Here is a 56968-nt window from a genome sequence, read left to right as displayed (position 1 = left end):
GTCGGCATGAAGCCGTAGGTCAGGAACGTGGCCTTGGTCGGCGGCAGTTGGCGACGTCCCTGGTACTCGAACTGCACCTCGGAGGTGACGTCGACGGTCGAGGCGCAGGAGTCGTTGATGTAGCGCTTGTTCAGGACGACTTTCATGAACGCCGGTCCCAGGGCCGCCGCGCCGTCCAGCTTGGAGGCGTTGGCGAAGCCCGCCGCGTAGGTCTCGGCGGTCGTCATCACCCACTCGGGCGGGATCTCGATGGGGCAGCTTCCGGGATCGTCGCCGTCCAGGGCCTTGAGCTTGCGTTCGGTGAGCGCGTCGATCCGCTCCCGGACGTTCGAGGAGAGGCCGGGGCCCGGCCGGTGCGGGGCGGGCGGCTCCGCACCGTCCTCGCCGGGCGCGGGCGGCTTCTCGTCCGGGCCGGGGGCGGCCGGACCGGCAACGTCGCGCACCGCGATGCGGGCCAGTTCGGCCTGCTCGCCGTCCACCGGCTCGCAGGTGACGGCCAGTTCGGCGGGCGTGGTCGGTTCACCGTCGGCCTTACGGGGGGAGAGGGTGAGGGCGAGCGCGGCCGGGGCGATCGTCGCGCGGCCGGATGCGCCGAACGCGACCGTGGGCACCTCCCCGGTGGCGGTGAGCACCACCGGGCCTTCTGCCGGCAGCGCCGTCTCGGGGGCGGTGAGCCGTTGCCAGGAGGCGTCGGCGCTCTGCTCGCCGATGGTGTTGCGGACGGTCAGCTCCGCGACGGCCGACAGCGTGGCCGCCTCCAGGGCGGTGAACTGGGTGAGCGCGGAGGGCGGCAGAGTCACCTCGACCACGACGTCGTCGGGCTGGATCTCCTCGCCCGTGGAGGCCGCGACGGGCAGCGCGGCCGAGATCTCGACGCCCACCTCCTCAGCCCCGGAGGGGAGTTGGCAGGTGTAGGGGAGGGTGACGTCAAAGACCTGCCCGGCCGCGGCGGATTCGGCGCTCGGAACGAGTGCGGTGGCGACCACGAGCGCCCCGCCGAGCGCCAGGTGGAGCGGTCGTCGTCTCGCGGCGGCGCGTGCATCGACGGTCATGCGGATGTGTCCTTCCGGCGCGCGCTGGCCCATCGGTGCGATGGCTGCGTAAGGGGGCCACTTCCCGGCAACGGCCTTTCGGGCGGACTCCGGACGGTCCCTACCGACGGGTACGCTACGCACACCGTCGGCGGCTGGGAAGAGCCGGGATGTCGATCGGTCCGGCGGCGCCGGTTCCTTGGCACGTGATGACAAGGCGGCCCCGCGCCCTTGTCGGCGGGTGAGTGGAACGACGGGTGCCCGGCCGCCGAAGAGGCACGGCCGGGCACCGCGTTCACGTACGGGTCGTCACCGGTCGGCGATCAGCCGCTGATGACCGGCGACTTGTTCGTGGCGGTGTTCTTGATGGTGTAGAGGCCCGCGAAGCTCGCGGTGGCCCCGACGATGCCGCAACCGCCGCCGACCTTGTTGGAGATGGTCAGGGTGAGACCGCCGCCGTTGGTGTCCAGCGTGCCGTTCGCGCCGCCGGAGGTCGGGTTGTTGTACTTGGCGGCGACCTTGCCGGAGACGTCGAAGGTGCAGGGGCCGAGGATGCTGCTGCCCGAGACCTTCGCCTTGATCGCCCGGATCTCGCCGGTCACCAGGCCGGCGGAGTTGCTCCCGGCGCCGGCCGTGTAGTCCAGCCCCCAGAGCTGCCACGCGGGCGTGGTGGTCGTGGTCACCGACCACGTGGAGCTGAACGGGCCGGTGCACGGCGAGTTGAACGAGATCGCCGAGATGGACGCGAGCTGGGCCGGGCTGCCCGCCACCGGGGAGGTGGGAAGCGTTCCGGACGCCGCGGACGTGGCGCACTGGATCTTGTTGCCGTTGTTGTCCGTCAGGACGGTCACGCCGGCGCTGCCGGTGAAGGGGCCGGTCGGGCTGACGGTCCAGCTGGTCGGCGCGGCGACGGCCGACGGCACGGCGAGGGCGACGGCGGCCACGGCTGCGCCGATCGCGGTCAGGACACCGGTTCGCTTGATCATGGGGTTACTCCCTTTTCTGTCCCGCTGGGGATTCGACTGGACGTGGGCGCCGCGAAGCGGAGGCCACGATTCGAACTGGACTGGAGAAGGCGTTTCCGCTGATGATTCGAGGGCGGATTGCCGGGGCCTCGCCACTGTCGAGCGCCCGAAAGGCGGCTCATTTCGGGACTGCCTGGGTCACGCATTTCCGCTCACTGACAGGATGAGGATTCGCGCCGATCCGGGATATCGCACCTACCGGGCAGTACATTACTCTCACAGGAAGTCCGGGGGAAGGGTGTCCACCAGGAATTCCTTATCACCTTCTTTCCTCCATGGGCTTCTCCGGCGGATATCTGAGACAATTCTCAGCGCACCGCGGAGTGCCAGAACTGCGACAGCTTCCGGCCCTCGTTCGGCGCGAGGCCGGCCGGGTCGTAGGGGCTGCCGAAGTACGTCGAGGTGTCGTTGAGCGTCACGCTGTTCTTACCGGAGGCGGACGGCAGCCCGGTCTTGAGGTTCACCGCCCAGTCCAGGAGTCCCGCGCCGCAGCCGCTGGCGCCGGGCACGGCGAACGCCGCGTCGCCCTGGTCCGCGCCGTCGAAGGTGTAGCGGCCCATCTCGCCGGCCTCTTCGTCGCGCGTCCCGTCGGCCGCGAACCGCTGGAGCGAGAGGGTCGGGGCGGTCACGTTCTGCGGCTTCAGGAGCACCGGGTTGGCGGTGGTGCCGATGTAGCACTTGTCGCCGAGGAGCGGGTTCTTGAGGTGGATGCGCACCGGAATCGTGAGAATGGGCTCACCGGTGGAGAAGGCGGCGACCATGTTGAAGTCCCGGGGCGCGCCCGCGGGTTCGATGGTGGCGGTCACCCGGTTGAGCGTGCTGTCCGTCAACTGGCGGCAGATGCCGGAGACGACGGGGATGCCGGAGGGGCACATGAGTCCGAGCAGGCCGCCGGGGATGTCGGCCGGGTCGGCGACGAGCGCGCCCTCGGGCGGTGCCACCAGGGAGGCGGGCGAGCCGTCACCGTGCTGGATGACGCCGAGTTGGAGATCGCTGTCGCCGGTGGGGACCTTGCTCTTGCCGAGGGTGATCGAGCCGGTGAGCGACGCCGAGGAGATGCAGGTGGCGATGTCGTTGACGCCGTCCGCCGCGAGCATGGCGGGCGCGTCGACCGGGCAGCGGTCGAACGGCGCCCAGTCGCCGTTGAGCTGGGTGGCGGCGGCGGCCGAGCCGGTGGAGAACACGGCGCCGAACGCCGTGAACGCCGCGAGCAGCCCTACGCGGGTTCGATTGGAAGCGGATCTCATGTCGTCCCCTCTGTCGGCCGCCGTGGCGCGGCCTCGTGCACGAAGTCGAACGGTTCTGCGACGCATGGCCGTACCGCGACGGCGAGCGCCGGCGGTGATGGAGCCCCGAACGGACCGGGAGCGGAGGAGCATCAAATTTCGGGCAGATTTCGTGTCCGAATTGATCGAGGCGTGATGTTACTCGCGGGAAACAGGGCGACACAATCCGTCCGCCTAAGATCTTTTGCGGACCACCGTTTTTGATCCGGAAATGAGTACCGGGACGCGATCTCTTTATCAAGGAATGCGCATCCGGAGGGCCCGGAATACCTCCCGGCGGCCGGAACCCCGCCCCGGAGGACACCCGCGGGCTCCCTCGACGGACGCCACCGGGGCCGTCGCCCCGTTCCGTACCGCCGAAGGTGATCGAATCGGCCAAGCGGCCGGAAATGCCTGCCGACCGGTCGGCGTTGCCCCTGTTCCCCGTGGTGAGACGGTTGCGTCCGCGCCTCCCCGGGGAAGGCGCGGTTCACGGATGGCCGATCCCGGCCCGTGGCGCGCCTTTGTTGTCACCTCCGGAGCGCGCGGCCGAAATTCATTGTCCGAAAGTGCGCAGTACCGTCCGACCTGCACGGAAGTACCACGCCCCGGCCACGCCGCCCGCCCCTCGCACTCGGATCTTGCCCAAGTGGTGTGCAGTCCCGTTTCCTTGGTCTATCTTCGTCGCGGACTCAGGGTCGTCCCGCAATCCCTGGCGGGACGACCCTCTGGTACGCACTTGTCGGTTCGTGGGAGCGCTTTCCCCCCACCGCCTCACCCCACCACCCGGGCGCCGAGAGCAAGGGGACACGTCATGGCACATCTCATACAGCCGTTGGATACCGAAGACCCTCTGGGGCCCCTCCCCCAGGAATTCGCCGCGATCATGCGGCCCGAACTGCCCAGCCTCATCAAGGAAATCGGCGTCGAGGTGACCCGGGCCTATCCGGAATACGCCCGGCTGCTCGACGGTCCGAACGGCCAGGCCCTCCGGGTGGGTGTGGAGCAGAGCCTTTCCTCCTTCGTCGACCTGGTGGCCGAGCCCTCCGCTTCCACCACCCTCCGCGACGACATGTGCCGGCGCTTCGGACGGTTCGAGGCGTACGAGGGCCGGAGCATGGACACCCTTCAGGGGGCCTACCGGCTGGGCGCGCGGGTGGCACTGCGGCGGGCCAAGAAGGTGGGACAGAGCTACCACCTCTCCCCCACGCTGATGCTGAGCTTCGCCGACGCGCTCTTCGCCTACGTGGACGAGCTGGAATCACTGTCCCGCGAAGGCTTCCTGGAGGTGCAGTCGCAGTCCGGAGAGCAGAGCGAGGCACTGCGCCGGCGCCTCCTCCACCTCATCCTCGCCGGCCGCCCCGCCCCGCGCAGCGCCATCGCCGACCTCTGCGAGCAGACCGGCTGGTCGCTGCCCGACGAGGTCACCCTCATCGCCGTACGGGCCCCGGCCGGGCTGGACCGGCACAACGCGGACCGCGACCTCCTCGTCGATCTCAGCGACCCGCAACCGCACTTACTCGTCCCCGGGCCCCTGGACGAGGCCCGGAGATCCATGCTGGAGCAGGCGCTGCCCGCCACCCGCGCGGCGATCGGCCTGACCGTGCCCACCGCCCTGGCCTGCGACTCGATCCGCTGGGCGCGCCGCGTACTCGAACTCGTCGACGCGGGCGTGATCGACGACGCTCCGCTGATCCGCTGCGAGGACCACCTCACCACGCTGTGGCTGCTCTCCGATCCCGCTCTGCTCGACCAACTCGCCCAGCGGGAGCTGGCCGCGGTGGCGGGGATCAGCGCGACCCGCCGCAACCGGCTGATCGAGACGCTGCGGATCTGGCTCGACACCCGGGGAACGGCGGCCCAGATGGGCGAACTTCTCGATGTGCACCCGCAGACCGTGCGCTACCGCATGCGCAGCCTGGAGAGCATCTTCGGCGATCAACTCGTCGTGCCGGAGAGCCGTTTCGCGACGGAGGCCGTGCTGCGCGCGCTGCGCTTGCGTTCCCGGTCGGCCGACTCGCCCTCCTGATCCGGATCATGTCCGGCGCGGAAGGTCAACTTACCGCCGCGTAAGGCGAAATAGACGATCAGTCCCAAACGGTTGCGACACGGAGACGTATCCGACGAGAAACCCGGAAGCGCGTCCCGTACACAGGGAGGAGCCTGCCGCCGTCCGGCGGCGGCAGCACCCGAGCACCGCCTCCTTGCCGACCGTCCGAGAGGGAAGACCCCCATGACCGCCTCGCACCTCCTCGTTCCCGTACCGATCCCGGACCGGGTCGCCGCGCTGATCGGCTCGTGCATCCCGCCGCACATCCTCCAGGCGGAGTTCGACGCCGACTGCGCGGCCCGCGAGGTCCGCAGGTTCCGCGGCCCGCGCCTCGGCATGGAGGACCAGGCCGACCGCGAGCAGGCCCTGTCCGAGTTGGCCCGCGCCAACAAGGTCCTGGCCGCGCACCACCCGCGGCTGGCCGTCCTGCCCGGATCGCCCTTCTGACCGCGCCGCGACGAGACGCCCCTCCCCTCCGCCCGCCCTCGCGCGCAATCACGTCTGCGAGAGGGGTTGAATGCCGCTTGAGCTGGGCTTATGCTTCGTTCCTGCCGTACGGTCGATCTCCCGGACCGCCCGCTGAGGACGTCGGGGCCGCGATCCTTTGGCTCCAGCCTCACCCCCGGGAGACCACGTGACCGCCGCGCCCGGAACCGCCGCCCGCCGGACCTCCGTCCTGTTCGTCACCGACCTCGCCTACCCGGCGCGCGGGCGGCGCTACGGCGACGAGGACGTCTACCTCAGCTCCCGGCTCCGCGAGGAGTTCGACGTGGCGCTCTGCCATCCCCGCGACGCGGCGGCGCTCCTGGACGGCTTCGACCTGGCGCTGATCCGCAACAGCGGACCCGTCCTGCACTACCGGGAGGCCCACGACGCCTTCCGCGCCCGCGCCCGCCTGCTGGGGACGCCGGTGTACAACCCGCTGGACGGGCGGGGCGACATGGCGGGCAAGCAGTACCTGGTGGAGCTGAGCCGGGCGGGCTTCCCGGTGATACCGACCGTGGACCGGGAGGCCGATCTGGACCTGCTGCCCAAGGCGGCCGAGTACGTGGTCAAGCCGAAGCTCGGGGCGGACTCCGTCGGGCTGCGGTTCGTCGGGCCGGACGCGCTGGAGCCGGCCCCGGACGGCTCCCTCCTCCTCCAGCCGCGGATCGACTTCCGCCACGAGGTGTCCTTCTACTTCATCGACGACGACTTCCAGTACGCCCTGCACGCCCCGGACCCCGCGCGGCGGTGGGCGCTGGAGCCGTACCGGGCCGACGACCGGGACCTGGAGTTCGCGCGGCGCTTCATCGCGTGGAACACTCTCGCGCACGGCATCCAGCGGGTCGACGCCTGCCGGACGCGCGACGGCGCCCTGCTCCTCGTCGAACTGGAGGACCTCAATCCGTATCTCTCGCTCGACCTGGTGGACGACGGGGTGCGCGAGGACTTCGTGGCGCGGCTCAAGCGGTCGATGACGGCCCTGGTGCGCTGACCCCCGTCCGGCCTTCCCCCGCATGCGGGGGCCACGGGCCGGTGTGAGGGTGCGAAGGTGACCACTGCCAGCGAGAGCACCCCCGCCGCGCAGGGTGCCGCCGCGCCGCCGCCCGTCCTCGACCGGCGGCGGCGCAATATCATCTTCGCGACGATCGTGCTCGGCATGCTGCTGGCGGCGCTGGACCAGACGATCGTGGGCACGGCTCTGCCGACGATCGTCTCGGACCTCGGGGGCGCCTCCCACATGTCGTGGGTGGTCACCGCCTATCTGCTCGCGGAGACGGTGGCGACGGTCCTGGTCGGCAAGTTCGGCGACCTGTTCGGCCGGAAGCGGGTCTTCCAGGTCTCGGCGATCGTCTTCATCACGGGGTCGTTCCTGTGCGGTCTCGCCTCGGACATGCTGCTGCTGATCATCTGGCGGGCGACGCAGGGCATCGGCGCCGGCGGCCTCATCGTGACGTCGATGGCGCTGATCGCGGATGTGATCCCGCTGCGCGAGCGCGGCAAGTACCAGGGGGCGATCGGCGCGGTCTTCGGGATCTCCACGGTGATCGGGCCGCTGCTCGGCGGGCTGTTCACCGACCATCTGACCTGGCGCTGGGCGTTCTACGTCAACGTGCCGATCGCGATCGCGGTGGTGATCGCCGCCGCCCGCAACATCCCCTCCGTGCGGGCGGCGGCGCGCCCGGTCATCGACTACACGGGCATCGCGCTGGTGGCGATCGGGGCGAGCGGGCTGATCCTCGCGACGAGTTGGGGCGGCAACGAGTACTCCTGGAGATCGCCGGTCATCATCGGGCTGTTCATCGCCGGCGTGGTCGCGCTGGTGCTGTTCTGCCTGGTGGAGACGCGGGCGAAGGAGCCGATGCTGCCGATGCGGCTGTTCGGCAATCCGGTGTTCACCGTCTGCTCGATCCTCAGCTTCATCGTCGGCTTCGCCATGCTCGGCTCGATGATCTTCCTGCCGACCTACCTCCAGTACGTGGACGGGGTCTCGGCCACGGTCTCGGGCGTGCGGACCCTGCCGCTGGTGGCCGGGCTGCTGGTCGCCTCGATCTTCAGCGGCAACGTGGTGAGCAGGACGGGCCGCTACCGGATCTTCCCCATCGTCGGCACCCTGGTCATGTCCGCCGGCCTGTTCCTGCTGTCGCGGACGGGCCCGGGCAGCGGGGTGTGGCTGGAGTCGCTGTACATGGTGGTGCTGGGCCTCGGGATCGGTCTGTCCATGCAGGTGCTGACGATCGCCGTGCAGAACACCGTCGACTACGCGGACCTGGGCACGGCCACGTCGGGCGTGACGTTCTTCCGTACGCTCGGCAGCGCCTTCGGCACGGCGGTGTTCGGCACGATCTACTCCAACGCGCTGACGCCGAACCTCTCCGAGGGCGTCGCGCGGGCGGTCGCGGCCGGCGGCGGCCCGGCGGCGGTGGGCAGGGCCTCGCAGAGCCCGCAGGCGCTGCACGCCCTGCCGTCGGCCCAGTCGGAGCCACTGGCCCAGGCGTACGCGGACACGCTGCACACCGTGTTCCTGTGGACGGTTCCGGTGGCGCTGATCGGCTTCGTCGTCGCGCTGTTCCTCAAGGAGGTGAAGCTGCGGGACTCCGCCCGCCTCGGGTCCACCGACATGGGCGAGGGCTTCGCCCAGCCCGGCAGCGGGGACTCCGCGCGGCTCCTGGAGTTCGCGGTGGCCAAGATCCTGCTCGGGGCCGGTCCGGACACCGCCCGCCGGATCGCGGCCGAGTCCGACACGCGGCTGGACCCGGCCGGAGCGTGGGCGGTGATGCAGGTCGACCTGTTCACCCGGATGGTCGGCCACGCGGGCCTCGGGCTGATCGCGGCCCGGCACCGCGTTCCACCGGAGGTGCTGGTGCCCGTCTTCGACCGGATGATCGAGGAGGGCTATCTGAGCGGGGACGGCCGCCTCTTCTCGCACACGGCGGCGGGCCGCCGGGAGGCGTCGACGATCTCCCGCGCCTGGGGCCGCTGGCTGAACGAGCGGCTGGCCGAGGACGGCGCCCGGCCCGACGACGCCCGGCTGCGGTCCGCGGTGGACGTGATCGCCAAGCGGTTGCTGGCGGAGGACCTGGCCCAGGAGCTGTCCCCCGCGCCGGACCCGGCCGGCTCGCCGCGGGCGGGAACGGCGGTCTGAGCCGGGCTGCCCACGGAGACGGCCGCGGGCCGCGCGGGCGCCGCGCCCGGCCCGTGGTCAGTCGGCGAAGGCGGCCGCCGTGTAGACCCACGCGCCCTCGTGGCGGACGAAGCGGCTCTGCTCGTACAGCGAGTCCGGCCTCCCGCCGTCCGTGTAGTGGGCGCGGAAGGTGACGGTCCCCGCGCTGTGGAAGGCGCTGCCGTCGGTGGTGTCCAGGATGTCCAGCCCCGTCCACCGCGTCGCCGGGTCGAAGTCGACGGCCGGCGGCCGGGTATCGGGATGCCAGGTGCGCAGCAGGTAGGCCGCGTCCCGGACGGCGAAGGCCGTGTAGCGGGAGCGCATCAGCGCCTCGCAGGTCGGGGCGGCGGCGCTGCCGGAGTGCAGACGACCGCAGCAGTCGCCGTAGGCGGCGTCGAGGCCGCAGGGGCAGGGCGAGGCGGCGGTGATACGGAGTGCCTGCGGGGCGGCGGGCTGCCGGGACCGGGGGGTGCGTCGTGACATGGCTCCATTGTGACGCCGGGCGGCGGAGCCGGGCGACGGCCGCCCCGGTACGCCGGAGGGGCCCGGCCCTTCGGCGTTCGGACAGGTCAGGACGGTCGGGGTGGGCGTCAGGTGAGGAGGAAATCCGCCTGCCCGGCCTTGGCGCCCTGGATGAACGCGGCGATCTCGCCGTTGGAGTAGATGAGCGCCGGGCCGTCGGGGTCGGCGGACTGGCGTACCGCCACCCTGCCGTCCGCGAGCTTCATGGCCTCGACGCAGTTGCCGCCGTTCCCCCCGCTCCACGGCTTGTACCAGCCTTCGGAGCCGAGGTCGCCGGCCGGCATGCCGTTGTATATGTGGTTCATCACAGCTCCTTGCGGAAGTCCCGGAGGATTTCCTTCGTGCGTTGTGCAGTCGCGGCCTGAGCCGCCATGCGGTCCATGACCTCGAGGTAGGAGGCCACCTCCGGGCGGGCGTCGAAGTAGACGGCGCCGGTCAGGTACTCGCTGTAGACCATGTCGGGCAGTTCGGGCACGGCGAACCGGAAGAGGACGAACGGGCCGTAGGTGCCCGGGTGGTGTCCCGTCGAGAACTCCGCGATCTGCACGGTGACATGGGGAAGCTCGGTCGCTTCGAGCAGCTTGTCGATCTGCCCGCGCATCGCCTGCGCGCTGCCCACGGGGCGCCGCAGGACGGTCTCGTCCATGACCACCCACAGCTTCGGCGCGTCCTCACGGGCGAGCAGCGACTGGCGCTGCATGCGCAGGGCGACGTGGCGCTCGATGTCCTCGGGCCGGGTCTGGCCGACGGCTCCGGTGCGCATCACCGAGCGCGCGTACTCCTCGGTCTGGAGCAGGCCGGGGACGAAGTGCGGTTCGTACATGCGCAGCAGGCTCGCGGCGCCCTCCAGGCTCACGTACATGCTGAACCAGTCGGGCAGGACGTCGTGGTAGCGCTGCCACCAGCCGGGCTTGTTCGCCTCCTCGGCGAGGTCGACGAAGGCCTCGGCCTCCTGGTCGGCGACGCCGTACGCCTTGAGCAGCAGCTGGACGTAGGGGATCTTCAGCGCGACCTCGGCCGTCTCCATCCTGCGTATCGTCGCGGGGGCGACCCTGAGCACCTTGGCCGCCTGATCACGGGTCAGGCCGGCACGTTCCCGCAGGTCCTGCAGGCGTTTGCCGAGAACGACCTGGCCCACGGTCGGGGCGGACCGTGGTTCGCTCACTTCAGACCTCCCCATGCGCGGTTTTGCGAGCAGTGTGCCATGCGCGCCCCCGACCGCGACACGGCCACTCTGAAAATTTCAGAGTGCCCCTTGCCAAGTGTCCGAGTCAGAGGGAGAGTTGGTTTCCGAACCAGTTCGCTCGGTCATGACTGCTCCTCCGGACAGGGGAACGAAGCGTGACGCAGCCCCCACTGTGAGGAATCGGTCGTGGCACCTGGCAGTGCGCTCATCCCCCGTCTCATGGACCTCAGCCCCGGGACGGAGGCCCTCCGGTACTGCTTCGCGCTGCCCGCGCACCCGGAGTCGGTGGCGGGCGCACGACAGCTCACCCGCGCCCGCCTCCGCACGTGGAAGCTGGACGGCGACACCTGCGAAGCGGCGCTCCTCGTCGTCTCCGAGCTGGTCACCAACGCGATCGTGCACACAGCGAGCACCCGGGTGGTCTGCGAGCTGCGCCATCTCGCCGGGAGACTGCGGATAGCCGTGCAGGACCAGGGCCACCAGCCGGGCGGACCGCGCATGCGGAGCGCCGGCGACGACGAGCACGGCCGGGGCCTGCTGCTCGTCGACGCGTTGAGCGGTGCCTGGGGGTCGCGCGACGCCTCGGACGCCTCCGGCCGCATCGTGTGGGCGGAGCTGGCCCACGGCACGGAGCTGCCATGCTGAGGAACGCCTTGTCCCGGCTGCGCGGAGCACACCGGCCGGAGTCGTCCGTGGAGGGCAGGACGGACCGGGTGCGGCTGGCTCTGCCGCCCTCGATGTCGGCGAGCCTGGGATGCGACGCCGTGGGCGTGCCCGCCCGGCACGGTTTCCGCCTCATGTCGCATCTGCCGCGCACCGGTTGCGTCTTCGCCGACGCCGACTCCTGGTGGTGGATCGTGCCCGCCGGCTCCGACCTGGACCTGGACTGGCCGGAGCAGGTGGTCTACGCGCCGGGCGCCGACGTGCCCGCCGCCCGGCCGCGGCTGATCCACGCACCCGAGGGCCTGACCCCGTACACCCCGCCCATCCCGCTCTTCCTCATGGTCTGCCAGGTGACGGGGGTGGCTCCGAGCTGGGCCGCGCCCGGCCGCACGAGCGTCGTCTCCACGCCCTGAGCCGGGCGGCGGCCGGGCCGGCTCGCGCCTACCGGGGCGGCGTGTTCCCTACGCGTACGCCCTGCGGCAGGCCGGTCACGCCCGAGACCGACTTCTCGTCGACGGTGACCGCCTGCTTGCCCAGCGGGCCGATCCGGTCGACGGTGTTGCCGGTGAAGGCGACCCCGTCGGACTCGCGTACGTGCACGACGGACGTCTTCGGAATGCCGCACCGGTTCGTCGTGGCGGAGTAGCCCGCCGTCTGAGGGCTTCGGAACGAGTTGTTCCGCACGGTCCCGTTCCGGAGCTCGCTGATGTTCAGATTGAGCCCCCGGATGTCCTGGAACACGTTCTCCTCGATGGTGACGTCGGGGAACGGCCGCTCGCTCGCCCCCTCCCCCTCGAACGTGACGGCACCGACCTGGCAGGAGTTCCAGAGCCCGCCGCCCGACCACAGGGCGCTGGTGAAGGTGTTGCCCTTGATGACCAGCTTTCCGCCCGCGTTGGCGTGCGAGTTCGACGCCAGTTCGGTCGAGACGGAGATCGCGTTCGCGCCGCGTATCCGGTTGTTCTCGATGGACCCGTTCCGCGCCTTGAGCAGGAAGCCCCGGCCGGAGCTGTCGACGCGGTTGTTCCGGAAGACGAAGTCGTTGCCCATCCGGTCGATGTCGGTCACGACCTCCCCGGCCTTCCACGGGGACGTACGGTCGAGGGTGACCTTGTAGGTGTAATCCGCCCTCTTGCCGGCGAGCCGGGTGACGGCGGTGTCGGTCTCCCGGGCGAGGGAGGTGATGGTCGCGGTCGGCCCGCCGGCGAAACGCTGGAGGCGGTCCCCCTTCTTCCCCATGCGGTAGCGGTCGGCGAAGGCCACCCAGGCGGTCGTGCCGTCGGTCTTGACGACGTTGACGGTACCGATGCCCTGGATGCTCATCGAGTCGTCGCCGGCGTTGACCACCGTGGAGTTCTCCACGGTCGGCCCCTTCTTGACCGACTGGAACTGGATGCCGTCCCAGGTCGAGCTGAGGATGGGCTTCTCGGTTCCACCGGGCGGCGGCGGCCCGGGCACGAGCTGGAATCCGTCCAGGCGCATGTTGCCCTCACCGCCGGAGCTCATGAACCCCATGCCGGGAGCGGCGTGGAGCTTCACGTCGCGGAACACGGTGTTCGTGCCTCCCGCGGTGATGCCGAAGCTCGCGCCGGCCTCCGCCCCGCCGGCGAAGGTCACTATGTCGCCGACACGCGCCGCGTGGGCGCTGCTGGAACGGGCGATACCGTCTGCCTGGTTCTGCCAGGAGACCCTCGCGCCGAGCGTCTGCGACTTCGGCAGCCGGCTCTCGGGGTCGAACACCGTCACCCGGTCCGGAAGCACGTCCCGGCGCGAGTATCCGCGCGAGATCTGCACGTCCATCCAGCTCTTGCCGTCCGGTGCGACAGCGGTGACCCGGCCCTGTGTGAACGGCAGCGGATCGTAGTCGATGGTGAGGCCCTTGACCGTGAGGTCGCTCGCGTTCCCGGTGGCGAGCGCCTGCACGAGCCTCGTCTGAATGATCGTCACACCGCTCGCGTTGACGGTGAAGTCGTCGAGCTTGCCGAGATCGAGGGTCGAGCTTCGGCGGTACACACCGGGCGTGATGGTGACTTCCCGCGTTCCGGCCGCGACGGCGCGCTCGATCTGCGCCTCGATGCTCTCCTGCCCCGATTCGCCTTCGGTGATCGCGGGAGCGACTCCCGCCGCCGCGCCCGCGAACAACAGGGCCGAGGCGGTGCCCACCATGAGCACGCGCTTCCGGTGAGTGGCAGCGTGGTTCCCCCGGCGAAACGTGCGCTTCATGAAATTCCCCTACCTCTTCCCGAAACGTTTCCGGGACAGCGGGGACCGATCATAGGGAGATGCGGCTTGCCGACGCACAGCGGCAAGCGCCCTGAGTTCGCGGCCCGCCGCCCCGGACCTTCGACGGGAGCGCCGAAAACGCGTCCGATTTATCCGGACCGGTATTCCTCAATACGACACATTCGCTCTTCAGGCGGTTCGCCTCCGCATATCGGACAACACAGCCCTTACGAAGGACATCTCATGCGGGGTCAAGAAGTCGTGGGCCTCTTCAGCACATCCCTGAGTCCGATGTGTCCCCTGTTCTGCGGATATGACGGGCCGCTGAGCGAAGGACGACCGGGGCGGCCGGCAGGAGGGACCGCGGGCCGCTCCTGCGGGCGGCGCACGAATACCGCGGCCGAGCCACGGCTCCGGCATCCCGGACCACTCACCTCAGGTGATCGTTTTCGGCCGGCGGGCAGCGGGCAAACGGGCAGCGGGCAGCCCGGGGCGCACGGTGGCGCGGTCGGGGCGGTGAACCTTCACACGTGCCTCAGTCCTGGTCGACGACCCGCGGGCCGAGGTCCGGCTCGGCGGTGGTCAGCAGCCGGGGATCGGGCTTCGCCCCGGCCTCGGAGAGCGCGCCGCGAAGGACGCGGGCGAGCTTGAGCAGTCCGGCGGGCTTGCGCCGGTCGAGGCCCGCCAGCAGTTGCCTGAGGACGGTGAGCCGGTCGGAGTAGACGCGCTCGGTGACCAGATGCTCGCTCCCGTCGAAGACGAAGTACGCCGTCACGCGGGTGCGGTGGCTCGACCCGGTCGGCGGGATCTTTCCGAGCATGCCGCGGTGGGCGCCCCGCAGCCAGAACTCCACGATCACCGCGTCGGCGCTGTGCCTGAGCGCGATCAGCTCGTAGTGCGGATGGGGGGACGACACGCCTCCTAACGCCGGTCGAGGTAGGCCAGGCCCGGATGCGCCGCCACGTATCCCTCGACCAGACTGCGCGCCACCGCCGCGGAGTCGACCAGCGGATGGAGCGCGAACGCCTGGACGGCCGCCGCGCGGGACCCGCTCTCCGCCGCGTCGAGGACCGCGCGCTCCACGGCCTTCACCGCGGTGACGAGCCCGACGGCGTGGTACGGCAGAGGCGCGGCGGCCACCGGATGCGCCCCGTTGGCGTCGACCAGGCAGGGCACTTCGACGACGGCTTCGGCGTCCAGGGAGGCGAGCGTCGTGCGGTTGCGGACGTTGAGGATCAGCGTGGTCCGCTCGTTGCGGGCCACGGCCCGCATCAGGGCGAGGGCGACCTGCTCGTATCCGCCCGACTCCAGATCGCTCTCCTCGCGCTCGCCGGCCCCCGCGACGTCCCGGTTCTCCGCCATGTACGTGGCCTCACGCTCGGCGCGGGTGCGGTCCCAGGTGCGCAGGGCGGGCGTGCCGGGCTCCCGCATGCGGGCGTAGAAGCCCTCCTGCTGGTCGCGCAGGAACGCGCCCCGGGTCTGTTCGGCGTCCTGATAGGCGCGGACCGCTTCCCGGTTGAAGTAGTAGTAGTGCAGGTACTCGTTGGGGATCGCGCCGAGCGACCGCAGCAGGTCCGGGCCGAAGAGGCGGCCCTCCTCGAAGGAGCCGAGCAGTGCGGGATCAGCGAGCAGCCGGGGCAGTTCGTCGCGCCCGTCGACGTACAGGCCGCGGACCCAGCCGAGGTGGTTGAGTCCGGCGTAGTCGATCCACGCCCGCTCGGGGTCGGCTCCCAGGACGCGGGCGATGCGCCGGCCGAGACCGACGGGCGAGTCGCAGATGCCGATGACCCGGTCGCCCAGGTGCCGGGACATGGCCTCGGTGACCAGGCCCGCCGGGTTGGTGAAGTTGATGACCCAGGCGTGCGGCGCGAGCCGGGCGATGCGCCGGGCCAGGTCGACGGCGACGGGGACGGTGCGCAGTCCGTACGCGATGCCTCCCGCGCCCACCGTCTCCTGGCCCAGTACGCCGAGGTCGAGGGCGACGCGCTCGTCGGCGGCGCGTCCGGCGAGGCCGCCGACACGGATCGCGGAGAAGACGAAGTCGGCCCCCCGCAGCGCTTCGTCGAGCTCGGTGGTGGCGACGACGGCCGGGGCGTCCGCGATCCCCCGCGCCTGCTCGTCGAGGACCCGGGCGACGGCGGTGAGCCGGTCGGCGTCGGTGTCGTACAGCGTCACCCGCGAGACGCGGCCCTCGGCGTGATCGCCGAGCAGGGCCCCGTACACGAGAGGCACCCGGAATCCGCCGCCGCCGAGAATTGTCAGCTTCACGCTGCTCGATGGTACGGGCACGGGTGCGGCGGGGCGGTGCGCCGGGCCGGGGGCGGCGCGGCCCGGGACCGGGCGGGGTCCCGGGTCGCCGGTCGAACAGCCGCTCAGTGGCCGCTCAGTGGCCGCTCAGTGGCCGTTCCACCAGCGGGAGACCGCCTGCCAGAGACGGGCCGGGGCGGGCCGCCGCCGCTGCTGCTGCTGCTGCGGGATGGCCGCCGCCGTCGGGGCCGGGACCTCACTCGCGGGTTCCGGGACGGCGACCGGCGGATACGGCTCCGGGACCTCGTCGGGAAGATGCGCGGGCGGAATGACGCCGGGCTCAGCGGAGGCCGGAGCGGGCGCCGGCCCGGACGGGGAGGAGACCTCCCACTCCGTGGCCGGGCGGGCGGCGCGGGCCATCACCGACAGCGGATCACTGTCCAGCTCCTGCTGCGGGCTGGGCGCGAACTTCACCGGGAGTTCGACCAGGTGGCGCGACATGATGTTGCCGACCCAGCGCAGTTCGCTCTCGGCGACGGCCAGCTCCAGGCCGGGCAGGCGCATCAGGAGGGCGTCGACGCCGACGTCGGCGATGGCGCGCCCGATGTCCTGGCCGGGGCATTCGTGCGGGCCGCCGCTGAAGGCGAGGTGGGCGCGGTTGCCCTCCATGTTGGCGGTGAGGTCGGGGCGCACGGTGGGGTCGGTGTTGGCCGGGGCGATCCCGACGAGCAGGGCGTCGCCGGCCTTGATCGGCTGGCCGCCGAGCTCGGTGTCGCCCACGGCCCAGCGGCCGAAGACGGCGGTGAACGGCGGCTCGTCCCAGAGGGTCTGCTCCACCGCCTCGGGCACGGTCATGTGGCCGCCGCTGAGCCGGGCGCGGAAGCGCGGGTCGGTGAGGACCATGCGCAGCACGTTGGCGATGAGGTTGGCGGTCGACTCGTAGGCGGCGATGAGGATCAGCCGCAGGTGCTCGACGACCTCGACGTCGGTCAGGGACGCGGGGTGCTCCACGAGCCAGGTGGCGAAGTCCGGTGCGGACTCGTCGCGCCGGCGTTCGACCAGGCGCGTCAGCACGGAGACGATGTGGGCGTTGCTGGCGACGGCGGTCTCGGTGCCGCGGGTCATGTCGCGGGCGGCCTCGACCAGCCGGTCGTCGTACTCCTCGGGCATCCCGAAGATCGCGCACATCACCATCATCGGAAGGTGCTCGGCGAAGCTGCCGACGAGGTCGGCGGTGCCCTTCTGGCAGAAGTCGTTGACGAGGCGGTTGCTGAAGCGGTTGATGTGGCGGCGCACGCCCCGGGTGTCGATGCGCTCCATGCTGTCGGTGACCGCGCCGCGCTGGCGTTCGTGGGTGGCCCCGTCGGCGAACACGCAGACGGGCTGCCAGGTGAAGATCGGCGCCAGTGGGTGGTCCGGGGCGACGCTGCCGTCCTGGAGGGCCCGCCAGCGCCGCGAGTCGCGGGAGAACTGGGAGGGCGTACGGGTGAGGTGGAGGTTCTCGCTGTGGCCGAGGACGAGCCAGGCGGGCACATCGCCGTGGAGCAGGACCGGGGCGACGGTGCCGTGTTCGGCGCGGAGTTTGTCGTAGAGGCCGGCCGGGTCGTTCTCAGCCTCGGGGCCGTAGAGGCGGCGCAGTCCTCCGGGGCCGACGCCGAGGTTGTGGGCCGGGCACTGGGGAGGCGGCACGGCGCCGGGTTCGTGGTGGAAGGGGGTTGTCACAAGGGCTCCAGGTATCGGGATTCCGGGTGGCGGGCACGCGTGGCGGGCCGGTGGCGAAGTGCGTGCGTCGGGACGCGCTCCGGGGGCGTGCGCCGGGACGTGGCGCAGGCCCCCCGGCGCCGGGCCGGGTGGCCCGGCGCCGAGGGGCGGCCGGCGGGTCAGGCGAACGGGACGGCCAGATCGTGCAGATAGCGCATCAGGGTCATCAGCACATCGCGGCTGGAGGCCCGCAGCCGGGCGTCGCAGTCGATCATCGGCACCTCGTCCGGCAGGTCGAGGGCTCTGCGCAGGGCCTCGACCGGGTGGTGCGGTGCGTCGGGGAACGTGTTGACGGCGACCACGAACGGCACGCCGCGCTCCTCCAGCCGGCCGATGACGTCGAAGCTGACCTCCAGGCGCCGGGTGTCGATGAGGACGACGGCGCCCAGGGCCCCCTCGAAGAGGCCGTTCCACAGGAACCAGAAGCGTTCCTGGCCGGGGGTGCCGAACAGGTAGAGGATCAGCTCCTCGCTGAGGCTGATCCGTCCGAAGTCCATGGCGACGGTGGTGGCGGTCTTGGACTCCACCCCGACGTTGTCGTCCACGCCGACGCCGGCCTGGGTCATGGTCTCTTCGGTGGTCAGTGGCCGGATCTCGCTGACCGAGCCGACCATGGTCGTCTTGCCGACCCCGAACCCTCCGACGATCACGACCTTCACCGCGGCGGTCGCCGTGGTGGGAAGGACGTCCTCGCTGCGGGGTCCGGTGATCGTGTCAGAGCTTCTGAAGTCCATGCATCACCGCTTCGAGAAGGGACCTGTCGGGAAGAGTCGCGCGGACGATCGGCGCACGGGATTCGATGAGTTCGGTCGCGAGGAGATCGCTCAGGAGTGAGGTGACCACGCTGAACGGCAGGCTCAGGTAGGCGGAGATCTCGGCGACGGACAACGGCGCCTGGCAGAGCCGCAGGATCGCGGCCTGCTCGGGCTGGAACGTCGGCGAGGGCTCGGCCTGCGCGACGACCATGGTGACCAGGTCGAGCGCAGCCCGTTCGCTGCCGTCGAGATCACCGGTGATCACGTACAGCCGTTCCGGATCGTTCAGCGCCGGATCGGCCTTGCGGCGTTCTCGTTGGGGACCGGTCATCCGGACTGCCCGCCGTGGCGGGGCGGACTGGTCAGATGGGCCCCGATCCGCACGACCATGTCCCGCATCCTGGCGCCGACCAGCCCGGCGTCGACGGTCTCGCCCGCCAGGACGGCCAGGTACGCGCCGGTGCCGGCCGCCATCAGGTAGAAGAACCCGCCGGTCACCTCGATCACGACGAGCTTCATCAGGCCGTCGCTGTAGGGGATTTCGGTCGCCACCGCCGCGGCCAGGCTCTGCAGCCCCGCGCAGGCCGCCGCGAGCCGGTCGGCGACGTCGGGGTCGCCGCCGTGCATCGCGATGCGCAGCCCGTCCGAGGAGAGCACCACGATCTGGTGGATGCTCGGCACGTCGTCGGCCAGTTCCTTGAGCATCCAGTCCATGTTTCCCCGCTGCTGGATCACTTCTGGTCTCCCTTGTCCCACGCGTCATCGGAGTCTTCGCCGTGCTTCGGTTCCTGCGGTACGCCGTTGACGGCCTTGGTGAAGGCCTCCAGCCAGAGGCCGGGAGGCTTCTCCTCGCCGCTCCGGCCGCCCTGGGCCGCCTCCCCGCGCGGGGCCGACCCGTTGAGCGGGGCGGTGGCCGGCGGGGGCTGCTGCGGCAGGTTGTGCGAGCCGAGCGGGGCGCGCCCGCGGCTGCGGCGCTGGGGCAGCCCGTTCTCGGTCCACTCGGTCACCACGGGAACCTCGTCCTCCAGGGGCGCCGCGGGGACGGCCGGACGCGTGGCGGCGCCGGAGGCCGCGCCGGTGGCCGGCATCGCGAGGGAGGGGACCGGACCGGTGGCGGCGGGCTTCGGCCTGCGCTTGCCGGGCGGCGGGACGACGTGCTGGAGCTGGGACATGTCCAGCGAGCTGGTCGGCCGCGAGGTGGCGCCGATGCCGTGGGCGATGCCCGGGGCGGGCCCGGTGGTGATCATCTCGCGCGGCACGATGAGGACGGCGCGGACGCCGCCGTACGCCGACTGACGCAGCGACACCTGGAGCTGGTACATCCGCGAGAGCCGGCCGACCACGGCCATGCCGAGCCGCGGGGACTCGCCGAGGTCGTTCATGTTGATGCCGGCCTGGGCCTGCGCGAGCATGTTCTCGGCGCGGGCGCGGGCCTCCTCGCTGAGGCTGACGCCGCCGTCCTCGATCTCGATGGCGATGCCGGTCTGCACCTCGACCGCGGTGACGTGCACCCGGGTCTGGGGCGGCGAGTAGCGGGTCGCGTTGTCGAGGAGTTCGGCGCAGGCGTGGATGAGCGGTTCGACCGAGGTGCCCACGATGGCGATCTTCGCGATCGAGTGCAGGTCGACGCGCTGGTACTCCAGGATGCGGGACATCGCGCCGCGCAGGACGCTGAACAGCGGTACGGGCTTGGGCCACTGGCGGCTGGGGCGGGCGCCGCCGAGGACCGCGATGGAGTCGGCGAGGCGGCCGATCAGCGCGGTGCCGTGGTCGATGCGCAGGAGGTCGTCGAAGACCTCCGGGTTGCGCCCGTAGTGGTCCTCCATCTCGCGCAGTTCACTCGCCTGGCGGTGCACGATCGCCTGAACGCGACGGGCGACGCTGACGAACGCGCGCTGGGCGGAGTCGCGCCTCGCCTCCTCGTTGTCGATGACTTCGAGGACCTGGTAGATCTGCTCGCGCAGCGCCTTGGGCAGGTGCCGGTTGGCCACGTCCGCGTCGACGATGTCGCGCATGACCTCCTCGGGTGAGTTGCCCACCCGCAGACGCCTGATGGCGGCCGGCATGACCTCCTTGGTCAGCCGGACGGTCTCCGCGTCGTGCGAGAGGATCCGGTGTTCCAGATAGGCGATCCGCTGTTCGTACTCGGCGCGCTGGACGCGCGCGGCGCGTCGGCGGCGGTGCAGCGCCACGGTGAGTGCGGCGACCACGAGCGTGGTGATCGCGCCGCACACGGCGACTGGTATCCGCGCGGCCGGGACCATCAGGGCCACGCCGGCGGCGGTGGCGCCGGCAACCAGGGCCACGGGCGGCAGGACTGCGCGGACGACGGGGACTTCTCTGTCGGTCGGCGGTGATTCAACACGGACCATCTAAAACCCTCTGGCGGTTGATTCCGGGATCTATACACACGTGAGCGGAGACTCAGGAACAAGTGCTCGATTTCATCTCAACTCGTCTTCACTGCGCGTGAGCTTAGCCAGATCAGAACAGTGCTTCGGCATATTCACCCAACCCCCTGCGGGAGGCTCCGGAGAGGAATACACTCACCAGTTTTCGCACTCAGCGCTCCGAAGCGTACGCGGGGAGTGACCAAGGACGGGAATCGCCTCCCGCGCAACGGCGGCGTACCGGCCGTCGGGACAGGAAAACGTGCCGCTAACGGGATGAATCGCCCATAGAGCCTTATTCGGCGGGCAGTTCGTACCGCTCTCCAGGACAGAGGCACACACGATCGAACCGGATCGAAAGGAGCAGATTCCTGACCTCCGGCCGGGTGGCCCGGGCGGACGCCGTGCTGACGCGCGGGCGAACACGCGCGACGAAGGGCACGACCGCCCGCCGCGGCCGGGCCGGAAGAGGGGATCATGGCCCCCTCAGGCACACCGCGAGACGAGGGAGAGCGGGCGCGGATGGCTACGGCAGGTGATTACACGATCGCGTCGCTGGACACGGGACTGCGCGCGATGCGGCTGTTCCTCACGCACGACACCCTCACCGTCACGGAGGCGGCGGAGCTGCTGTCGGTGGGGCGGTCCACCGCGCACCGGGTGCTCAGCACCCTGGAGGGCAGAGGGTTCGCCATCCGGGACGGGTCGGGGCGCGGCTACGCGGCCGGGCCCGAGTTGGTGCGGCTCGGCCGTCCCGCCGGGTTCGGCAGGGCGGCACGCGACCGGCTGGGGCCGGTGCTGGAGCACGCGGCGGGGCGGACCGGCGAGACGGTGCACAGTTCGGCGCTCATCGGCGACCAGGTCGTCGTCACGGACGGCCGCGAGTCGTCCCATCCGGTACGCGTGACGCTGGAGCTGGGGCGGACCGGCCCGGCCCACGCGGGCTCCGACGGCAAGCTGCTGCTCTCCCGGATGACGGCCGAGCAGGTCTGCGCGCTCTATCCGTACGAGGAACTGGAGCCGCTCACCCCGCACACGCTGACCTCGCGGACCGCCCTCCTGGAGGAGCTGGCCGCGATCCGGCGCACCGGTCACGCGGTCAGCCGGGGCGAGTCGGTCCCCGGCATGACCACCGTCGCCGTCCCCCTGGCCGGATCGAGCTGGCGCGACCGGCTCGCCCTGGTGGCGGCGGCTCCGGCGGACCGGTCCGACGACGCGGCGCTGGCCGAGCGGGCGGAGCGGCTGCGCGGATCGGCAGCGCTGCTGAGGCCCGCGCGTCCGGCCTGAGCCCGCGCACGCCGGTCCGTTCAGCGGCGGGCCCCGCCGATGCGCCCCTCCAGCTGGATCAGCAACTCGCTCAGGAGCTCGCTCAGTTGGGACCGAGTGCGCTCGGAGAGCCCGGACAGCACCGAACGCTCGTACGCCAGTTGGCGGGGCAGCAGTCCGTCGACCAGGTCGCGGCCCGCGTCGGTGAGGCGGACGTGGGCGACCCTGCGGTCGCGCTCGTCGCCCCTGCGGTCGACCAGTCCGCGCTCCTGGAGGGCGCGCAGCCGCTTGGTGACGGCGGCGCCGGAGGAGAAGGTCTCGCGGGCCAGCTCTCCGGGGGTCAGCTCGCGGTCGGTGCGGCGTACGGCGCCGAGCAGGTCGAACTCGGCGCGGGTGAGTCCGGCGGAGCGCAGCGGGGCGTCCTCCGCCTGCTGGAGCAGTGCGGCGCAGCGGTTGATCCGGCCGATCAGCTCTATCGGCCCGGTGTCGAGCTCGGGGTGGACGGCCTGCCACTGCCGGACCACCGAGGCAACGATGTCGTCGGTCACTCCGCTCCGTTCTCCTGTGCGCGGGCCCGGCGGCCCGCGCGTTGTGCTGTCGCGGCGAGCGTACGGCGTCCGGACCGTTCGGCCGCGAGACGCTCCGGCGCGGGGAATCGGCCGCGGGGCCCCTGTTCGACCGCGGGGTTGCTCGGGCACACTGTCCCGCGGACCTGCTGACCCATATTCTTTGAATCTTCATATATCTACTACGATGACGGGCGATGACCACGGTGAGCGTGAGTGCGCGGACGTACCGGCAGCGGTGCCGCTCCGGCGTGCCCGCCCCGCTCGGCTGGGTCTTCCTCCTGCTGGCCGTGTTCCTCTGCTGCGCGGTCGGTGGCCCGGCCGCGTCCGTGCCGGTCGCGGCGGGCGGCCAGGGCCCCGCTCAGGTCCGCGCGATGACGCCGACGCCGCAGGCGGCGGTCGAGCACGTCGCCACGGCGGCTCCGGCCGAACGCGGCCTGGGAACGTCGTGCCACGGCGGTTCGAACCACGCGGCGGCCGTCGTGCTTCCGGTGCCGACCGCGCCCGTGGCGCTCCCCTCCCCCGTGGCCCTGGCGCCCGCCGCGCCGCTCACCGGAGCGACCGCCATCCGCGGTCCCGCCCACGACGGCGTCCGCTGCGTCGATCATCTGCGTCTTCAGGTCCAACGGATCTAGGGATTTTCCGACACTCCCCGGGAGACTCCCCGGAGGGTGTCCCGCCGACCCCGCACCCCGGCGCCGGACGCGCCGGAAGCGGTGTCCGCATGTCCGATCTTCCTTCCCCATGCGTGCCTCTCCCGCACGCATCCGTTGAACGACGAGGACCCTTCATGGCTTCCGCCAAGAACCAGAGCGCCCAGGCCACCGCGCGACGCGCCAAGCTGGAGGAGGCCCGCCGCAAGGAGCGGGCCCGCGAGCGCCGCGTCCGCATCATCACGATCAGCGCCTCCGTGGCCGTGGTCGCCTCGCTGGTGGCCGGCGGCGGCTACCTGATGGCCCAGGCGAACGAGCAGGAGAAGGCGGAGGAGCAGGCCAAGACCTCCCCCGTCACCGGCGAGCGCAGCTGGGACAAGCTCACGCAGGAACACGTCGCGACGCCGGTCAATTACCCGATGACCCCGCCGGTCGGCGGCGACCACAACCAGGTCTGGATGAACTGCAACGCGGACGTCTACACGAAGGAGATACAGAAGGAGAACGCCGTCCACTCCCTGGAGCACGGCGCCGTCTGGGTCACCTACAACGACAAGGCCTCCGACGCCGACGTGAAGGCCCTCACCAAGCGCGTGGAGTCCACCCCGTACTCCTTCATGAGCCCGGTCGCCGACCAGAAGGACCCGCTGATGCTGAGCGCGTGGGGCAAGCAGGTCACGGTGAAGAGCGCCTCGGACGAACGCGTCGCGCAGTTCTTCACCAAGTACGTGCAGGGCGCGCAGACGCCCGAGCCGGGAGCCGCCTGCACCGGCGGGCTCGGCGCGTGAGCGCCGCGGCACGCCTCGGGTCCCCTCGCCGGATGGTGTTCGCGGGCGCCGCCGTGCTGGTGCTGGCGCTGGGGCTCGTGGTGCTGATGGTGGTACGTCCCTCGGCGGCCTCGCCGTCCGGGTCCTCGGCCGGCGGAGCGGCGCGGTCCGCTCCGGCCGACGACTCGACGGACGCCGGATTCGCCCGGGACATGGCGATCCACCACCAGCAGGCGGTCGAGATGTCGTTCATCGTGCGGGAGCGCACCGACGACGAGGACGTTCGCCGGCTGGCCTACGACATCATCAACACGCAGGCCAACCAGCGCGGCATGATGCTGGGCTGGCTGGAGATGTGGGGGCTGCCGAAGAGCTCGGCCGGAGCGCCCATGGAGTGGATGGGGCACGCCGTCACCCCGAGCGGCGACGGTTCGCTGATGCCGGGCATGGCCAGTGACGCGGAACTGGCGGAGCTGGAGGCCGCCGAGGGCCGCGAGGCCGAAGTGCTGTTCCTGCGGCTGATGACCGTGCACCACCGCGCGGGCGTGGACATGGCCCGGGCGGCGGTCGACTCGGCGCGGACGGACGTGATCAGGAACCTGGCGACGGGCATGGTCCGCGGCCAGCAGTCCGAGATCGGGCTCATGGCGGATCTGCTGAAGGCCCGCGGCGCGAAGCCGTGACGGTCTGACCGCGGCGTCGAAAGGGCCCGGTCGCGCCCGGCCCCGCGCCGGCGCGACCGGGCCCTGCGCGTGCCCCGTGCGGCGTCGCATCGCATAGGCTCGGCGGCGACATGAAGAGTATCCTCACTCCGCTGGGGCCCAAGGCCGACAAGGACACCGTGCGACGGCACAACCTGAGCCTGGTCCTGCGTGCCGTGCGGGACGAGGGCGAGAGCGGCGAGGCGACCCGGGCCGGGGTCGCCGCCCGCGTCGGCCTGACCCGCGCCGCGGTGTCCTCGCTCGTCGAACAGCTCATGGACACCGGGTTCCTCACCGAGTCGGGCAAGACGTTCAGCGGCCAGGCCGGACGCCCCGGCACCGCGCTCAAAGTGGCCCGAACGGGGCCGGCCGGGCTCGGCGTGGAGATCAACATCGACTACGTGTCGGTCTGCGTGGTGGATCTGGCGGGCACCGGGCGGGTCCGGCAGACCGAACACCTCGACAACCGGGGCGCGTCCGCCGAAGACGTCCTCGCCCGCGCGGCCCGGATCGCCGCGCGGACCCTGGACTCCGCCCGGGAGCAGGAGCTGCGGCCGGTGGGCGCGGCGCTGGCCCTGCCGGGGCTGGTTTCCGGCGGCTCGGTGCGCCAGGCCCCGAACCTCGGCTGGAACCAGGTCCCGGCCCAGGAGCTGTTCGCCGACGCCCTCGCGGCGCTGCGTCCCGGAGACGGCGTGCTGCCGGTCGCCTCGGAGAACGAGGCCAACCTCGCGGCCCTGGCCGAACTGTGGTTCGGCGGCCTCGGAGGGATCCGCAGCTTCCTCTACCTGACCGGCGAGATCGGCGTCGGCGGCGCGCTGGTGCTGGGCGGCGAACTGCTGCGCGGGGCGCACGGCTTCGCCGGGGAGATCGGCCACGTGGTGGTGGACCCGGCGGGCCCCGAGTGCCGGTGCGGTTCGCGGGGCTGCCTGGAGCAGTACGCGGGGCAGGCGGCGCTGCTGCGGGCGGCCGGCGTGGACGGGGCCGGCGGGGGCGCCGGGGTCCTGGAGCTGGAGCGGCGCGCGCGGGCCGGGGACGCGCGGGCGGTCGCGGCGGTCGGGGAGGCCGGGCGGATGCTCGGCCGGGTGCTGTCGGGCGCGGTGAACCTGGTCGACCCGGACGCGGTGGTGCTCGGCGGGATCTACCGGGGCCTGATGCCGTGGCTGTCGCCGCCGGCCGACGAGGAGCTGGCCGGCCGTGTGGTGTCGGGCCTGTGGTCCCGGGGCAGCGGCCGGCTGCGCGCCTCGTCGGTGGCCGGGGACGCGGCGCGGGGCGCGGCGGCGCTGGTGGTGCGGGACGTGCTGGACGACCCGGTGGCGTACGCGGAGCCGGCCCGGAGCTGAACCGGTGCGTCGCGGCGCCCCCGGGTCGGGGGAGCGCCGCGCCCCGTCAGCGCACGCCGAGCAGGTGGTCCATGGCGAGCTGGTCCAGCGCCTCGAAGGCCATGCCGCGTGCGGCGGCTGCGTCCACGTCGAAGTCCTCGTACGCCGTGCGGTCGGCGAGCAGGCTCGCGAGGCCCTTCTCGGCGGTGGGGCGCGCCAGTTCGTCCAGGCGGGAGGCGCGCAGCGCCGCCCGGACCTCGGGGTCGGAGCGGAAGGCGGCCACGCGCTCCTTGAGGATGAGGTAGTTGCGCATGCAGCCCGCCGCCGAGGCCCGGACTCCTTCGTGGTCCTCGGTGCGCGGCGGCTTGAAGTCGAAGTGGCGCGGCCCCTCGTAGCCGCTCTCCAACAGGTCGACCAGCCAGAACGCCTGGCGCAGGTCGCCCGCCCCGAACCTCAGGTCCTGGTCGTACTTGATGCCGGACTGCCCGTTGAGGTCGATGTGGAAGAGCTTGTCCGCCCACATCGCCTGGGCGATGCCGTGCGGGAAGTTGAGCCCGGCCATCTGCTCGTGCCCCGTCTCCGGGTTGACGCCGACCAGTTCGGGGCGCTCCAGGCGCTCGATGAAGGCCAGCGCGTGGCCGATGGTGGGCAGCAGGATGTCGCCGCGCGGCTCGTTCGGCTTGGGCTCGATGGCGAAGCGGAGGTCGTAGCCCTGCTCGGTGACGTACTCGCCCAGCAGGTCGAACGCCTCCTTCATCCGGTGGAGGGCGAGGCGGACGTCCTTCGCCGCGCCGGACTCCGACCCCTCGCGGCCTCCCCACGCGACGAAGGTGGTGGCGCCCAGTTCGACGGCGAGGTCGATGTTGCGCAGGGTCTTGCGGAGCGCGAAGCGCCGTACGTCCCGGTCGTTGGCGGTGAACGCGCCGTCCTTGAAGACCGGGTGGGTGAAGAGGTTCGTCGTCACCATGGGCACGACCAGCCCGCCGGCGTCGACGGCCTGCCGGAAGCGCTTGACGATCCTCTCGCGCTCCGGTTCCGGCGAGCCGAAGGGGATCAGGTCGTCGTCGTGGAAGGTCACGCCCCAGGCGCCCAGTTCCGCGAGGCGGCGGACCGACTCGACGGGGTCGACGGGCGCGCGGGTGGCGTCGCCGAAGGGGTCGCGGCCCTGCCAGCCCACGGTCCACAGGCCGAAACTGAACTTGTCCTCGGGGGTGGGGGTGAAGCGTTCCGTCATCGTCCGACCGCCTTCGCCTGCCGTACGGGAGCCCGGCCGTGAGCCGGCACCCCTATTTGTTTAGTGTCATTACTAATGATGCACCCGGCCTCACTCACGCGTAACCCCACGGGCGGCATCGAAGGTGGCCGAATGCCTGTCGCCCCGGCCGCGCGTCCCGTAATTTGTTCGCCGCACGCCCTAATGCCCCCACCCGCACCCGTACAGCGAAAGAGGCCGCCATGCCGTCACGTACCGTCGTCATCGGCGTGGACAGTTCCACCCAGTCCACCAAGGCCGCCGTCGTCGACGCCGCCACCGGCGAGCAACTCGCCGTCGGACGCGCCCCGCACGTCGTCACCGGCGAGAACGGCGCGCGGGAGAGCGATCCGGAGGTCTGGTGGCGGGCGCTCGGCGACGCGGTCGCCGCCGGGCTGAAGGAGTCCGGCCTGCCCGGCCGCGCCGTGACCGGGATCGCGGTCGCCGGGCAGCAGCACGGGCTCGTCGTGCTGGACCGGGCCGGCCGGCCGCTGCGCCCGGCGCTCCTGTGGAACGACACCCGCTCCGCCCCGCAGGCCGCGCGGCTCACCGCCGCGCTCGGCGGGCCCGGGGCCTGGACCGCGCGGACCGGCAGCGTGCCGGTCGCCTCGATCACCGCCGGCAAGTGGCGGTGGCTGCGGGAGCACGACGCGGCGAGCGCGGACGCCGCCGCGGCCGTCCGCCTTCCCCACGACTTCCTCACCGAACGCCTCTCGGGCGTCGCGGCCACCGACCCCGGCGACGCCTCCGGCACCGGCTGGTACTCCACCGCGACCGGTTCCTACGACCCCGCGCTGCTGGACCTCCTCGGACTCGACGCCGCCCTGCTGCCCACCGTAGCGCCGACCGGGGCGGCGAGGATCGGCTCCCTCACCGAGGCGGCGGCCGACGCCCTGGGGCTGGAGGCCGGCATCGCGGTCGCGGCGGGCACCGGCGACAACATGAGCGCCGCGGTGGGCCTCGGACTGGGCGGCGCGGGGCTGCTGGACCACCCCGCCCTCAGCCTCGGCACGTCCGGCACGGTCTTCGCCGCCTCCCGCGCCCGGCCCGCCTCGGCCGCGCTCTCCGGCTTCGCCGCCGCCGACGGCACCTACCTCCCGCTGGCCTGCACGCTCAACTGCACGCTCGCCGTGGACCGGATCGCCGCCCTGCTGGGCCTGCACCGCGAGGACGCGGCAGCCGGCGGTGACGCCGTCCTGCTCCCCTACCTCGACGGCGAACGCACCCCCGACCTGCCGGACGCGGCGGGGCTGCTGACCGGCCTGCGCCACGACACCACGCCGCAGCAACTGCTCGGCGCCGCCTACGAGGGCGCGGTGTTCACCGTCCTGCGGGCGCTGGACGAACTGCTGCGCGCCTGCGGACTCGACCCCGACGCCCCCGAGGTCGCCGCCCGCCCGTTGCGCCTGATCGGCGGCGGGGCGCGGGGACGGCTCTGGGTGGAGACGGTACGCCGGCTCTCCGGCCGTCCGCTCGTCCTGCCGGGCAGCGTCGAGCTGGTGGCCCTCGGCGCGGCGGCGCTCGCCGCCTCGGCGGCGGGCGGCGGCGACCCCGTGGCGCTGGCGTCGTCCTGGGCGGACGCGTCGACGTACCGTCAGTTCGACCCGGTGGAACGGGACATGGAGACGTGGCAGCGGATCGGCTCGGTGCTGGAGCGCGCCGCGGAGCCGTTGCTGTCGAGCGCTCCGTAGCGGCGCGGGCTGCTCAGCGTCCCGGTCGGCCGGCCGTCGGCAGAGGACGGTGGACACGGTTGGGAATGCGAACTGATTTTCCATAAGATCCGGCGATGATCACAAGAAAACGGCTCACGACCGGGGTGGGGACAGCGCTCGCCACCCTGGCCGTCGGCCTCGGCTCCGCGCTGCCCGCAGCCGCCGACGAACCGTCCGCCGCCGCCCCCAAGGTCGAACTGGTCCTCGACGTCAGCGGCTCCATGCGCACCCGCGACATCGACGGCCAGTCCCGGATGGCCGCGGCGAAGCGGGCGTTCAACGACGTCCTGGACGCGGTTCCCGAGGAGGTGCAGCTCGGCATCCGCACCCTCGGCGCCGACTACCCGGGCGAGGACCGCAAGGTCGGCTGCGAGGACACCCGGCAGCTCTACCCGGTCGGGCCGCTGGACCGCACCGAGGCCAAGACCGCCGTCGCCACCCTCGCCCCGACCGGCTGGACCCCGATCGGACCGGCACTGCTCGGCGCGGCCGACGACCTCGAAGGCGGCGGGGCGACCCGGCGGATCGTCCTCATCACGGACGGCGAGGACACCTGCGGGCCGCTCGACCCGTGCGAGGTGGCCCGCGAGATCGCCGCACGCGGCACCCACCTGGTCGTCGACACCCTGGGCCTGGTCCCCAACGCCAAGATCCGCCAGCAGCTCACCTGCATCGCGGAGGCGACCGGCGGCACCTACACCGCCGTCCAGCACGCCGATGAACTCTCCGGCCGGGTCAAGCAGTTGGTGGACCGGGCCGCCGAACCCGCCGTCGCCCCGGTGGCGACCGAGGGCGCGGACAGCTGCACCGCCGCGCCGAAGCTGGCACCCGGCCTCTACACCGACCGCCAGGAGATCGGCGAACACCGCTGGTACCGGGTCGACGTGCTGCCGGGCCAGGAGCTGCGCGTCTCGGCGAGCGTGGCGGCCGACCGGGCCGTCGACGACGACTACGGCGTCCTGCTGCGCGCGGTGACGGTGCACGGGCGGGAGATCGTCCGGGGCTCCGAGGCCGGAGCCGGGCGCACCGACGTGATCTCGTCCGGGCTGCGCTATCCCGAGCCCCCGGCGGAGGACGGCGACGACGGCCGCGGCAAGCCCGCAGCCGAGACGGTCTGCCTCCAGCTCGCCCACTCCTTCTCCGCGCCCGCCTCGGTGAAGCGGACTCCCGGGCTCCCCGTCGAGCTGACGGTGGACCTCGTGGACGGACCGGACGCCGCGTCCGACGCGGCGGCCTTCGGACTCGGCCGCGGCTGGTGGCCGCTCGGCGTGCTCGTCCTGACCGGTTTGGTCGCGGGCCTGCTGACCGGCTGGATCTCGCGCCTGCGTGTCACCGTACGGAGGACCCACTGATGCGGACCACCTCTCGCCGCCGTGCTCGCGGCACGCGGCGCGCCCTCACCGCGGCGCTGCTCACCGGCCTGGCGCTGCTGAGCTCGGCGGGCTCCGCCTCGGCGGAGGACCCGCCGGCGAGTGCGAGCCCGGACGGGGAGGGCCCACCGGACGCGGAGGCCGCCCCCACCGAGGCCGGCACCGCCTTCCGTACGGCGACCGCGCTCCGCCAGGGCCAGACCGGCACCGCGCAGGCGTCGGCGGGCGACTACCTGTACTGGGTCTTCCCGGCCGACGCGGGACAGCGGGCCACCGTCGAGGCCACGGTGAAGCTCCCCGGGAGCACCGCCCGGCGCGGTGCCTCCACCTGGCAGATCGACGTGTACGACGGGCTGCGCCGCCGTCAGGCGTGCGTGTACGGGCATCAGACCAGGAAGGCCGCCGCCGACGCGGCCTCGGTGGAGCTGTCCTGCGTCCTGCGGACCGTGCGCGCCTGGTCGGAGCCCTGGGCCGACGATCCGCTGCCCGGCAGCTACTACGTACGCCTGACGGTGCTGGACCTCCCGGACGCCGACCTCGGCCTGCCCATCGGGGCGGCGGTGACGGCGACGGCCGTGGACCGGGGCGGCGCCCACGACGTGGACGGGGCGCTGGCCCGGCCGTTGGTCCCGGGGGTCTCCGCCGTCCCGGCGCGGGCCGCCGGTGAACCGGAGGACGGCTGGAGCTCGGGCTGGTGGACCGACCGGTGGCTGTGGACGGTGGGCGGCGGGGTGCTCGCCGCGCTGGCCGCGGTGTGCGGCTACTCGCTGACGCGGGGACGCGGACGCCCGGGCCGGGTGCCGCCCGGCGTGTGACCGGCCCGTCGGGACGGGAGGCGCGGCCGGTACGCCCGCCCTCCCGTCGCGGCGGTGCGCCGACTCGGCCGCCCGGCTCCCTCCCGTGGCCGGGGCCGGACGGCTCGGGCCGTCAGTCCCGGGGCAGCCACTTCTTCCAGACGTCCCGGTGGCCGTCGATCCAGCGCTTCGCCGCCTCCTCGGGCGTGAGCTTCTGCGAGGCGATCATCTCGGAGACCTCGTTCTGCTCCTTCTCGCTCCAGCGGAACTTCTTCAGGAACGCGGAGGCCGCGTCGCCCCGTTGGGCGAAGTCGGCGTTGAGGTACTTCCGCAGCGGCGTCGTCGGGTACGCGCAGTCGATGTCCTCGGGGGCCTTCGCCGCGCAGGACTCGGTGTACGCCGGGAGCTTCACCTCGACCATGGGCACCTGGTTGAACAGCCACTGCGGCTGGTACCAGTAGCTGAGGAAGGGCTTCTTCTCCTTGGCGAACTGCTGGATCTGGGTGATCTGGGCCGCCTCGGAGCCGGCGAAGACCACCTTGTAGTCCAGGTCCAGGTTCTTCACGAGCGCCACGTCGTTGGTGACGTAGGAGGGCGAGCCGTCCAGGAGCTGGCCCTTGCCGCCGCTCTCGGCGGTCCTCAGCTCGTCCGCGTACCGGTCGAGGTTCTTCCAGTCGGTGACGTCCGGGTTCTCGTCGGCCCAGTACTTCGGCACGTACCAGCCGATGTGGCCGGTGACCCCGAGGTCGCCGCCGGGGACGATGGTCCTCTTCTCGTCGACGTACAGCTTCTCCTGGTCCGGGTGGCCCCAGTCCTCCAGGATGGCGTCGACCCGGCCCTGGCTCAGCGCGTCCCAGGCGGGCACCTCGTCCGTCTGGACGAGGTCGACGCGGTAGCCCAGCTCGTCCTCCAGGAGCTGCCGCGCCACGGCGACGTTCGCCTGCGCGCCCACCCAGGACTGGACGGAGAGCGTGACCGTGCGGACCCCGGCGGGGGCGGCGAACGGGGAGGTCTGCTTGGTCATGTCGGCGGCGCCGCAGCCCGCCGTGGCGAGCAGGACGCCGGCCGAGGCGAGCGCCACGGGCAGGCGCGTGCGGGAGCGGTTCATCTCAGCTCTCCTGTCGCTGGCGGCGGGTGGTGGGCTGCGTGACCCGGTCCAGCATCAGGCCGAGGCAGACGATCGCGGCTCCGGCGACGAGGCCGGTCGCCAGGTCGCCCTGGGCGAGGCCGAGGACGACCTGGTAGCCGAGTGCGCCCGATCCGACGAGCCCGCCGATGATGACGACCGCGAGGACCAGGACGACGGCCTGGTTCACCGCGAGGAGCAGGGAAGCCCTGGCCAACGGGATCTGGACCTGGCGCAGTTGCTGGCCCGGCGTCGCGCCGAGCGAGCGGGCGCACTCCATCGCGGCGGGGTCGACCCCGCGCAGCCCCTGTGTGGTGATGCGGATGACGGCGGGCAGGGCGTAGACGACCGCGGCTGCGGCGGCGGGTGCGCGGCCGACGCCGAAGAGGGCGACGACGGGGATGAGGTAGACGAACTGCGGCATGGTCTGGAAGACGTCCAGGACCGGCCGCAGCAGGCGTTCCAGACGCCGGCTGCGGGCGGCCCCGACGGCGACGGCGAAGCCGAGAACCAGGGTGACCGCGACGGCGGCGAGCACCTGGCTGAGCGTGTCCATGGAGGGCTCCCACACGCCGAGGACGCCGATGGCGGCCATGGCCAGCACCGCGGTGGCGGCGGTGCGCCAGGTGCCGATCGTCCAGGCGAGGGCGGCGACGACGAGGAGCACCGACCACCAGGGCAGGCCGGTGAGCCCGCTGCGCAGCGGGTTGAGGACGCCGCTGGTGAACTGGGCGGCCAGGTCGGCGGTGCCGCCGACGACGGGCACCCCGGTGTAGAGGTGGTCGACCATCCAGTCCTTGGCCGTGTTGACCGGTCCGGCGATCGCCACGGTGAGGTCCTCGGGCCAGACCCGGCCGTCGGTGAGCCGGCCGGCGACGGCGACCGCCGCGGTGACGGCGGCGGCCAGGGTCCAGCCGCGCCATCCGCGCAGGGCTGCGGGGCCGGCCGGCTCGGCGCCGACGCGGCGGCCGGCGGCCTCCGTCGTACGGTCCAGCACGACGGCGAGCAGCACGATCGGGATGCCGGCGGCGAGCGCCGCGCCGACGTCGACGGAGGAGAGCGCCTGGTAGACGCGGTCGCCGAGGCCGCCCGCGCCGATCACGGAGGCGATGACGGCCATGGAGAGCGCCATCATGATGGTCTGGTTGAGGCCGAGGAGCAGTTCCTTGCGGGCGAGCGGCAGCCGGGCCGTCAGCAGCCGCTGCCGGCCGGTGGCGCCGAGCGAGGCGACGGCCTCCATGACGCCGCTGTCGGCCCCTCGCACGCCGAGCGCGGCGAGGCGGGCCATCGGCGGGGCCGCGTAGACGACGGTGGCGAGGACGGCTCCGGGCACGCCGATGCCGAACACCAGCACCACGGGCAGCAGATACGCGAACGCGGGCAGCACCTGCATGGTGTCGAGGACGGGGCGCAGCACCCGGAACGTGCGGTCGGAGAGCCCGGCCGCCAGGCCGAGGAGCAGGCCGAGCAGCACGGAGGCGAGGACCGCGACGACCATCAGGGCGAGCGTCTGCATGGTCGGCATCCACATGCCCAGCAGCCCGCAGAGAAGGAAGGAGACGCCCGCGGTGAGGGCGAGCCGGAGGCCCGCGGCGCGCCAGGCGACGGCGGCGGCCAGTACGGTGACGCCCGCCCAGCCGAGGGCGAGCAGGAGCAGGTAGACGCCGCGTACGGAGAGGACGACGGCGTTGCTGATGTGGCCGAAGAAGTAGAGGAACAGCGGGTGGCTGTCGCGGTTGGAGACGATCCAGTCGGTGACGTCGCCGAGCGGGCCGGAGAGGTCGGCGGTGAGCGCGTCCGGCCAGACGCCGCCGCCCCAGCGCGAGTTGACGAGCGGTACGGCGACGGCGGCGACGAGCGCGAGCAGCAGCAGCTTTCCGGCCGCCGGGTGGTCGCGCAGTACGGCCAACGGCCCCCGGCGCGCGCTTGCCGGGGCCGGGCGGGCGGCGGGGGCGTGGGCGGCGGCCATCAGAGGGTCACCTCGCGCGTGCCGTCCGGAGCGTCGGGTCCGGGGGCGGCGGGGCGTCCGTCGGAGGCGTCGGGGCGGGCGGTGCGGGCGGCCGGGTCGTGGTGGTCGTCCGTTCCGGCGACGACGCCGAGCAGGCCGGTCCGGTCGACGACGCCGACGAGCCGGCCCTCGTCCATCACCCGGGCGGCGGGATCGCCGGAGCGGGCGACCGCCTCGATGGCGTCGGAGACGGTCGCCCCGGGGCGGACGGCCGGGCCGCGCTCGCTCTCCCCGGCGAGCGGGGGCCGCATGGCCGTGGCGACGGTGAGGACCTGCTCCCGGGGCACGTCGCGGACGAACTCGCGTACGTAGTCGTCGGCGGGCGAGCCCACGATCTCCTCGGGCGTGCCGAGCTGGACGATGCCGCCGTCCCGCATCAGGGCGATCCGGGTGCCGAGGCGCAGGGCCTCGCTCAGGTCGTGGGTGATGAAGACCATGGTGCGGCCCTCCTCGCGGTGCAGCCGCACCACCTCGTCCTGCATCTCGCGGCGGATCAGCGGGTCCAGGGCGCTGAACGGCTCGTCGAAGAGGAGGACGGAGGGGTCGACGGCGAGCGCGCGGGCGAGTCCGACGCGCTGCTGCTGGCCGCCGGAGAGCTGGGAGGGGCGGCGGTCCTCCAGTCCGGCGAGGCCGACCTTCTCCACCAGCCCGGCCGCCCTGGAGCGGCGTTCGGCCTTGCCGAGGCCCTGGATCTCCAGGCCGTAGGCGACGTTGTCCAGGACCGTGCGGTGCGGCAGCAGGCCGAAGTGCTGGAAGACCATCGCGGCGCGGTGGCGGCGCAGTTCGCGCAGCCGGGTGCGGTCCATGGCGAGGACGTCCTCGCCGTCGATGGCGAGCGTGCCGCTGGTGGGCTCGATCAGCCGGGTGAGGCAGCGCACCAGGGTCGACTTGCCGGAGCCGGACAGGCCCATGACGACGAAGACCTCGCCCCGGCGGACGTCGAAGGAGACGTCGCGGACGGCGGCGGTGCAGCCGGTGCGCTCGCGCAGTTCGGCGGGCGGCAGCGCGGCGTGCTCGCTGCCGGGGATGCGGTCGGCCTTGGGGCCGAAGACCTTCCAGAGGTCGCGTACGGAGAACACGGCGTCCTGCGGGGGTGCGCCCGGGTCGGCGGCCTCGCGTGTCGCGGTCGTGGTCATCGCGCGTCACCTCCGGTGCCGGGTCCGGTCACCGGCACGGCGTCGCGCGCCTCGCTCGCGAGGAGTTCCGCGCACTTCTCGCCCACCATGAGGACTCCGATCATCGGGTTGACGGCGGGCATGGTCGGGAAGACGGACGCGTCGGCGATCCGGATGCCCTCCAGCCCTCGAATGCGCAATTTCGGGTCCACCACGGCCCCGTGGTCGTCGGGCGCGCCCATCCGGCAGGTTCCGGCGGGGTGGTAGACGGTGTGGGCGACCTTGCGGGCGTACTCGCCGATCTCCTCGTCGGAGGTGATCTCCGGTCCGGGGCAGACCTCGCGCGTGAGCCAGTGGGCGAGCGGTTCGGTGCGCGCTATCTCGCGGGCGAGCTTGATGCCGTCGACCAGGGTGCGGCCGTCGTAGTCGTCCTCGTCGGTGAAGTAGCGGAAGTCCAGGGCGGGTTTGACCTCGGGGTCGGCGCTGGTGAGGTAGAGGCGGCCCCGGCTGCGCGGCTTGGGGATGTTGGGGGTCATCGACACGCCGTGCTCGGGCTTCTCGTAGCCGAGGCGCTCCGGGTTGTCGGTGAACGGGATCTGGTAGAAGTGGAACATCAGGTCCGGGCCCCGGGATCCGGGGTCGCGGCGGACGAAGAGCCCGGCGTCGGAGTCCATCGCGGAGTTCTCCGGAATGGGCCCGTCGGTCTCCCAGACGATCACGGACTCGGGGTGGTCGAGCAGGTTCTCGCCGACGCCCGGCAGGTCGTGGTGGACGGGGATGCCCAGCGCTTCGAGGTCGGCGCGCGGTCCGACGCCGGAGTGCAGGAGCAGCCGGGGCGTGTCGACCGCGCCCGCGCAGACGATGACCTCGCGGGCGGCGCGCAGCAGGATCTCCTCGCCGTCCTTGGTGCGGACGTGGACGCCGGTGGCGCGGGCGCCGTCGAACTCCAGGCGGTGGGCCCAGGTCTCCAGCAGGATCCGCAGGTTGGGGCGGTCGCCGGCCTCGATGTGGGGGTGGAGGTAGGCGACGGAGGCGGAGGAGCGCTTGTTGTCCTCCGGGTGGTAGGCGAGGTCGAAGAAGCCGACGCCCTCGTGGAACGGCTTCCTGTTGAAGCCGTCCACGCGCGGGACTCCGGCCGCCTCCTGGGCGGCCTCGACGAAGTCGCGGGCGATGGCGTTGCGGTCCTTCTCGTCGACCGGGACGATGTTGTTGCGGAGCTTGGCGAAGTACGGGTCCATCGCGGCGGCGTCCCAGCCCTCGGCGCCGGCCTCGGCCCATTCGTCCCAGTCGCCGGGCAGCGGCTTGAAGCTGATCAGCGTGTTGTGCGAGGAGCAGCCGCCGAGCACCCGGGCGCGGCTGTGCCGGATGTGGGAGTTGCCGCGTGGCTGCTCGGTGGTGGGGTAGTCGTAGTCCAGGTCGCCGCCGAGGAGGCCGAGCCAGCGGCGCAGGGTGAGGACGTCGTCGCGGTCGATGTCGGTGGGACCGCCCTCGATGACCGTGACGGTGACGTCAGGGTCCTCGGTGAGCCGGGAGGCGATGACCGAGCCGGCGGTGCCGCCGCCGACGATCACGTAGTCGACGGGGTCGGGGACTGCGGTGCTGCGGGGTGTGGGGGGCATCGGTCACTGCTCCTTCTGCAAGGTTCGTGCGTGTGCGTAGTGCTGCGAACAGCCGGGCAGGACCGGCCCGGTGGGGTCCGGGCCGGTCCCCCGCAGGCGTCAGCCGGCGAACCAGCGCTGCGGGCGCGGGTTGAGGTTCTGGTAGATGTGCTTGGACTCGCGGTACTCGGCGAGCCCGGTCGGGCCGAGTTCGCGGCCGGTGCCGGACTTGCCGAAGCCGCCCCACTCCGCCTGCGGGAGGTAGGGGTGGTAGTCGTTGATCCACACCGTGCCGTGGCGCAGCCGTCCGGCGACCCGGCGGGCGCGGCCCGCGTCGGTGGTCCAGACGGCGCCGGCGAGGCCGTAGTCGGTGTCGTTGGCGAGCGTGACGGCCTCTTCCTCGGTACGGAAGGTCTCGACGGTGAGGATCGGGCCGAAGGTCTCCTCGCGGACGACCCGCATCTCGCGGTGGCAGCCGTCGAGGACGGTCGGCCGGTAGAAGTAGCCGTCGGCGGGCCGTGTGCCGGAGGGCTCGGGGCGGTGCCCGCCGGCGCGGACGACCGCGCCCTCCTCCCGGGCGGAGGCGACGTACGCCTCGACCTTGGCGAGCTGCTGGGCCGAGACGAGCGGGCCGCACTCGACGCCGTCGACGGTGCCCCGGCCGAGGCGGATGGCGTCGGCGCGGCGGGCCAGCTCGGTGACGAAGCGCTCGCTGACGGTGTCCTGGACGATCAGGCGGGCGCCGGCGGAGCAGACCTGGCCGCTGTGGAAGAAGGCGGCGTTCAGCGCCTGGTCGACGGCGGTGTCGAAGCCGTCGTCGGTGGCGCAGGCGTCGGCGAAGACGACGTTGGGGTTCTTGCCGCCGAGCTCCAGCGCCACCTTCTTCACGGTGGGGGCGGCGGCCTGGGCGACCTTGGTGCCGCTGGCGAGGCCGCCGGTGAAGGAGACCAGGTCGACGTCGGGGTGCTCGGAGAGGCGTGCGCCGACGGGGTCGCCCGCGCCGGTGACCAGGTTGGCGGCCCCGTCCGGAAGCCCGGCCTCGGCCAGCAGCCTGATCAGGTGCACGGTGGACAGCGGGGTGACCTCGCTGGGCTTGAGCACGAAGGTGTTGCCGGCGGCGAGGGCCGGGGCGATCTTCCAGCTGGCCTGGAGGAGGGGGTAGTTCCAGGGGGCGATCAGGGCGCAGACGCCGACGGGTTCGTGGACGACGACGCTGTGCACGTCGGGGTCGCCCGCGTCGACGACCCGGCCGCCGCTCTCGTTCATTACGAGGTCGGCGAAGTAGCGGAAGGCGTTGGTGACGTCGTCGACGTCGACGCGGCCCTCCTCCAGGGTCTTGCCGGTGTCGCGGCTCTCGGTGATCGCGATCTCCTCGCGGTCGCGCCGGAGCAGCTCGGCGACCCGGCGCAGCAGCGCGGCCCGCTCGGCGACGGGCCTGTGCGGCCAGGGGCCGTCGTCGAAGGCGCGCCGGGCGGCGGCGACGGCCGCGTCGGTGTCCTCGACGCCGCCCTCGGCGACGACGGCCAGGACGGTGGCGTCGGCGGGGTCGAGCACCTCGCGCGTCGCACCGGACCCGGCGGCCCGCCAGGTGCCGTCGATGTGGATCGTACTGAGCGCCGCCATGTCGTGTTTCTGCCTTCCGTGCCCGACATGCCCCCGGCGGTTCGTCCGGGGGCGTCCTGCCCGGTGGACCGGGGTACGGCCGCACCAGCGGCCTGGACCCCTCCCCGGTCCGGCGGAATGTATGCCTAGAATTTCACGCTGAGTGATGCGCTTCACTCGACGGGCAGGCATAGCAGGGCATACGGGGCACTCGGGCGGCCCGGATCAGCTCAGCAGCACCGGGAAGGCCGCCATGTCGTTCTGCGTCATCACCGGTAGCTTGGCGATCTCCTCGTCCGGGACGGCGAGCCGGAGTCCCGGGAAGCGGGCGAACAGCGCGGGCAGCGCCACGCCTGCCTCGACCCGCGAGAGCGCGGCGCCGGGGCAGATGTGCGGGCCGTGCCCGAAGGTCATGTGCCGGATGGGCGCGGGGCGGGTGACGTCGAAGGCGTCGGCGTCGTCGCCGTGCTGCTGGACGTCGCGCCCGATCGCCCGGTAGGAGATGACGACGCCCTCCCCCTTCCGGATCACCTCGTCGCCGACGGTGACGTCCTCGGTGGCGAACCGCATCAGGAGGTGGGTGGTCGGCGTGTCCCAGCGCAGCGTCTCCTCGATCACCGCGCCCCAGCCCACCTCGCCCGCCAGCACCTTGCGCAGTTGTCCGGGGTTGGCCAGGAGGGCGCGTACGGCGTTGAGGATGAGCCCGATCGTGGTCTCGTGCCCGGCGGCGACCATGGCCTTGAGGTTGCCGATCACCTCCTCCTCGGTGAGCGGGTCGCCGCCCTCCTCGGCCAGGATGAGGGCGCTGGTGAGGTCGTCCCCGGGCCGGGCCGTCCGCTCCCGCACCAGCTCGGCGTAGAAGACGTCCAACTCGGCGAGCAGCGCGAGGCGTTCCTCCTGCGGGGTGAGCATGGAGAAGAACGCCTTGTACCGCTGCGTCAGCATCGCGTGCTGGGATTCGTCGACCCCCATGAGCATGCCGACCACCCGCATCGGCAGCGGCTGTGCGAACACCGCCTTCAGGTCGACGACTTCGCCGCCGGCGCCCTGGGCGGCGAGGGTGTCGAGCAGTTCCTCGGTGAACTTCTCGATGTCCGGGCGGATCGCCTCCAGCCGGCGCGGGGTGAGCGCCTGCGAGGTCTTGGCGCGCAGCCGCCGGTGCTCGGCCCCGTCCACGGTGAACATGGAGCGGCCCGCGTCGACCATCCCGATCAGCGGCCAGTCACGGGTCACCTCGCCGCTCCGCCACAGCTCCCAGGCGTTGATGTCCTTCACCAGCCGCTGGTCCACGAGCAGTCGGCGGGCCTCGGCGTGCCGGGTCACGGCCCAGGCGGGGACGCCGAGCAGGTCGATCCGGGCGAGGACGCCGGCGTCGCGCAGCCGGGCGGTCTCACCGTCCAGGTCCCGCACCATCGGGTCGATGGCGATGCTCTCGCCCTTCGGACCGGGGGCCGGAGCGGCCTGGGCGGCGGCGTGCGGACAGTTCACAGCGCGTCTCCTGTCGAGCGTACGGGTGTGAAGCGGACGGGCAGCGCGGTCATGCCGCGCAGGAACGCGGACGGCCTGCGCACCAGCTCCGCGGCCGGGACGGCGAGTTCGAGGTCGGGCAGGCGGTCCAGCAGCACCTCGATGCCGGTGCGCGCGATGATCTCGGCGATCTCCTGCGCGGGGAACGGGCAGCGGTACTCGCCGTGGCTGAAGGCGAGATGGGCGTTGTTGCCGCCCTGTCCGGAGCGGACGACGGCGGGCGAGACCTGCTGCCGGATGTGCGGATCGGCGTTGGCGGGGCCGAGCCCGAGGAGCAGCAGGTCGCCGCGGGCGATGTCCTGTCCGCCGAGCCGGGCGTCCCGGGCGGCCCAGCGTCCGGCCAGGATCTGCGTCGGCGCGTCCTCCCAGAGGACTTCGTTCATGGCCTCGGCGACACTGTGCCGACCGCCCGACAGGGAGTCGGCGAACTGGTCCTCGGTGAGCATCAGCTGGGTGGAGTTGCTGATCCAGGCGGCGGTGGTCAGGTGGCCGGCGGCGGTGACGGCCATGAGGTCGAGCACGTACTCCTCGTCGGTGAACGGTTCGGGGTGGGCGAGCATCCGGGAGGTCAGGTCGTCGCCGGGCTCCGCGCGCTTGGCGGCGACCAGCCGGCGCATGTGCTCCCCGAACCGCAGGTTCGCCTCCTGGGCGCCGGGCCCTCCGTCGGCGAGGTCCTTGAGCACCCGGGCGATGTCGGCGCCGTCGTGGTCGGGGAAGCCGATGAGCCGCGCCAGGACGAGCAGGGGCAGCGGTTCGGCGTACTCGGACACCAGGTCGGCGGTGCCCCGGCTGCACACCGCGTCGATGAGCCGGTCCGCCAACTGCTCGCAGTGCTGCCGGATCTCGAAGGGATCGGCGCCTTCGAGCGCGGGCACCACCATGTCCACGTGACGGCGGTGCTCGGCCCCGGCGGTGAAGTAGATCGAGGGCGCCGGGCTGCCGACCATGGGGCGCAGCGGCCAGTCCTCGGGGATGTGCTCCCACTGGTTCCACAGGCTGACGTCACGGGGGAACAACTCGGCGTCCGTGGTGACCTGGTGCAGCTCCCGGTAGCCGATCACCAGCCAGGCGGGAAAGCCGCCGGGCAGTTCGACGGGGACGACGGGTCCGTGCTCGCGCCGCAGGGTGCGGTAGAAGGCGCGGGGTTCGGAGTGGAAGCCGGGGCCGCTGAGCGGAACGGCCCCGGCACCGGCTCCCATGGGGCAGCCGCCGCGGGTTCCGGTCGGGGGCGCGGGCGTGGCGGACGAGGGGTTCGTCATCGTACGGACTCCAGTGGCGGCGGCTTCACGCGTTGTGACCATACGATCAACGCGGGACCACTATAAGGAGATTCGGCCAAGGATAGGAGGTTGATCGTGCACTTTGTGCTCAATAAATGATCTTCGAGCGACTGTAAACGGATGATATCCGCCAGGGAACGATCACCACAGGGTGCGGGAGACGATCTGCCCGCCGGGGCGCCGGGTCCGGTCCCGGGACGGAGGCCCGGCACGACGCGCTCTACGATCGGCCGGGTGTGCGCAGACGTGGTGGTCGCCGAGGACGACGAGAAGCAGGCCGAACTGGTACGGCGCTATCTCGAACGGGAGGGTCACGCCGTGCGGATCGTGGGCGACGGCCTCGCCGCGCTCGACGCCGTACGGCACAAGGAGCCCGACCTGCTCGTGCTGGACGTCATGATGCCGCGGGCCGACGGCCTGGACGTGGTGCGCGTACTGCGCGCCGAGCGCCGCGAGCTGCCCGTGCTGATGCTGACCGCCCGCACCACCGAGGACGACCTGCTGCTCGGGCTCGACCTCGGCGCGGACGACTACATGACCAAGCCGTACAGCCCCCGCGAGCTGATGGCCCGCGTCCGCACGCTGCTGCGCCGGGCGCGGCGTCCCGGCGCGGCGGCTCCGGCCGACGACGGCCCGGTCCTGCGGGTGGGCGGCCTCGCCGTCGACCCGGAGCGGCACGAGGTCACGGTGGAGGGTGTGCCGGTGGAGTGCACCCGCGGCGAGTTCCGCATCCTGGCCGCGCTGGCCGCCGGTCCGGACCGGGTCTTCAGCCGGCCGCGCCTCCTGGAGGAACTGCACGGGTTCGACCGCTACAGCAGCGACCGGACCGTGGACGTGCACATCATGAACCTGCGCAAGAAGATCGAGCCCGCGCCGCGCAAGCCCGTACGGCTGCTCACCGTCTTCGGCGTCGGCTACAAGCTCACCGATCCGGCGAAGGGCGAGCGGCGTGCGTAGCAAGCGGGCTCGGCTGCCGCTGCGGCGGAGCCTGCTGGGCCGGCTGCTGGCGGTGTCGGTGCTGGTCGCCGCGTGCTCGGTGGCGGCCACCGCCTGGCTCGCGGTGCGGACGACGTCCGGCGCGATCAAGCAGGAGCAGGGGCAGAACCTCGCCGCGGACGCCCGTATCCACGACACACTGCTGGGCTACGCCGCGCGCAACCCGACCTGGGACGGGGTCGGCGCGACCGTGCGGGAGCTGGCCCGGCAGTCGGGCCGCCGCGTCGCCCTGACCACGCAGGGCCGGGCGCCGATCGCCGACTCCGCCACCGAGCCGACCGCGCCCGCCCTGCCGCCGCGGGCCTCCGCGGTGGTCGACCCGTTGTCCGTGGACACAGCGCCGGCGGCGCGGAGCGCCGACCGGCAGGACGCCGCCGCCGACCGGATCGACCCGCGGGCCGTGGGCCCGTTCCGGCTGTCGGCGGCCGAGCGCACGTCGCTGCGCCGCCTCGCCGAACGGAACGTGGCGTGCCTGAACGAGGCGGGGATCGCCTCCGACGTGGTCGTCGGGCCGAGCGGTCGCCCCCGCGTGCAGGCCGTCGGCAACAATCCGCAACGCGTGCTCGGCACCCGGTGCGACGCCTCGGAGCTGAACGCGCTCACGCGGTCCGAGAAGAAGGCGCTCGGCGCGCTCGACCGACTGGCCGACGCGTGCCTGAAGCGCCAGGGCCGCGACGGCGTCACGCTGAACGAGGACCTGTCCTGGAGCGAGAAGGTCCTGCCGCAGCCGCAGCCGAGCGCGGTGCCGCCGAGCGACGCGCTCGGCAAAGCGTCCGCCCCGGCGGTCCGGCCGCGGCGCACCGGTGAGGACGACCGGGCCATCGCCTCCTGCGTGACCACCGCCCGCAGCGAACAGCTCAGTTCGTACGTGGCCTCCCCCGCGCTCCTGTTCATCGGGGACGAGTCGGGCGCCACGGTGCCGGGCTTCGACCTGTCGCCCGCGAACACCGCCGAGATCGCCGGGGCCGCCGCGCTGGTCCTGGCCCTCACGGTGGGCGCGTCGGTGTTCGCGGGCGCCCGGCTGGTGCGTCCGCTGCACGCGCTGACCGGGGCGGCGCAGCGGATGCGGGACGGCGAGGAGCACGCCTCGGTCCCGGTCACGACGGACGACGAGATCGGGCGGCTGGCCGCGGCCTTCAACGACATGTCGGCGCACCGGGCCCGGCTGGAGGAGCAGCGCAAGGCCATGGTCAGCGACGTCGCCCACGAGCTGCGCACCCCGCTGAGCAACATCCGCGGCTGGCTGGAGGCGGCCCAGGACGGGCTGGCCGACCCGGATCCGGCGTTCGTCTCCTCGCTGCTGGAGGAGGCGGTGCAGCTCCAGCACATCATCGACGACCTCCAGGACCTGGCCGCCGCCGACGCCGGTGTGCTGCGTCTGCATCCCGAACCGGTCGTGGTCGAGGAGCTGTTGAGCCAGGTCGCCGCCGCCCACCAGGCACGGGCCGAGACCGCCGGGGTAACGCTCGGCGTACGGTTCGGCGCTCCGGTCCCCGCCCTGTGCGCGGACCCGGTCCGCCTCCGGCAGGCGGTGGGCAACCTGGTCTCCAACGCGGTGCGCCACACCCCTCGGGGCGGGACGGTGACGCTGTGCGCGTACGCCGACGAGTCCGGGCCCCCGTCGGAGGCGGGGCGGGGGCCGGCCGGCCAGGTGGTGATCGAGGTGGCGGACACCGGGACCGGCATCGCCGCCGCCGATCTCCCGTACGTCTTCGACCGGTTCTGGCGGGCGGAGAAGTCCCGCAACCGGCGCACCGGGGGAAGCGGCCTCGGCCTCGCCATCGTCCGCAAGCTGGCCGAGGCCCACGGCGGTACGGCGAGCGCGACGAGCGTGGAGGGCGCGGGGTCGGCCTTCCGGCTGCGCCTTCCCGCCGGTTCTGAACAGATGACGACAGCGTCCTGACAGCTTCCTCATAACTCCGCGTCAGTCTGGCTCCCTGCCTCGTCCTCTCCCGCACCCGGGCATCCGGCCCGACGCGCGAGGCAGCAGGAAAAGGAGCCAACCGTATGACCTTCACCTCCCGTCCGTCCCTGCGCATCGCCGTGCTCGCCGCCGTCGCGGCCGGCGCGGTGCTCCTTCCGGCCGCCTCCGCCGTCGCCGACGCGTCCGCGCCCGTCGACCGCCCCGCGAAGGTCCTCTCCTCCGCTTCGCCGAAGCCGGAGCGCGTGAAGGCCCCCACCGACGCGACGAAGTCGACCGGCCCCGCGGTGACGCCGCGCGGCGGCGTCGCCGCGGGAGACCGCCCGGCGCCCTCCGTTCTCCCCAAGGACGCGAAGGCGACGACCACCGTCCCGCGCGGGGGCGTCGCCGCGGGCGAGCGCCCCGCCGGCGACGACACCGCGGCCCTCATCGGGTCGGCGGCCGGCATCGCCCTGCTCGCCGGTGCGGGCACCGTGGTGCTGCGCCGCCGCCCGGCGGTCCGCCACACCGCCTGACCCGCCGTCACCGACCCGTCACGACCGTGGCGCCGTCCCGCACCGGGGCGGCGCCACGCCCGTAACCGCCGCCGACTGGAGTCCTCCGTGCCCGGTACGCCCCACCGCTCCCTTCCTCGCCTCCGCCGCCTCCCCCTCCACCGCCGCGCCCGGGGCCCGCTCCTCGCGCTGGCTCTGTCGCTCGCCCCGGTCGGCTGCTCGGCGGCCTCCACTCCCCCGGACGCGGCCCCGTCGGCCCCGGCCTCCTCGTCCGCGCCGCGGCGCTCCGGTACGGACCGTCCGGCGACGGCGGACGCGGCCGGGCGACCGGCGGCCCCCACTCACGTGTCCATCCCGTCGATCGGCGTGGACAGCGCCCTGATGGAGCTGGGGCTCAACGCCGACGGGACGGTCGAGGTGCCGCCCGCGGAGAAGGGCATGACGGCGGGCTGGTACACGGGCGGGGCCGTGCCCGGCCGACCGGGGCCGGCCGTGCTGATCGGCCACAACGACACGCGCTTCGGGCGGGCCGTCTTCCACGACCTGGAGGACATCCGCAAGGGCGCCGAGGTGCTGGTCCGCGACGGCCGGGGACAGAACCTGCGCTACACGGTCACGGGCCGCGAGACGGTCAGCAAGAAGGCGTTCCCCACCGAGCGGGTCTACGGGGCCACCGAGGAGAGCGCGCTGCGGCTCGTCACCTGCGACGGCGCGTTCGACGCGGAGGGCCACCCCGTGGACAACCTGATCGTCTACGCCGCCCTGAGCTGAGTCCGGATGGCGGCCGGCCGGACAGACCGCCGGCGTCCGCTGTCCACCCGCCGGTAACTGCCGCTGCTTTGATGGGTGTCACCGGTACGTCACCGGTTCGCACCCACTCTCAGCAGAAGCAGGAGACCTCGTGCCGCACACCGCGTTCCGCCGCCTGACCGGCGTGGCCCTGTCCGCCGTGCTCGCCGCCGTCACCCTGGCCGCGAACACCCCGCAGGCCGCCGCCGACGACGCCCCCTCGCTGCGGGTGCTCTCGTACAACGCGTTCCTCTTCAGCAAGGCCCTGTACCCCAACTGGGGCCAGGACCACCGGGCTTCGGAGATTCCGAAGGCGTCCTTCTTCCGGGGCAACGACGTCGTCGTGATCCAGGAGGCGTTCGACAACGGGGCCTCCGACGTCCTCCTGCGGAACGCCGCCGCGCAGTACCCGTACCAGACCCCGGTGGTCGGCCGGAGCACGAGCGGCTGGGACGCGACCAGCGGCTCTTACGCGGCGGCGACGCCGGAGGACGGCGGCGTCACCGTCCTGAGCAGGTGGCCCATCGTCCGCAAGGAGCAGTACGTCTTCAAGGACGCCTGCGGCGGCGACTGGTTCTCCAACAAGGGCTTCGCCTACGCCGTGCTGAACGTCGACGGCGTCCGGGTCCACGTCGTCGGCACCCACACCCAGTCGACCGACCCTGGCTGCACGGCGGGCGAGGCCGCGCGCACGCGCAGCCGCCAGTTCCGGGCGATGGACGCCTTCCTCGACGCCAAGGACATCCCCGCCTCCGAACAGGTCGTCGTGGCGGGCGACTTCAACGTCGACCGGCACACAGCCGAGTACGACTCCTTCCTCGCCGACGCGGGCCTGAGCGCGCCGGACGCCAGGACGGGCCACCCGTACTCCTTCGACACCCGTGACAACTCGATCGCCTCCGAGCGCTACCCCGACGACCCGCGCGAGGACCTCGACCACGTGCTGCACCGCAGCGGGCACGCCAAGCCGACCGGCTGGCGCAACGAGGTCGTCAAGGAGCGCAGCGCCCCCTGGACCGTCTCCAGTTGGGGCACGAGCTACACGTACACGAACCTCTCCGACCACTACCCGGTGATCGCCTCGGGCGGCTGAGGGCACCGGGGTCATGGCGGCACTGACACTGCCGTGGCACGGGCGTCAGAAGAACACTCCGCATCGCAGCAACACGTTGGCGTACGGCGTCGTCTCCCCCGTCCGGACGACCAGGCGGGCGGAGTGGGTGAGCGCCTTGAGCTCGTCGTGCGTGACCAGGCCGAGGTACGGGAAACGGCCCTCCAGGAGGCGTGCGGCCTCCGGGTTGGCGTCCCGTACCTCCAGGGCCGCCGTCGCGCCCTCGACGACCAGTTCGTCGAGCAGGCCGTCCAGCACCTCCGCGAACGACGGGGTGCCGGCGCGGAAGGCCAGGTCGACCACGCGGGGGCCGGGCGGGATCGGCATGCCCGCGTCGCAGACCAGGACACCGTCCCCGTGGCCGAGTTCGGCGAGGGCCCCGGCCAGGTGGCGGTTGAGGACGCCGGACTTCTTCACAGCGCGTCGACCTCCTCCAGGGTCGGGAAGGATGCCTGCGCGCCCCGCGACGTGACGGCCGCCGCCCCGACCCGCACCGCGAAGGCAGCCGCCTCGCGCAGGTCGTCGCCGCGCCCCAGCCGCCAGGCCAGGGCCGCTGTGAACGCGTCGCCGGCTCCGGTGGTGTCGACGGCGTCGACCTTCGGGCTGACGAGGTGGTCCAGGGAGTCCGCGCGGCTGTCGGCGACCAGCGCGCCCTCCGCGCCCAGGGTGACGACCACCGAGCGCGGGCCGAGCGCCATCAGGGCAGCGGCCCACGCGCGGGGATCGTCGCCCGCTCCGGCGCCCAGGATGTACCGCGCCTCGTGCTCGTTGACCACGAGCGGGTCGCAGGCCGACAGGACCGCCTCGGGCAACGGGGCGGGCGGGGACGGGTTGAGGACGAGGCGGGCGCCGGGCGGGAGCGACCTCGCCGTCTCGGCGACGGTCTCCAGCGGGATCTCCAGCTGTACGGAGACCACCCGGGCGGAGGCGAGCAGCGGGCCCGCCGCCCGGACGTCCTCGGGTGTCAGGCGGCTGTTGGCCCCCGGCGAGACCACGATGCTGTTGTCCCCGGAGGGGTCGACGGTGATGAGGGCGACGCCGGTCGGCGCGCCGCCCACCAGGACTCCGGACGTGTCGACGCCCGCCGTGCGCTGCGTCTCCAGGAGGAGCCGCCCGTGGTCGTCGTCGCCGACCCGGGCGAGCAGTGCCGTCCGCGCCCCCAGACGGGCGGCGGCGACGGCCTGGTTCGCGCCCTTGCCGCCCGGATGGACGGCCAGGTCCGAGCCGAGCACCGTCTCGCCGGGCGCGGGCCGGCGTTCGACGCCGACGACCAGGTCGGCGTTGGCCGAGCCGACGACCAGCAGGTCGTATCCGTCGGGGGTCGTGTCGTTCATGTGCTTCCTGCTTTCGTCGGTCGGCCCGGTGAGCGGCGGCCGCGCCGCGCGCCGGTCGGATACGGCGGGTCGTACGGTCGGATGCGGCGGGTCGTACGGATACGGCCGGCTGAACGGACACGGCCGGCCGATCCGACAGGACTGGCCGGTCGGACAGGACTGGCCGGTCGGACAGGACTGGCCGACCGGACGCGGCCGGCCGGTCGGACACAGCCGGCCGGTTCAGGAGAAGTCCGCGACGTTCTCGCGGGTGACCACCTTGACCGGCACCTTCACCGTGGATTCCACCTTCTCGTCCTTCGCGGCCTTGACCGCGTTCCGCACCGCGATCCTGCCCAGCTCGCTGGGCTGCTGGGCCACGGAGGCGTAGAGCGTGCCGGCCTCGACCGCCTTCAGGCCGTCCGGGGTGCCGTCGAAGCCGACGACGGAGACGGACTTCCCGGCCTTGCCGCCGAGCGCCTTGGCCGCGCCGAGCGCCATCTCGTCGTTCTCGGCGAAGACGCCGGTGATGCCGGGATGCGACTGGATCAGGTTCGTCATGACGTCCAGGCCCTTGGTCCGGTCGAAGTCGGCCGGCTGCCGGGCGACCACCTTGATGTCCGGGTACGCCTTGAGGCCCTGGGCGAAGCCCGCGCCGCGCTCGCGGCTGGCGGAGGTGCCGGCCGTGCCCTGGAGGATGACGATGCTGCCCTCGCCGCCGAGCTTGTCGGCCAGCGCGTCGGCGGCGAGCCTGCCGCCCGCCGCGTTGTCGGAGGCGACGAGCGTGGCCGTCCTCGCCTTGTTGACGCCCCGGTCCGCGGCGATCACCGGGATGTCCGCCGTGTCGGCGCCGCGGACGGCGGGCCCGACGGCGTCCGAGTCCACCGGGTTGACGATGATCGATCCCACGCCGGAACCGGTGAAGTTCTGCAACTGGTTGGCCTGCTGCGAGGCGTCGTTCTGCGCGTCGGTGACGGTGAGGTCGACCCCCGCCTTCTTCGCCTCCGCCTGCGCGCCCTCCTTCATCTGCACGAAGAAGGGGTTGTTGAGGGTGGAGAGGGACATGCCCACCTTGGTCGAGCCGCCGGACGAACCGGAGTTGAAGAAGGAGACCGCGCCGACCACGACGGCCGCGCAGAGCGCCGCTCCGGCGAACCTGAACGCCCCCTTGCGCCCGGACCCGGGTGCGCCGGGCGCGGTGCCGGCCGAGGAGGCCGCACCCGAACCCGCCTTTCGGCGCAGGGTGTCCAACAGGACGGCGAGGGCGATGACGACGCCGATGACCACCTGCTGCCAGAACGCGGACACGGAGAGCAGGTTGAGGCCGTTGCGGAGCACGGCGAGGATGAGCGCGCCGATCAGGGTGCCGGATGCCTTGCCGACGCCTCCGGCGAGGCTGGCTCCGCCGATGACGACCGCGGCGATGGCGTCGAGTTCGTAGCCCTGGGCGGCCTGCGGCTGCGCGGAGACGAGGCGGGATGCCAGGACGATGCCCGCGACGGCGGCGAAGAGGCCCGACAGCGCGTAGATGACGATCTTCTGGCGCTTGACGCGGAGGCCGGAGAGCCGGGCCGCCTCCTCGTTGCCGCCGATCGCGTACATCGAGCGGCCGATGAAGGTGCGGCCGAGGACGAGCGCGGTGATCAGACCCATCGCGATCATCACGAGGACCGGTACGGGAAGCCGGCCGCCGAGCGTGTCGCCGAGCACCGAGACGGAGTCGGGGAAGGCGATCGGGCTGCCCTGGGAGATGACGAGCGAGAGGCCGCGGGCGATCGAGAGCATCGCCAGCGTCGCGATGAACGGCGGGAGCCTGCCGTACGAGATGAGGACGCCGTTCACGAAACCGCAGGCGATGCCGGTGACGATCGCGAGGACGACGGCCAGGACGACCGGTACGCCGGCCGAGGTCGCCGACCAGGCCAGCACGGTCGCGGACAGGGCGGCGACCGAACCGACGGAGAGATCGATGCCGGCGGAGACGATGACGAAGGTGACGCCGAACGCGAGGATCGCGGTGACGGCGGCCTGGACGCCGACGTTGAGCAGGTTCTGCGTGGTCAGGAAGTCGCCGGAGAGCAGCGACATCGCCACCACCAGGACGACGAGGGCGCTCAGCGCGCCGTTGTCGAGCAGCACGCGGCGTATCACGGAGGCTCCGCCCGCTCCCGTGCCGCTCTTGACGGTCTCAGTGGCCACGGGGGCCCTCCTCTTCCTGCTTCGCTTCGGGGTGATCGGCGGGTGCGCGGTGGTCGATGGGCGCCGCGCCGACGGCGAGGGCCATCACGGCGTCCTGCGTCGCTTCGGCGGCGGGGAGTTCGCCGGCGATCCGGCCCTGGGCCATGACCAGGACCCGGTCGCTCATGCCCAGGACCTCCGGCAGGTCGCTGGAGATCATCAGGACGGCGTGGCCGGACGCGGTGAGCTCGTTGATGAGCTGGTAGATCTCGACCTTGGCGCCGACGTCGATGCCCCGGGTGGGTTCGTCGAGGATCAGCACCTTGGTGTCGGCCAGCAGCCACTTGCCGATGACGACCTTCTGCTGGTTGCCGCCGGAGAGGGTGCGGACGTGCTGGCCGAGGCCGGACATGCGGACGCCGAGCTGTTCGGCGATCCGGGCCGCGGCCGCGCGCCGGCCCTTGAGGTCGACGAGACCGTGACGGGTCGTGGCCCGCAGGGTGACCAGGCCCAGGTTCTCCTGCACGGAGGCGTCGAGGACCAGGCCCTGGCCCTTGCGGTCCTCGGGTACCAGACCGAGGCCGGCGCCCATCGCGGCGGGCACGTCGTGCCGGGCCAGGGCTTCGCCGCGCACCTCGACGGTGCCGGCGTCGTACGGGTCGGCGCCGAAGACGGCGCGGGCCACCTCGGTGCGCCCGGACCCGACGAGTCCGGCGAGGCCGACGACCTCGCCCGCGTGGACGTCGAAGCCGACGTCGTGGAAGACGCCGTCCCGGGTGAGCCCGCGCACCGACAGCAACGCCTCGCCGGTGTCGGGGCGTTCGCGCGGGTACTGCTGCTCGATGCTGCGGCCGACCATGAGTTGGACGAGCTCGTCCTCGGGCGTCGAGGCGGGCACCTGGTCGATGCTGCGCCCGTCGCGCAGGACGGTGACGCGGTCGCCGAGCGCGGCGATCTCTTCCAGGTGGTGGGTGATGAAGACGATGCCGACGCCGACCGCGCGCAACTGCCGCACGATCACGAAGAGCTTGTCGACCTCCTCGGAGGTGAGGACGGCGGTCGGCTCGTCCATGATCAGGACGCGGGCCTCCAGGCTGAGCGCCTTGGCGATCTCGACCATCTGGAGCCGGGCGATGCCGAGGTCGCGGACCTTGGCGTCGGGGCGCACGTCTACGCCGACCCGGCGCAGCAGCCTCGCCGCGTCCTCCCGCATGCGGCGGTGGTCGACGAGTCCGAAGCGGCGCGGCTGGCGGCCGAGGAAGATGTTCTCCGCGACCGTCAGATCGGGCACCAGGTTGAACTCCTGGTAGATGGTAGCGATGCCCAGCGCCTCGGCGGCCTGCGCGTCGTCGACGCGCACCTCGCGGCCCTCGACGAAGATCCGCCCCCGGTCGGGGCGGTAGGCGCCGGAGAGCATCTTGATGAGGGTGCTCTTGCCCGCACCGTTCTCGCCGAGCAGTACGTGGACCTCGCCGCGGCGCAGGTCGAAGTCGACGTTGTCGAGCGCCACCACGCCGGGGAAGGTCTTGCGCAGACCCTCGACGCGCAGCAACTCCTCCGGTGCGGTCACCGGTCGCTCCTCTGGTCGGGCGCGTCCCGTTCACCGCACGAGCGGCGTACGACGAGACGGGCGGGCAGGGTGACGGAGAGCGGGGCCCGTCCGTCGATCAGGTCGGCCAGGGCCCGTACGGCCGCGCGGGCCAGGTCGGCCACCGGTTGGGCGATGGCGGTGATGGGCGGGGCCGTGTGGACGAACCACGGGATGTCGTCGAAGGCGGCCAGCCCGATGTCGTCGGGGACCCGCAGCCCGCGGGCGCGGATCGCGTCGAGGGCGCCGAGGGCCATCAGGTTGTCCGCGGCGAAGACGACTTCGGGCGGCTCCGGCAGTTCGAGGAAGCACTCGGTGGCGCGCCGTCCGCTGGCGGCCTGGAAGTCGCCCTGGCCGATGTACGCGTCCGGCAGAGCAAGTCCCAGCTCGCGCAGCGCGGCACGGAACGCCTCGACGCGCTCGTCCCCCGTGGTGGTGGCCGCGGGCCCGGCGATGATGGCGAGCCGGCGGTGGCCGAGGCCGTGCAGGTGCGCCACGAGGTCCTGCACGGCGGCCGTTCCGTCGGCGCGGACGACGGGGACGTCGAGCCCCGGGATCCAGCGGTCCACGAAGACCATCGGGGTGCCGCTGTGGGCGATCTCGCGCATGAGCGGCGAACCGCCGTCGGCGGGCGACACGAGGAGCCCGTCGATCCTGCGGTCGATGAGCGTGCGCATGTGGTGGTCCTGCAGCTCGGGCCGCTCGTCGGCGTTGCCGATGATGACGCTGTAGCCGAGCGCGCGGGCCTCCTCCTCGACGAAGCGGGCCAGCTCGGTGAAGTACGGGTTGAGTACGTCGCTGATGACCAGCCCGAGGGTGCGCGTCTGCGCGGTGCGCAACGAGCGGGCCACGGCGTTGGGCCGGTAGCCGAGGGCGTCGACGGCGGCGACGACGCGGGTTCTGGCGTCCTCGCTGACGGACGGATGGCTGTTCAGCACCCGCGAGACCGTGGCGACGGACACGCCCGCCTCGGCCGCGACATCTTTGATGCCGGCCATGTCCGGACCACCTCCTTGTGGTTTCCGTACACCTCGAAACCAGCGGACAGCCCGGGAAGCGCGGACGCGGTGGAATCGATTACACGCCCGATTGGAATCGATTACACGACGGAAGGCAAGACCTCGCCGCCGATCCGAGACCGGATCGTGACAGGCGAGGACGGAGGGGCGGGAAGGTCCCCGAGAGGAACGTGAGGCGCGAGGAAGGGGGCGCGTTCCGCACGGCCCGGCGGGAGGCGTGGGCCCCGAAACGCAGAAGACCCCAGCTCGACTGGGGTCTTCATCGCTGGTGGGTCAGGGACTGGGACCCCTGTCCCTGACCGGTGGCGAAAGCAGGGGCCACCACCTATGAGGTGACGAACGAATCCACGTCGCCGCCCCCGGCGACAGAGCACCCCCGTGCGGTTGCGGCACCTCGCACTTCGTCCTCCCGTATGCCGATGCGGGAGCCTAGAGGCCGGGTGGGCTCACCGTCCTGACCTTCCCGCTCGAACCCGCGGTGGGCCGAGGCGCCGGCCAGCTGTGGACGGGGGCGCCGGTCGCGCTGAGCTTCAGGTAGCGGCGAGCCGTCGCGGTGTCCGACCCGAGCGCGCGGTGGGCCCGGCGTTGCCAATGGGCCCCCGAACGCCCGGCCAGTACCCGGGCCTCCGCCACCCCCAGCCACCGCTGCACCTCGTCGTCCGCGACCCCGGCACCCGCCAGCCCCGCAGCGGCCTGCGGCAGCAGCTCCCTCACCAGGTCACGGGCGGCCACCCGGACGGGCGCCGCCGACTCGGACGGCCACCACAGACGGGCCGCCATGCCGTCGCGGGCCGCGGTGTAGAAGTTCTCCCGCGCGAGGGCGAAGGGGAGTTCGCAGCGGGGTTCGCGTGCCGCGCGGTCGAGGACCAGCCCGGTCAGCAACGCGGTGTTGGCCACCATGTCGGCGGGCGTCGGGCCCGACGGCAGCGCGCGTAGTTCGATCCGCAGGTGCCCGGCCCCGGCCGGGTCGTAGACCAGGCGGTTCCACCACCACAGGGTGCCCAGGTGCAGCCGCAACTCCTCCAGCGCCGGCAGGCCGCCGGGCCGGTCGGGCCGGGCACAGGGCCCCTCCGAGTTGAACGGCACCAGTGGCGCGTGCCGGCTGACCGACGCCTCGATCAGTTCCCGCACGTCGCTGCCCAGCCAGTCCTGACCGAAGCCGGAACGCCGGTCCGCCGGAACGACCCGACGCCGGTGCTGGCCGAATGCCTGCTCGTACCAGGGGATCCTGGTCTCGTCCCACACCCGTCTGCCCATCAGCAGGGGCGAGTTGGCGGCGACGGCGAGGACGGGGGCCGCCATGAGCTGGGCGGCGTTGTGGACCTGGGTGAACTCCTCCGGGCGCACGGTGAGATGGACCTGCCAGGAACTGGTGGCGCCCTGCGCGCAGATCGTGTCGGAGCGCATCCGGTACCGCTGCTCACCGGTGACGCGCAGTCCGCGCCGTTCCCTCCCCAGAGCGTCGTCGATCAGTGCGTACCGTCCCCTGGGCGATACGTTGCGCCGCGTCAGGTCGCGTGGGCGCAGCGTCGGCAGGAGGCCCGCGCAGTACGGCTCGGCTCCGTACCCGGCACCCGCCTCGCGCACTACGTCCAGGAGAGCCGTGGCTTCGTCGTGGAGTGCTGTGAACGGACGGAAGCGGAGGGGAACAGGGGTGAGGTTGGCCTCCAGGTTGTAGCGGTTGACCTCAAGGACGAGGCGGGAGTCGTCGGCCGTCGCGCGCACCTCCTCGTTCCGGGGGACAGGGACACCGTCCGGTGTCACCAGGAACATCTCCATCTCGGCCCCGATCGTCCTCTCCTCGTCACCGAAACCGGGCGAGGAGAGCAGCCCGTCGAGGAGACCGAGGGAGGCACGCAACCGCGCCGCGAACCGAACAGCGTCGTCGTCAGTGAATTCGCGCTGCGGAAGATCACGTCCCATGTGGCCTGCTCCCGGCTGTCGTCGTGGACCGGACACGCGGCTGCCACCGCGACCGGCCGTCGTCTCGGATCATGCACCCTCCGAGGCTGGTGGGGGCGGAGCCACACAGAGCCGTCGTCGGGCGGTGAGGTCCTGGAGGGACGGGGGATCACCAGGTCGGCCGGTTCCGCCCCGGCCGTCTCGACTTCGCCGAGGAACCAACTGCACCTGCAAGGGCAGAGAATCCACTGACGCCTCCTGAGGACCGCTGCTATCCCTGCCCAACCCGCAGGGAGCCACACGGCACCTTCCAGCCGTCTCCGGTGGTGTGTCCGACGCGGTGCCGACCGGTGCCGACGCGGTGCCGACGCGTCCCGCCGGCCGACCGCCAGCGGCGGGCCGTGGGCCTGGGACCGCTCGCGAGGGCTGCCGGTGCGCCTGGGGCAGGTCGGCGGCGCAGCCGACCTGCACATGTGTGTAAACCACCTCTGGCCGCTGATGGGTTGTCGACACGACTCGCTGACCTTCGTTGATGACCGTTCCGCGAAGGGCTTGCACAGGCTGGGCGGGTTCATCAGCACAGCGATGTGCCTGTTCTGCTGGTTTGACCGCTTGTGGTCCTGGGCGAACCGGCTGGAAGTCAGGCGAGATCGTGCCCCTGCTCCAGGTCGCACCCTCCCAGCTCGACCAGGAGCGGCTGCTGCTGGTCTCCCCGGAACTCGGCGAAGTCCTCACCGCGATCATCCGGCTCCCGCCCCTCGCGGGCCGGCCAGTTCAAGGACCCCAAACCCGGTCATCAGGAACACCGACCGCCGGAGTCCCGGAACACACCGAGATACACCCGCTAGACGGTGCTCCTGGGGTGCCGAGTTCGATGGCGAGCAGTCCCGATTCTGATCCCACGCAGAGCATCGTGCCGTCGAATGCCGTGAGGGTGGTGACCTTGACTCCGAGTGGCAGGGTTCGCAGCAGTGCCCCGGTGGCTGGGTGCCAGAGGCGTGCGGTGCGGTCATCACCGGCCGTGGCGAGGACGGTGTTCTCGTCGAGGAGGCGTACGACCGCGATCCCGCGGACGGGCAGGGTGTGGCCGATGAGTGGGCGCCCCGCCGGGCGGCCGGTGTAGGGGTTCCACAGGTGTGTGGTGCCGTCGTGGCCGGCGGTGGCGAGGAGGGTGGGTCGACGGGGCCGGGGCACTGCTGTCACCGCGTGTACTGCGCCGGTGTGGCCGGTGAGGCAGTGGAGAAGGTCGCCGTTGGATGCGTCCCACAGGCGGACGGTCTGGTCTGCGCCCGCGGTAGCGAGGAGGGTGCGTCCGTTCGGCATGCGTATCGCTGTCACCGTGTACACCGTGTCCCCATGGCCGGTGGGCAGTTGATCGAGTAGTCGGCCGGTTTCGGGGTGCCAGAGGCGCATGGTGCGGTCGTCGCCGACGGTGACCAGTCGGGCATGTCCGTCGTTGCCTTGCATCGTGGTGATGGCGCGCACGGGCCCGGTGTGTCCGCGGAGAGGTCGGCCGGTGGAGCGGCCGGTGGCGGTATCCCAGAGGCGGATGGTCCTGTCGATGCCGGCGGTGGCTATCAGGGTGCGTCCGTCGGCGAGGGGTACGGCGGCAAGGGTGAGTACCGCCTCCGTGTGATTGGTGGGCAGATCGGCGCGGCGGTGGCCGATGTGGGCTTCCCACAGGTTCACTGTGCGTTCGTCGTGGCTGACGGTTGCCAGGAGCGTGCCCCGGCCGGGCACCGGCACGGCTGTCACGGCCTGCAGCGCTCTCGCGCGTGCGGTTTCGGACGCGCTGATCGCGGAAGGCCCGGTGGTCGGCGCCCAGAGGCGGACGGTGTGGTCCGCGCTGCCGGTGGCGAGGAGGACGCGTCCGTCGACGAGCGGTACCGCGGCTGCGGCGTGTACCGGCGCCGCGTGGCCGGTGAGGGGCCGCCCGCCGGAACGGCCGTTGGCCGCGTTCCAGAGGCGCACGGTGTTGTCGGTGCCGCCGGTGGCGAGGAGGACGCGTCCGTCGACGAGCGGTATGGCTGCTACCGCCCGTCGTCCACTGATGCCACTGCCCACGGAGGCGCCCGTGTTCGGATCCCACAGGCCCTTGGCACGGCCGTTCCCGATGGTGGCGAGGAGGGTCCGCCCGTCGGCCAACCGCACCGCTGTCAGCGCGTGCACTTCGTTGGGATGCGCGGTGTACGCCTTTCCCACCTGGCGCCCGGTGGTCGGATCCCACAGCCGCACCA

Annotated in this window: 50 protein-coding genes (1 of these 50 only partly in view); 19 read left to right on the top strand and 31 right to left on the bottom strand. The window is 72.5% G+C overall.

Annotation, left to right across the window (positions count from 1 at the left end; all coding sequences use genetic code 11):
• The 3 genes from EES43_RS26600 to EES43_RS26590 form a co-directional block, all read right to left on the bottom strand.
• Window positions 1–1052 carry the 5' portion of a DUF6801 domain-containing protein gene (locus tag EES43_RS26600; protein WP_124271093.1) on the bottom strand. 454 nt of this gene lie to the left of the window's left edge, so 1052 of the gene's 1506 nt are visible here — the first part of the coding sequence; it begins with the start codon at window positions 1050–1052; the stop codon falls past the left edge of the window.
• A gap of 302 nt (window positions 1053–1354) precedes the next feature.
• Complete coding sequence (locus EES43_RS26595; RefSeq protein WP_124271092.1) at window positions 1355–2017, bottom strand: hypothetical protein; 663 nt, start codon at window positions 2015–2017, stop codon at window positions 1355–1357.
• Window positions 2018–2364: 347 nt separating this feature from the next.
• Window positions 2365–3303, bottom strand: a complete 939-nt coding sequence (locus EES43_RS26590) for a hypothetical protein (RefSeq protein WP_124271091.1) — start codon at window positions 3301–3303, stop codon at window positions 2365–2367.
• An 832-nt stretch (window positions 3304–4135) separates the two neighbouring features.
• Here EES43_RS26590 and EES43_RS26585 point away from each other — a divergent pair.
• The 4 genes from EES43_RS26585 to EES43_RS26570 all read left to right on the top strand — a co-directional run bounded on the left by EES43_RS26585 (window position 4136) and on the right by EES43_RS26570 (window position 8999).
• Complete coding sequence (locus EES43_RS26585; RefSeq protein ID WP_124271090.1) at window positions 4136–5350, top strand: helix-turn-helix domain-containing protein; 1215 nt, start codon at window positions 4136–4138, stop codon at window positions 5348–5350.
• 204 nt (window positions 5351–5554) lie between these two features.
• Window positions 5555–5818: a hypothetical protein gene (locus EES43_RS26580; RefSeq protein ID WP_124271089.1), complete on the top strand. Its 264-nt coding sequence runs from the start codon at window positions 5555–5557 to the stop codon at window positions 5816–5818.
• Window positions 5819–6005: 187 nt separating this feature from the next.
• A complete protein-coding gene (locus tag EES43_RS26575) occupies window positions 6006–6848 on the top strand; it encodes an ATP-grasp domain-containing protein (protein ID WP_124271088.1) in 843 nt (280 codons plus the stop codon).
• 57 nt (window positions 6849–6905) lie between these two features.
• Window positions 6906–8999: an MDR family MFS transporter gene (locus EES43_RS26570; protein ID WP_124271087.1), complete on the top strand. Its 2094-nt coding sequence runs from the start codon at window positions 6906–6908 to the stop codon at window positions 8997–8999.
• A gap of 57 nt (window positions 9000–9056) precedes the next feature.
• Here the strand turns inward: EES43_RS26570 and EES43_RS26565 are convergent, their stop codons facing one another.
• The 3 genes from EES43_RS26565 to EES43_RS26555 form a co-directional block, all read right to left on the bottom strand.
• Window positions 9057–9500 (bottom strand): YchJ family protein, encoded by a 444-nt coding sequence (locus EES43_RS26565; protein ID WP_124271086.1) that lies wholly within the window; start codon window positions 9498–9500, stop codon window positions 9057–9059.
• 107 nt (window positions 9501–9607) lie between these two features.
• Entirely contained in the window at window positions 9608–9844 is a 237-nt protein-coding gene (locus tag EES43_RS26560) for a DUF397 domain-containing protein (protein WP_018955330.1), read from the bottom strand.
• A complete protein-coding gene (locus tag EES43_RS26555; protein ID WP_124271085.1) occupies window positions 9844–10704 on the bottom strand; it encodes a helix-turn-helix domain-containing protein in 861 nt (286 codons plus the stop codon). The genes EES43_RS26560 and EES43_RS26555 overlap by 1 nt, the downstream gene beginning before the upstream one ends.
• A 207-nt stretch (window positions 10705–10911) precedes the next feature.
• On the opposite strand from EES43_RS26555, the gene EES43_RS26550 reads away from it, so the two are divergent.
• Window positions 10912–11370 (top strand): ATP-binding protein, encoded by a 459-nt coding sequence (locus tag EES43_RS26550; protein WP_124271084.1) that lies wholly within the window; start codon window positions 10912–10914, stop codon window positions 11368–11370.
• Window positions 11364–11801: a hypothetical protein gene (locus EES43_RS26545; protein ID WP_124271083.1), complete on the top strand. Its 438-nt coding sequence runs from the start codon at window positions 11364–11366 to the stop codon at window positions 11799–11801. Before EES43_RS26550 ends, EES43_RS26545 begins: the two co-directional genes overlap by 7 nt.
• Before the next feature lie 28 nt (window positions 11802–11829).
• Here the strand turns inward: EES43_RS26545 and EES43_RS26540 are convergent, their stop codons facing one another.
• The 8 genes from EES43_RS26540 to EES43_RS26505 all read right to left on the bottom strand — a co-directional run bounded on the left by EES43_RS26540 (window position 11830) and on the right by EES43_RS26505 (window position 20746).
• Entirely contained in the window at window positions 11830–13611 is a 1782-nt protein-coding gene (locus EES43_RS26540; protein WP_206430128.1) for a right-handed parallel beta-helix repeat-containing protein, read from the bottom strand.
• A 535-nt stretch (window positions 13612–14146) separates the two neighbouring features.
• On the bottom strand, window positions 14147–14527 hold the full coding sequence (locus tag EES43_RS26535) for a nuclear transport factor 2 family protein (RefSeq protein WP_206430127.1): 381 nt from the start codon (window positions 14525–14527) through the stop codon (window positions 14147–14149).
• A 5-nt stretch (window positions 14528–14532) separates the two neighbouring features.
• Complete coding sequence (locus EES43_RS26530) at window positions 14533–15879, bottom strand: 6-phospho-beta-glucosidase (protein ID WP_124271081.1); 1347 nt, start codon at window positions 15877–15879, stop codon at window positions 14533–14535.
• 126 nt (window positions 15880–16005) lie between these two features.
• Window positions 16006–17580, bottom strand: coding sequence for a cytochrome P450 (locus tag EES43_RS26525; RefSeq protein ID WP_124271080.1), 1575 nt, complete (start codon window positions 17578–17580; stop codon window positions 16006–16008).
• A gap of 158 nt (window positions 17581–17738) precedes the next feature.
• Entirely contained in the window at window positions 17739–18353 is a 615-nt protein-coding gene (locus tag EES43_RS26520; RefSeq protein WP_124271079.1) for a GTP-binding protein, read from the bottom strand.
• On the bottom strand, window positions 18334–18705 hold the full coding sequence (locus tag EES43_RS26515; protein ID WP_124271078.1) for a DUF742 domain-containing protein: 372 nt from the start codon (window positions 18703–18705) through the stop codon (window positions 18334–18336). The genes EES43_RS26520 and EES43_RS26515 overlap by 20 nt, the downstream gene beginning before the upstream one ends.
• Window positions 18702–19109 (bottom strand): roadblock/LC7 domain-containing protein, encoded by a 408-nt coding sequence (locus EES43_RS26510; protein ID WP_006128841.1) that lies wholly within the window; start codon window positions 19107–19109, stop codon window positions 18702–18704. Before EES43_RS26510 ends, EES43_RS26515 begins: the two co-directional genes overlap by 4 nt.
• A complete protein-coding gene (locus EES43_RS26505; RefSeq protein ID WP_124271077.1) occupies window positions 19106–20746 on the bottom strand; it encodes a sensor histidine kinase in 1641 nt (546 codons plus the stop codon). The genes EES43_RS26510 and EES43_RS26505 overlap by 4 nt, the downstream gene beginning before the upstream one ends.
• A gap of 540 nt (window positions 20747–21286) precedes the next feature.
• Between EES43_RS26505 and EES43_RS26500 the strand changes: the two genes are divergently transcribed.
• Window positions 21287–22051, top strand: a complete 765-nt coding sequence (locus tag EES43_RS26500) for an IclR family transcriptional regulator (protein WP_124271076.1) — start codon at window positions 21287–21289, stop codon at window positions 22049–22051.
• A gap of 20 nt (window positions 22052–22071) precedes the next feature.
• Here the strand turns inward: EES43_RS26500 and EES43_RS26495 are convergent, their stop codons facing one another.
• Window positions 22072–22578, bottom strand: a complete 507-nt coding sequence (locus EES43_RS26495) for a MarR family winged helix-turn-helix transcriptional regulator (protein WP_124271075.1) — start codon at window positions 22576–22578, stop codon at window positions 22072–22074.
• Between the two features lie 215 nt (window positions 22579–22793).
• Between EES43_RS26495 and EES43_RS26485 the strand changes: the two genes are divergently transcribed.
• From EES43_RS26485 to EES43_RS26470, 4 genes are all read left to right on the top strand, one after another.
• A complete protein-coding gene (locus EES43_RS26485; protein ID WP_124271073.1) occupies window positions 22794–23231 on the top strand; it encodes a hypothetical protein in 438 nt (145 codons plus the stop codon).
• Window positions 23232–23386: 155 nt separating this feature from the next.
• Window positions 23387–24037, top strand: a complete 651-nt coding sequence (locus tag EES43_RS26480; RefSeq protein WP_124271072.1) for a DUF3105 domain-containing protein — start codon at window positions 23387–23389, stop codon at window positions 24035–24037.
• Window positions 24038–24069: 32 nt separating this feature from the next.
• Entirely contained in the window at window positions 24070–24699 is a 630-nt protein-coding gene (locus EES43_RS26475; RefSeq protein WP_206430126.1) for a DUF305 domain-containing protein, read from the top strand.
• Window positions 24700–24809: 110 nt separating this feature from the next.
• Window positions 24810–26057: an ROK family protein gene (locus EES43_RS26470; protein ID WP_124271070.1), complete on the top strand. Its 1248-nt coding sequence runs from the start codon at window positions 24810–24812 to the stop codon at window positions 26055–26057.
• A 46-nt stretch (window positions 26058–26103) separates the two neighbouring features.
• Here the strand turns inward: EES43_RS26470 and xylA are convergent, their stop codons facing one another.
• On the bottom strand, window positions 26104–27270 hold the full coding sequence (gene xylA / locus EES43_RS26465) for a xylose isomerase (RefSeq protein WP_124271069.1): 1167 nt from the start codon (window positions 27268–27270) through the stop codon (window positions 26104–26106).
• 221 nt (window positions 27271–27491) lie between these two features.
• Between xylA and xylB the strand changes: the two genes are divergently transcribed.
• The 3 genes from xylB to EES43_RS26450 all read left to right on the top strand — a co-directional run bounded on the left by xylB (window position 27492) and on the right by EES43_RS26450 (window position 31185).
• Complete coding sequence (xylB, locus tag EES43_RS26460; protein WP_124271068.1) at window positions 27492–28979, top strand: xylulokinase; 1488 nt, start codon at window positions 27492–27494, stop codon at window positions 28977–28979.
• A gap of 95 nt (window positions 28980–29074) precedes the next feature.
• Window positions 29075–30352, top strand: coding sequence for a VWA domain-containing protein (locus EES43_RS26455; RefSeq protein ID WP_124271067.1), 1278 nt, complete (start codon window positions 29075–29077; stop codon window positions 30350–30352).
• Window positions 30352–31185 carry a hypothetical protein gene (locus tag EES43_RS26450; RefSeq protein ID WP_124271066.1) on the top strand — a complete coding sequence of 278 codons (834 nt, stop codon included), beginning with the start codon at window positions 30352–30354 and terminating at the stop codon, window positions 31183–31185. Before EES43_RS26455 ends, EES43_RS26450 begins: the two co-directional genes overlap by 1 nt.
• A gap of 112 nt (window positions 31186–31297) precedes the next feature.
• Here the strand turns inward: EES43_RS26450 and EES43_RS26445 are convergent, their stop codons facing one another.
• From EES43_RS26445 to EES43_RS26415, 7 genes are all read right to left on the bottom strand, one after another.
• Window positions 31298–32272: an ABC transporter substrate-binding protein gene (locus tag EES43_RS26445; RefSeq protein ID WP_124271065.1), complete on the bottom strand. Its 975-nt coding sequence runs from the start codon at window positions 32270–32272 to the stop codon at window positions 31298–31300.
• A gap of 1 nt (window position 32273) precedes the next feature.
• Complete coding sequence (locus EES43_RS26440; protein ID WP_124271064.1) at window positions 32274–34259, bottom strand: ABC transporter permease; 1986 nt, start codon at window positions 34257–34259, stop codon at window positions 32274–32276.
• On the bottom strand, window positions 34259–35434 hold the full coding sequence (locus EES43_RS26435; RefSeq protein WP_124271063.1) for a quaternary amine ABC transporter ATP-binding protein: 1176 nt from the start codon (window positions 35432–35434) through the stop codon (window positions 34259–34261). The genes EES43_RS26440 and EES43_RS26435 overlap by 1 nt, the downstream gene beginning before the upstream one ends.
• Entirely contained in the window at window positions 35431–37032 is a 1602-nt protein-coding gene (locus EES43_RS26430) for a GMC family oxidoreductase (RefSeq protein ID WP_124271062.1), read from the bottom strand. Before EES43_RS26430 ends, EES43_RS26435 begins: the two co-directional genes overlap by 4 nt.
• Window positions 37033–37131: 99 nt before the next feature.
• Window positions 37132–38634 (bottom strand): aldehyde dehydrogenase family protein, encoded by a 1503-nt coding sequence (locus EES43_RS26425; RefSeq protein ID WP_124271061.1) that lies wholly within the window; start codon window positions 38632–38634, stop codon window positions 37132–37134.
• A 204-nt stretch (window positions 38635–38838) separates the two neighbouring features.
• Entirely contained in the window at window positions 38839–40101 is a 1263-nt protein-coding gene (locus tag EES43_RS26420) for a cytochrome P450 family protein (protein ID WP_124271060.1), read from the bottom strand.
• Window positions 40098–41399 carry a cytochrome P450 gene (locus EES43_RS26415; RefSeq protein WP_124271059.1) on the bottom strand — a complete coding sequence of 434 codons (1302 nt, stop codon included), beginning with the start codon at window positions 41397–41399 and terminating at the stop codon, window positions 40098–40100. Before EES43_RS26415 ends, EES43_RS26420 begins: the two co-directional genes overlap by 4 nt.
• 255 nt (window positions 41400–41654) lie before the next feature.
• Here EES43_RS26415 and EES43_RS26410 point away from each other — a divergent pair, with 255 nt between their 5' ends.
• The 5 genes from EES43_RS26410 to sph all read left to right on the top strand — a co-directional run bounded on the left by EES43_RS26410 (window position 41655) and on the right by sph (window position 46713).
• Window positions 41655–42377, top strand: a complete 723-nt coding sequence (locus EES43_RS26410) for a response regulator transcription factor (protein ID WP_206430125.1) — start codon at window positions 41655–41657, stop codon at window positions 42375–42377.
• The gene (locus EES43_RS26405; protein WP_124271058.1) at window positions 42370–44319 is read left to right on the top strand and encodes a sensor histidine kinase; all 1950 of its coding nucleotides are present in this window, start codon (window positions 42370–42372) and stop codon (window positions 44317–44319) included. Before EES43_RS26410 ends, EES43_RS26405 begins: the two co-directional genes overlap by 8 nt.
• A gap of 104 nt (window positions 44320–44423) precedes the next feature.
• On the top strand, window positions 44424–44852 hold the full coding sequence (locus EES43_RS26400; RefSeq protein WP_124271057.1) for a hypothetical protein: 429 nt from the start codon (window positions 44424–44426) through the stop codon (window positions 44850–44852).
• 168 nt (window positions 44853–45020) lie between these two features.
• Window positions 45021–45602, top strand: a complete 582-nt coding sequence (locus tag EES43_RS26395; protein WP_124272166.1) for a class F sortase — start codon at window positions 45021–45023, stop codon at window positions 45600–45602.
• Window positions 45603–45732: 130 nt separating this feature from the next.
• On the top strand, window positions 45733–46713 hold the full coding sequence (sph, locus tag EES43_RS26390; RefSeq protein ID WP_124271056.1) for a sphingomyelin phosphodiesterase: 981 nt from the start codon (window positions 45733–45735) through the stop codon (window positions 46711–46713).
• Window positions 46714–46758: 45 nt separating this feature from the next.
• Here sph and rbsD read toward each other — a convergent pair whose 3' ends face one another.
• From rbsD to EES43_RS30835, 8 genes are all read right to left on the bottom strand, one after another.
• Window positions 46759–47148: a D-ribose pyranase gene (rbsD, locus tag EES43_RS26385; RefSeq protein ID WP_124271055.1), complete on the bottom strand. Its 390-nt coding sequence runs from the start codon at window positions 47146–47148 to the stop codon at window positions 46759–46761.
• Window positions 47145–48065: a ribokinase gene (locus EES43_RS26380; RefSeq protein WP_124271054.1), complete on the bottom strand. Its 921-nt coding sequence runs from the start codon at window positions 48063–48065 to the stop codon at window positions 47145–47147. Before EES43_RS26380 ends, rbsD begins: the two co-directional genes overlap by 4 nt.
• Window positions 48066–48287: 222 nt before the next feature.
• Complete coding sequence (locus EES43_RS26375) at window positions 48288–50243, bottom strand: ABC transporter permease/substrate-binding protein (RefSeq protein ID WP_124271053.1); 1956 nt, start codon at window positions 50241–50243, stop codon at window positions 48288–48290.
• Window positions 50233–51792: a sugar ABC transporter ATP-binding protein gene (locus EES43_RS26370; protein ID WP_124271052.1), complete on the bottom strand. Its 1560-nt coding sequence runs from the start codon at window positions 51790–51792 to the stop codon at window positions 50233–50235. Before EES43_RS26370 ends, EES43_RS26375 begins: the two co-directional genes overlap by 11 nt.
• On the bottom strand, window positions 51789–52808 hold the full coding sequence (locus tag EES43_RS26365; protein WP_124271051.1) for a LacI family DNA-binding transcriptional regulator: 1020 nt from the start codon (window positions 52806–52808) through the stop codon (window positions 51789–51791). Before EES43_RS26365 ends, EES43_RS26370 begins: the two co-directional genes overlap by 4 nt.
• A 450-nt stretch (window positions 52809–53258) precedes the next feature.
• Entirely contained in the window at window positions 53259–54752 is a 1494-nt protein-coding gene (locus tag EES43_RS26360) for a glutamate-cysteine ligase family protein (protein ID WP_124271050.1), read from the bottom strand.
• A 619-nt stretch (window positions 54753–55371) separates the two neighbouring features.
• Entirely contained in the window at window positions 55372–55509 is a 138-nt protein-coding gene (locus tag EES43_RS30840) for a hypothetical protein (protein WP_164493283.1), read from the bottom strand.
• A partial coding sequence (locus EES43_RS30835; protein WP_164493282.1) for a WD40 repeat domain-containing protein occupies window positions 55506–56968 on the bottom strand: 1463 nt, incomplete at its 5' end. The genes EES43_RS30840 and EES43_RS30835, both read right to left, overlap by 4 nt.

It is taken from the genome of Streptomyces sp. ADI96-02, assembly GCF_003846185.1.
GTDB lineage: Bacteria > Actinomycetota > Actinomycetes > Streptomycetales > Streptomycetaceae > Streptomyces.
The sequence above is the reverse complement of the archived record's forward strand: the minus strand, read 5'-3'. Positions and strand labels throughout refer to the sequence as shown.

Excerpts from the sequence above, each read along its gene's own strand:
- EES43_RS26595 (WP_124271092.1), bottom strand. The coding sequence starts at position 2,017 with ATGATCAAGCGAACCGGTGTCCTGACCGCGATCGGCGCAGCCGTGGCC.
- EES43_RS26590 (WP_124271091.1), bottom strand. The coding sequence starts at position 3,303 with ATGAGATCCGCTTCCAATCGAACCCGCGTAGGGCTGCTCGCGGCGTTC.
- EES43_RS26585 (WP_124271090.1), top strand. The coding sequence starts at position 4,136 with ATGGCACATCTCATACAGCCGTTGGATACCGAAGACCCTCTGGGGCCC.
- EES43_RS26580 (WP_124271089.1), top strand. The coding sequence starts at position 5,555 with ATGACCGCCTCGCACCTCCTCGTTCCCGTACCGATCCCGGACCGGGTC.
- EES43_RS26565 (WP_124271086.1), bottom strand. The coding sequence starts at position 9,500 with ATGTCACGACGCACCCCCCGGTCCCGGCAGCCCGCCGCCCCGCAGGCA.
- EES43_RS26560 (WP_018955330.1), bottom strand. The coding sequence starts at position 9,844 with ATGAACCACATATACAACGGCATGCCGGCCGGCGACCTCGGCTCCGAA.
- EES43_RS26545 (WP_124271083.1), top strand. The coding sequence starts at position 11,364 with ATGCTGAGGAACGCCTTGTCCCGGCTGCGCGGAGCACACCGGCCGGAG.
- EES43_RS26540 (WP_206430128.1), bottom strand. The coding sequence starts at position 13,611 with ATGAAGCGCACGTTTCGCCGGGGGAACCACGCTGCCACTCACCGGAAG.
- EES43_RS26520 (WP_124271079.1), bottom strand. The coding sequence starts at position 18,353 with ATGGACTTCAGAAGCTCTGACACGATCACCGGACCCCGCAGCGAGGAC.
- EES43_RS26515 (WP_124271078.1), bottom strand. The coding sequence starts at position 18,705 with ATGACCGGTCCCCAACGAGAACGCCGCAAGGCCGATCCGGCGCTGAAC.
- EES43_RS26505 (WP_124271077.1), bottom strand. The coding sequence starts at position 20,746 with ATGGTCCGTGTTGAATCACCGCCGACCGACAGAGAAGTCCCCGTCGTC.
- EES43_RS26500 (WP_124271076.1), top strand. The coding sequence starts at position 21,287 with ATGGCTACGGCAGGTGATTACACGATCGCGTCGCTGGACACGGGACTG.
- EES43_RS26485 (WP_124271073.1), top strand. The coding sequence starts at position 22,794 with ATGACCACGGTGAGCGTGAGTGCGCGGACGTACCGGCAGCGGTGCCGC.
- EES43_RS26480 (WP_124271072.1), top strand. The coding sequence starts at position 23,387 with ATGGCTTCCGCCAAGAACCAGAGCGCCCAGGCCACCGCGCGACGCGCC.
- EES43_RS26475 (WP_206430126.1), top strand. The coding sequence starts at position 24,070 with ATGGTGTTCGCGGGCGCCGCCGTGCTGGTGCTGGCGCTGGGGCTCGTG.
- EES43_RS26470 (WP_124271070.1), top strand. The coding sequence starts at position 24,810 with ATGAAGAGTATCCTCACTCCGCTGGGGCCCAAGGCCGACAAGGACACC.
- xylA (WP_124271069.1), bottom strand. The coding sequence starts at position 27,270 with ATGACGGAACGCTTCACCCCCACCCCCGAGGACAAGTTCAGTTTCGGC.
- xylB (WP_124271068.1), top strand. The coding sequence starts at position 27,492 with ATGCCGTCACGTACCGTCGTCATCGGCGTGGACAGTTCCACCCAGTCC.
- EES43_RS26455 (WP_124271067.1), top strand. The coding sequence starts at position 29,075 with ATGATCACAAGAAAACGGCTCACGACCGGGGTGGGGACAGCGCTCGCC.
- EES43_RS26450 (WP_124271066.1), top strand. The coding sequence starts at position 30,352 with ATGCGGACCACCTCTCGCCGCCGTGCTCGCGGCACGCGGCGCGCCCTC.
- EES43_RS26445 (WP_124271065.1), bottom strand. The coding sequence starts at position 32,272 with ATGAACCGCTCCCGCACGCGCCTGCCCGTGGCGCTCGCCTCGGCCGGC.
- EES43_RS26440 (WP_124271064.1), bottom strand. The coding sequence starts at position 34,259 with ATGGCCGCCGCCCACGCCCCCGCCGCCCGCCCGGCCCCGGCAAGCGCG.
- EES43_RS26435 (WP_124271063.1), bottom strand. The coding sequence starts at position 35,434 with ATGACCACGACCGCGACACGCGAGGCCGCCGACCCGGGCGCACCCCCG.
- EES43_RS26430 (WP_124271062.1), bottom strand. The coding sequence starts at position 37,032 with ATGCCCCCCACACCCCGCAGCACCGCAGTCCCCGACCCCGTCGACTAC.
- EES43_RS26425 (WP_124271061.1), bottom strand. The coding sequence starts at position 38,634 with ATGGCGGCGCTCAGTACGATCCACATCGACGGCACCTGGCGGGCCGCC.
- EES43_RS26415 (WP_124271059.1), bottom strand. The coding sequence starts at position 41,399 with ATGACGAACCCCTCGTCCGCCACGCCCGCGCCCCCGACCGGAACCCGC.
- EES43_RS26400 (WP_124271057.1), top strand. The coding sequence starts at position 44,424 with ATGACCTTCACCTCCCGTCCGTCCCTGCGCATCGCCGTGCTCGCCGCC.
- EES43_RS26380 (WP_124271054.1), bottom strand. The coding sequence starts at position 48,065 with ATGAACGACACGACCCCCGACGGATACGACCTGCTGGTCGTCGGCTCG.
- EES43_RS26365 (WP_124271051.1), bottom strand. The coding sequence starts at position 52,808 with ATGGCCGGCATCAAAGATGTCGCGGCCGAGGCGGGCGTGTCCGTCGCC.
- EES43_RS26360 (WP_124271050.1), bottom strand. The coding sequence starts at position 54,752 with ATGGGACGTGATCTTCCGCAGCGCGAATTCACTGACGACGACGCTGTT.